The following is a 57671-nucleotide window of genomic DNA, read 5'->3' as shown; positions in this document are numbered from 1 at the left end:
ACCCGCCTTGGCCGTCAGCGCGGCGATCGCGAGCGATCCCTCGACCAGCCGGTAATCCGCGGAATAATCATTGGGGTTGTGATGATAGTCGCTTTGCCGCGCCCAGCTTGCGATGTAGCCGAGCTTCACGCCCCTGCGCAGCGGCTGGCTGCCGGCGAAGCGGACGCCATAGGTCTGGCTCGACAGGCGAAAACCCTGCACCGCTGCTTCGTCCTGATCCACGAGATAGGCGAAACCGGTCAGCGTGCCGGCCTTGGTGCCGTAATTGAGCAGGGCGAAGACGTTGTCGCCACGCACCGCCTGCTGGCGGACGCCGGTGCCGCGGCGTCCGTTCACCGTCCGGTCGCTCCACGCATAGGCAAGGTCGGCGCTGAAGCCCTTGGCGGTGCCCCATTGGAGCCGCACTGCATCGAATGTCTGCTGGTTCTGGCGGAAGTTGGACGAGCCGACGAAGCGCTGGTCGGCCAGCTCGAGCAATTGCCGTCCCGCCGTCACCGCGAAACCCTGCTTGCCCGTATAGCGGATCTGGGCGCGGTTGAGTTCGGCGTTGCGCGGATCGATTACGTTCGGGAAGGCAGTCTTGCCGTTGGTGCCGTCATTATAATCGTCGACGATTGCAAGCGTCGCCTCGCCTTCCACCAGGGCCGACCACCCTGCCCTGGAGACCTGCAGGCCGGGCCGTACCCGCAGCGTCAGCGCGTCGGCGTTTCGGGCTATGCCGTCCTGATCGACATTCTCATAGCGAAGCCGCGCGTCCAATAGCGGCTTGACGGCGAAATTCTGGGCGGGGGCGGCGCCGGCCAGCAGCGCGCCCGCTATGAATGGCAGCGTTTTCATGATCATCCCTGAAAAAGGGCGCCCCCGTCCCACCGGATGCTGATGGGGGACGGGGGCGGGCCCCGGCGCAAGCACCGGGTCCTAGGGGAGCTTCAGGCGGCTTGCGCGGCGAGAGTGCCGGGCAGCGCATCCAGTTCGCCGGTCTCGCGCGCCTTGCGGCCATAGACCAGCTCGAACAGCGGCGTTGCCATCACCGTTGTGACGATCGCCATCATCACCAGCATCGCAAACAATGTCGGGCCGATAATGCCCTTCTGCAGGCCGATATTGATGATGATCAGCTCCATCAGCCCGCGCGAGTTCATCAGCGCGCCGATGCCGAGCGCGGTGCGATTATCCTCGCCCGATAGCCGGGCGGCGGCATAGCAGGCGCCGAACTTGGCGAGGATCGAGGCGGCGAGGATGCCGAGCGCGATCAGCATCAGCGACGGCGAATTGACCATGTCCATCCGCGTGTTGAGGCCGGAATAGGTGAAGAACATCGGCAGCAGCAGCACCACGGCGACCGGCTCGACCTTTTTCTTGAGCTCGGCCGTGAACAGGCCGCGGGGCATGAACACGCCCAGGATGAAGCCGCCGAAGATGGCGTGGATGCCGATAGCGTCCATGAAAAAGGCCGACAGGCAGAACAGCATCATCGTGATCGCGAGCACGGTCATGCTCATCTCGCCCTTGCGCTCCACCGCTTCACCCAGCGGGGCAAGCAATTTGCGGCCGAACAGGATCAGGAAACCCGCGTACAGGACCGCGCCGCCGATCGCGAGCACAGCCACGCCCGATCCCCCGCCGAAAGTCGCCAGCACGACCGCCAGCACGCACCAGGATGCGGCATCGTCGAACGCACCCGCGGTCAGCGACAAGGTGCCGAGCGAGCTATTGGCAAGACCGCGCTCGTTGATGATCCGCGCCAGCATCGGGAAGGCGGTCAGCGCGATGCACGCGCCCATGAATAACGTCGCGTTGGCGCGGCTGATTCCCGCCGTAAACAGGCCCGGCACAGTCAGCAGGAACGGCGTGATCAGGAAGGCGAGCAAAAACGGTGTCAGGATGCCGGCAAGCGACACGCCGAACGCGCTGCGCGCCTTGGCTCTGAAATGGTCGATCTGGAGCGTCGTCCCGACCAGGAACATGTACAGGCCCACGCCGAACTGCGCGCCGACATACAAGACGGTCTTGGTTTCCTTGGGAAACAAGGCGAGCTGGGCATCGGGCCAGATCAGCCCGAGCAGCGAAGGCCCGAGCACCACGCCTGCGATCATCTCGCCCACCACCTGCGGCTGTGCGAGCAGTTTCTGGCCGAGCCAACCGACCACGCGGCAGGCGAGGATGATGATCGCGAGCTGCAGAAAGAAGTGAATGCTGAAGTCGCTCGGCGTATAGCTTTTGGCGGCTTCGGGCACGGCGGGCCCATGAGCCGACAACATGCCCCCCACGGTGGTAATCAGGCTATCCCAAACCTGGCTCATCGAAATCCTCCCCGGATTTGCTTGTTTTGTCCGGCACATCTGCGTGTGCCGCCCGCAAAGGAGCCAAGCCGGGCCGGCGGCGCAATCCGAAACCCGACATGCGCAACGCGATTTTTAGCCGCCCGATCATTTCTGTTGCGAGGCCGCTACACCGTAGTAATGTGCCTACGTTACGGGACCTATATTTGTAGGCATGTAGGCGCATTAAGGGGGGTGCATGAAGGTCGTCAGCAGCCGCGATTTCAATCAAGACGTCAGCAATGCCAAGCGTGCGGCCCGAATCGAGCCGGTGTTCGTCACGGATCGGGGCCGTCCCACCCATGTGCTGATGAGCATCGAGAATTTCCGCCATCTCACCGGCCAGACCGAAAGCATCGTCGATCTGCTGGCCATGCCCGGGCCGGTCGAGATCGACCCCGATCAGGGTCGGTCCGAGGCGTGGGACCGGCGCGCGACGTTCGGCTGATGTACTTGCTCGATACCCCCGTCGTGCTGGAGCTGCGCAAGGCCAAGGCCGGGCGCACCGATGCCGGTCTCGCCACCTGGGCGGCGGGCGTCTCGCGCCAGAATCTGTTTCTGTCGGCGCTCTCGCTACTCGAACTTGAAAGCGGCGCGCTCCAAGTGGAGCGGCAGGACAAGGCCGCCGGAGCGGCACTGCACGAATGGATCGACGGGCCGGTCATGGCAGCGTTCGACGGACGCATCCTGGCGGTGGATGCGGCGGTCGTGCGGCGCCGCGCGCGCCTGCCTTATGCCGATGCGCGCGATGCGCTGCTGGCGGCGACCGCGATCGAGCATGGACTGACCCTCGTCACGCGCCGGACCGCGGCCTTCAAGGCCGGCCGCGTCAAGCTGTTCAACCCGTGGGGCTACACGCCGGAGGATGCCGACGATGCCGATTGGCGCCAAGCGGCGCGCAGCGGGCCGGTCTGGCTCAAGAATCTGTTCGTGAGGGCCTGAGGTGGACCGCAAGCGCTCGATCCTGATCGTCGGCGGCGGCACGGCCGGCTGGCTGACCGCCGCCTACCTCGCGAAGTTTCTCGATCTCGCCGACCAGCCGCATCTGGAGATTACCCTGCTGGAATCGCCTGAGATCGGCACGATCGGGGTCGGCGAAGGCGCTTTTCCGACGATGCGCACCACGCTTCAGTTCCTCGGCATCGATGAAACCCGCTTCATCCGCGGCACCGGCGCGACCTTCAAGCAGGGCATCCGCTTCAACGACTGGCTGCGCACGCCGACGGACGGGCGTCACAGCCATTATTTCCACCCGTTCGAAGCTCCCTTCTACACCGAAGAAACCAGCCTGGTGCCCTATTGGCTGCTGCAGGACGAGGCGACCCGTCCGCCGTTCGCAGAGGCCGTCACCATCCAGCATCGCGTGGCAGAGGCGCAGCGCGGCCCCAAGCGGCCGGACGAAGGCGAATTTACCGGCCCGCTCAATTACGCCTATCACTTCGATGCGGGCTTGCTGGGCGAGGTGCTCGCGCAACGCGCGCAGGAACTGGGCGTCCGTCACGTCAAGGACCGGCTGGTGGAAGTCATGCTGTGCGCCGACGGCATGATCGATCGCGTCATTACCCCGCACCATGGCGGTATCCAGGCCGACCTGTTTATCGATTGCTCGGGTTTCCGCGCCGAACTCATCGGGGGCGCGCTCGGCTCGTGCTTCAAGTCGGCCAAACAATATCTGTTCACCGACCGCGCGCTGGCCTGCAAACTGGCCTATCCGCAACCCAACGCGCCACTCGAAAGCTTTACGATCGCCACCGCGCACGAGGCGGGCTGGACGTGGGATATCGGCCTCGCCGGCGCGCGCGGTATCGGCACCGTCTATTCGAGCGCACACATGTCGGACGATGAAGCCGGCGACGTGCTGCGCGCCTATGTCGGACCCCGCATCGAGCAGGTCGCACCCCGCCTGATCCATTTCGAACCGGGCTATCGCGAGCAGCAATGGATCGGCAATTGCGTGGCGGTGGGGCTGTCGGCGGGCTTTCTCGAACCACTGGAATCGACCGGCGTGGTGCTGATCGAGGCCGCCGTCAGCATGATCGCCGAGCTATTCCCCCATAACGGCCCGATGGACGCGCCGGCCAAGCGCTTCAATGCGCTGATGACCGCGCGCTTCGACAATATCATCACCTTCCTCAAGCTGCATTATTGCCTGAGTGAGCGCGAGGAGCCGTTCTGGCGCGACAATGTCGACCCCGCGTCGATCCCCGACCGGCTGAAGGAATTGCTGGAGCAATGGCGCTTCCGCCCGCCCAATCGCTATGACTTCATCCTCGATCTCGAGAGCTTCGCCTTCTTCAACTATCAGTACATCCTCTATGGGATGAATTATAAGACCGACCTGGCCGCGGGCCGTGCCGACTTCCCCAACGTGCGCGCAGCGGAAAAACTATTCCGCAAGATCCGCAGCTTCGGCGATCGGGCGACGGCCGATCTGCCAACGCATCGCGCATTGATCGAACAGATCAATGCCCCGGTTGACCGGCTGGTGGCAGTCTAGTCTCGAGCCCCACGCCGCGTCTGCGCATCCTCAAGGCTATGGGATAGGGACCTCATCGATTACCAGCCCTGCCCCATCACCGGACACGGCGCTTCAATCGCGCAGCAGCATCACCGACACACGATGCTCGCAACTCTGCCGCGGCTGTGCGTCGGCTGGCGTGGCTGGATCTTCGACGGCACTGTGGAAGCAGGCGCGGTAACGTTGCGGCTCTTCGCCGCGCATGAGCTGGAACAGCTTGAACACCAGCACCTCGTCCGAGCGCATCTCGGGATAATAATACCAGCGCTGCCCAGCATTGTAGCGAAGGCCGACATGATGCGTGGCAACGCCGCCGGGGGCGATCCCTTCCAGCGCGGTCGGGATGATGTCGTCGGCATCGACGCTGGTCGGATCGCACAGGGCCAGCGGCATATGCCGAAGAGGGCTGCTCATGCCGGTGGTGCGCCAGAAATCGAGCGAGACAAAACCCTCGACATCGTCACGTTCAAACATGGCGCGCCAGCGCGCCGCGAGATCCGGGGATACAAAGGCCTGAACATTATGCTGATAGTCGTCGGCGGTCGTGCCGTGATCCTGATGCACCCCCGTGGCGTAATGCGGGTTATCGGTACCCTTGCCGCGACGGACGACCTTGGGCGGTTGCATGATGATGAGGCTGCGGCCCGGATATAGCCGCGTCCGGATCAGCGCCTCGACCTCGGGCAGATAAGTTTCGGCAACGGCGGCATCGTCGCCCCAATCGGTTACGGCGGTCGGTGCATCGAGCAGCACGAAACCGTGACGCTCCAAAAAGTCGTGCTCGCAAGCCGCCGCCTGGAGCGGCCGCGCGTCGGCGATGCACTGCGGCGGGTTGGCGGGTGGCTGCTGACCGCCGCTCTTCGTCAGCTGCGACAGGTTGATGCGCCCGCTCGCGACGAAACCCGGCGGAAACTGGCCATTGAGCGTCGTTTCGATCATAACCCTCTCCCTACGGAGAAGCTTAGCTCAAAAATTCACGCACGTAATCCGACGCCGGATTGGTCTTGATCACCGTGGGCGTGTCATATTGCTCGATCTTGCCCTCGCCCAGGATGGCCACCTTGTCCGCCAGCTCGAACGCTTCCTCATAATCGTGCGTCACGAAGATCGAGGTCAGGCCCACGCGATTGTGGATTTCCCGCAAGGCGTCGCGCAATTCGCGGCGGACCTTGGCATCCAGCGCGCCGAACGGCTCGTCGAGGAGCAGGATGCTGGGATCGCGTGCGAGCGCCCGGGCGAGCGCTACCCGCTGACGCTGGCCGCCGGACAGCTGGGCGGGATAGCGGCCACCATAGCCGGGTAGCTGCACCAGCTCGAGCAGCTCCTCGACCCGCGCCTTGATCGCCGCCTTTTCCGGCCGCTGGCCGCGCTTCATCACGTCCAGCCCAAAGGCGATGTTGTTCGCGACGGTCATGTGCCGGAACAGAGCGTAATTCTGAAAAACGAAGCCGATGCCGCGATCCTGCGGCGGGCGATCCGTGACGTCCTCGCCGCCGAACAATATCTGGCCGCTCTCGGCCGTCTCTAGCCCGGCGATGATGCGCAGCAGGGTCGTCTTGCCGGAGCCCGACGGGCCGAGCAAAGCGACGAAGGCGCCATCCTCGATGTCGAGCGACACCTCGCGCAGCGCGGGATAATTGCCGAAGCCTTTGACGATATTGCGAACGGTGATGGTCATCTAATGTCCCGAAGCGGCCAGTTGGTCGCGGTGGCGCCATTCGAGCAGGCTTTTCAGACCGAGCGTGACAAGCGCCAGCCCAGCCAACAACGAGGCAACCGCGAAGGCAGCGGCGAAATTATATTCGTTGTAGAGCACTTCGACCTGCAGCGGCATCGTATTGGTCTCGCCACGGATGTGGCCCGAAATGACCGAGACCGCGCCGAACTCACCCATGGCGCGGGCGTTGGTCAGCAGCACCCCATAGAGCAGTCCCCAGCGAATGTTGGGCAAGGTCACCCACAGGAATATCCGCCATCCCGGCGCGCCGAGCGTGAGCGCCGCTTCTTCCTCCTCGCGGCCCTGCGCCTGCATCAGCGGGATCAGCTCGCGCGCTACAAACGGCAAGGTCACGATCAGGGTGGCCAGAACGATGCCGGGTTTGGCAAAGGCGATATGTACGTCGTGGGCCAGCAGCCAGTCGCCGAACCAACCCTGCGCGCCAAACAGCAAAAGGTACATCAGGCCCGCGACGACCGGCGAGATCGAGAAAGGCACGTCGATCAGGCTGATCAGGAAATCCTTACCCCGGAAATCATGCTTGGTGATCGCCCAGGCGGCAGCGACGCCGCACACCATGTTGATCGGCACCGAGATAGCGGCGACGGTCAGCGTCAGCTTGATCGCGGCGAGCGCGTCGGGTTCGAGGATCGCCGCCTTGAACGCGGCCACGCCGTGGCGGAACGCTTCGCTGAACACCGATGCCAGCGGCAGCACCAGGATCAGCGACACATAGATCACGGCCCCCAGGATCAGCAGGATCTGGACGCCCCGGCTCTCGCCCGTCGCCTTGTTCGCGCTCATCCGCTGCGCCTGCGCAATTCCCGGCCCTGAAAGGCATTGATCGCGACCAGCAGGATCAGGCTGGACACCAGCAGCACGGTCGCGATCGCGGTCGCGCCGGCATAATCATATTCCTCGAGCTTGGTGACGATCAGCAGGGGAGCGATCTCGGACTTGAACGGCATGTTGCCCGCAATGAAGATCACCGAACCATATTCGCCGACGCCGCGCGCGAAGGCGAGCGCAAAGCCGGTGATCAGCGATGGCGCGATTTCCGGCAGGATCACGCGGCGGAAGATCGTCCAGCGTCCCGCACCGAGGGTGGCGGCAGCTTCCTCGATGCCCTTGCCGAGATCGGCCAGCACCGGCTCCACCGTGCGCACCACGAACGGCAGGCCGATGAATGTCAACGCGATTACCACCCCGGTCGGGTTGTAGGCGAGTGCCAGCCCGAACGCGGAGGCCGGCTTCCCGACCCAGCCGGTATTGGCATATACCGCGGTCAGCGCGATGCCGGCCACCGCCGTCGGCAACGCGAACGGCAGATCGACGATCGCCCCGAGCAACCGGCGCCCGGGAAAGCGGTAACGCACCAGCACCCATGCCACGAGCAGGCCGAAGCAGGCATTGAGCGCAGCCGCCACCAGCGCCGCGCCGAAGCTCAGTTCATAGGATGCGATCGCGCGACGCGAGAAAGCGGCGTCGACGAAATGGGCCGGGCCGAGCGTGATCGACTTGGCGAACAGCGCCACCAGCGGCAGCAGCAGTAGTATCGTCAGCCAGGTGATGGTGATGCCGAGCGTCAACGAAAGGCCGGGGAGAGGCGATTTCGCGCGCTTTCCCCGGCCGGTTCGCGGCAGTGGCAATGATGCTGTCGCCATTGATACCCTAGAAGTCGAACTGCAGCCTGGTCGCGTAGGCGTCACCCTTAGCGGTCGTGCCGAAGGTGGCAACCGGCGCCACCACCAACGGGGAGTTCGCCCCCTTGAAGCGAATATAATTGAAGATGAAGCGGGTATTGGGGTTGAGATACCAGTTGAGCCCACCGGTCCACGACGTCGCGAGGCGCGACAGCGGCGAGATTGCGTGATCGGTGAGGTCCATGCGGTCGTAACGCACGCCCAGCTCGAACGCGCCCCAATGGCCGCCCGCCGGATTGAAATCGTTGAACGGCTTGATGCGATCGACGACGCCGCCCTTGAACACGCGGCTTTCGCCGGTGAGGAAGAATGTGGCGAAACCGTAGAAACCATCGAAATTGCCGGAGGCGACACTACCGTAGCGATTGACGCTGAGGTGGCCATATTCGCCCTGCGCCGAGAAGGGACCGAACACGACCGCGCCTTCCGTGCCCCAATAGGTTGCGTCGCGCACGCCCTGCGTCCGGCCGGCGGCGGGACCGGTCGTAACCGGGCCGAGCACCACCGATTCGATCACGCCGCCGTCGACGCGCGTGCCCGGGCGATCGCTCAGCGTCACGCTGTTGCCGGCAATCTGGCTGACGTGAAAGGCGGATGCACCGACATGCACCACGCGGCCGGTATCAAGGATGGGCTCATAGGTGACGCGGCCGTTGACGCTATAGGCTTCGTCGGGCGTGGTCGCGTTGCGCTGTACGCCTTCGCCGGCGCCATACACACCGACAGTCGCGGTCAAATTGTTGGTGATGTAGGCGACGTTCGCACCGACCCGACGCTCGGCGCCGACCGCGCCGAAGGCGTTGGTGAACATGCCGCGCTCGAGGAAGGTGTTGAGGGCATCGGTGCTGTTGGCTTCGAGGCCATAGGGCGCCTTATGCTGGCCAACGGTCAGCACGATGTTCTTGAAGCCGGTATATTGGACGTAAGCGTCGAGCAGGTTGACGCTGTTCTTCACGAACTCGGCTTCGATCCGGTATTTCCACACTTTCCAGGCGGTGCCGTCGAAACCGAAGCGGCCACGGCGGATATCCGTGCCATTGTTATAGTCATAGCCGCCGGCGCGGCTGTGATAGCCGGCCCAATCGAGCTGGAACGTACCACGCGGATGGAAGCTGAAGCTGTCGGTCGGATCGCCGAAGGTCGGCGCGACGCCCGGCTGCACGCCTTTCGCCGCGCGCACCTCGACCTTCTGGACGCGGGTCGCGGTTTCGGCCGCGTCGGCTTCCAGCTGGCGGTTGCGGGCCTCAAGGGCGTTGATCTTGGCCTCGAGCTCGTTGAGGCGGTCGAGCACCGCATTGCCGGTCTTGACCGGTGCCGCCACCGGCGCGCCCGCGTTATCATCGGCCGGCACTGCCGTATCCAGTCCCGAACCTTGTGCCGCCGCATCGCGGCCGGTGGCATCGGAGGTCTGCGCATTGGTGTCGGTCAGCGGCGCATCGATCGCGGACTGGCTGGTGGGTTCGGTCGGGGTCTGCGCCAGCAATGGCGCGGCGAAGGCAAGCGTAGACGCGCTTCCCAGCAGGATCTTGCGTATCATGGTCTATCCCTTTGTCGTGCGAAAGGCGGCGGGCTCTCCCGGAGCCCGCCGTCGATTATTTCTTGGCGTCTTCGAACACCTGGTCGAACACGCCGCCATCGTTGAAGTGGGCCGCCTGGACACGCTTCCAACCGCCGAAATTCCGGTCGATATTGAGCAATGCCAGGCTCTTGAACTGGCCCTTGAACTGCGCCGCCACGGCCGGATCGCGCGGACGGTAATAATTCTTGCCGATGATCTGCTGTGCCTGCGGCGTGTAGAGGAATTTCAGATAGGCCTCGGCCACCGCGCGCGTGCCCTTACGGTCGACCACCTTGTCGACCACCGCGACCGGCGGCTCGGCGAGGATCGAGATCGACGGATAGACGATCTCGAACTTGCCCTTGCCGAGCTGGTTGGTGGCCAGATAAGCTTCATTCTCCCACGCGAGCAGGACGTCGCCCTGGCCGCGCTGGACGAAGGTGGTGGTGGCGCCACGCGCACCGCTGTCGAGCACCGGAACATTGCGGAACAGCTTGGTCATGTAATCGCGCGCGCCGGCGACCGAGCCGGTCTTGCGCTGCGCATAGCCCCACGCCGCGAGATAATTCCAGCGCGCACCGCCCGACGTCTTGGGATTGGGCGTGATGATCTTGACGCCGGGCTTGATCAGGTCACCCCAATCCTGAATACCCTTGGGGTTACCCTTGCGCACCAGGAACACGATGGTCGAATAATAAGGCGTCGAATTCTGCGGCAGGCGCGTCTGCCAATTGGCCGGCAGCGCCTTGGCGCGGTCGGCGATCGCGTCGATGTCTGCGGCCAGCGCCAGCGTCACGACGTCGGCCTGGAGCCCGTCGATCACCGCGCGTGCCTGCGCGCCCGAGCCGCCGTGGCTCTGTTTGACGGTGACGACCTGTCCGGTCTTCGCCTTCCACTGCGCGCTAAAGGCGGCGTCGACGTCGCGATAGAGTTCGCGCGTCGGATCGTAGCTGACATTGAGCAATTCCACCGGCGCCGCGGCGCTAGCGGCGATCGGCGCCAGTCCGCTCGCAAGAATAGCGGCCGCGACGATCAATCTCCGACGATCCATAAAACCTCCCTCTGTTCGAGAGAAAGCTATGATACTAATCCCTACCCGGCAATTGGGGAATTGATCGTTCCCGCGTAGCTTTTCTTGTTGCCCCGATAGCCGTCAGGCTGGGGACAACGCTTCTGCGGCCAATTCGACGCGCGCCGCATCGGCCAGCGACGTATTTTCCAGGATCGCCACCGCGCTGTCGCGCACCTGCGCCAGCACGCGCCGGATCGCGCAGGTCGCCTCGTCGTGGCAATCGCCGCAGCGCGCGTAGAAATTCTCGCTCGCACATGGCACCAGCGCGATCGGTCCGTCGATCGCGCGGATCACTTCGACGAAGCTGATCTCGGACGGCGCGCGGGCAAGGACATAGCCGCCCCCCGGCCCGCGCCGGCTGGTCACGAGCCCGGCTTTCTTGAGATCGACCATGATGAACTCGAGATATTTGCGCGGAATCTGCTGGGTCTCGGCCATCTCGCCGACCTGAATCGTCCGTGCCGCGCCATGCTCGACCAGGTGGAGTAGAGCGCGCAGCGCGTAGCGGGCCTTTTGTGACAGCATGGAAGGGGAGATAGCGAGCGCGCGGCGCAAACGCTACTGCGGCGGATAAGGCAAATCATTTGGTTTTTTCCGTGAGCCATGCTTGAAGATGCAGGGGAGCGCGCGCGGCCACGAGCCGGCCGCCACAGGGGAGAGATGACAGATGACGAGCTTCGCGCGTGCGGCAGCATTCATGCTCGGCGTGTCGGCCACGACCTTGGGCCTGTGTGCGGCGCCTGGGACGGTCGGCCCATTCAATACGGAAATCGCAGCCGGCGGCGACGCGCTGGTCTCTCCTCTCGGCGCGCCGGGAACGACCTTGCCGGCACCGCAAGCCTTCACATTGCAGGCCTGGGTCGAGCCGACCGTCATCCCCGCACGCCTGGCGCTGGTCGCCGGCGTCGGAACGCCGGGCGCGGGCCTGTTTCTCGCGTTGGACCATGGCGTCCCGGCCCTGGTGACGCCCGCCGGAATCATCCGCGGCAATAGCGCCATGCCCCGCGGCCGCTGGACCTTCCTCGCTGCCGTCGCGGACAAGGGCACGGCGCGGCTGCTGCTCAACGGCAACATCGTTGCCAGCGGCCCGGCCAATATTGCGCAACTCCCGGCGGAAGCCCGGCTGGGTGGCGACGGCGCCTTCGGCGGCCGCGTCGCGGGTTTCAGCTATACGCCGGCCGCCTTGTCCGTGTCTGACCTGCGGTCGCTGGCGGCGAACGCGCCCGATCCGGCGCTGACCGTCTTCACCCTGTCGAGCCCGACCTGGCCGGTGCAGGTCAGGCAGATGGCGGGGCAGGTAACGCCGCAACCCGCCTGGACCCTGCCCAAGAGCGGCGCGCCCTATCAGAAGCCCGTCGCCAAGCCTGAACCCAAGGGCCCCGCCCTCGCCCAGCGCGCGCCAAACCTGTGGAGTGTCGCCGGCTGGCGCATGGCCGAAGGCTCGACGATGGCGAGCGCCGACGGTGCCGCTCTCTCGCGCGCCGGCTACGGCAGCGGCAAATGGTATGCGGCGACCGTGCCCGGCACCGCGCTGACCACGCTGGTCGATCGTGGCGTCTATGCCGACCCCGCATACGGACTCAACAACCTCGCGATTCCGGAAAGCCTCGCCCACCAGGATTATTGGTACCGCACCGAAATCGATGTGCCCCCCGCGCTGGCCGGCAAGCGCCTCGCCTTGACCTTCAACGGCGCCAATTACACCGCCGAAATCTGGGTCAACGGCGTGCGCGTCGGCGACATGAAGGGCGCCTTCATCCGCGGCCGCTTCGACGTCACCGGCAATCTCCTCCCTGGCCAGCGCAACGCCATTGCGGTGCGCGTCTCGCCGCCGCCGCATGCCGGCATGACGCACGAGGAATCGCTCACCTCGGGTGTCGGCGAAAATGGCGGGATGATGATGCTCGACGGGCCGACCTTCGAGGCGACCGAAGGCTGGGACTGGATCCCGACCGTGCGCGATCGCAACACCGGCCTGTGGCAAGGCGTCGACCTGACCGCGACCGGCGACGTCCAGATCGGCGACGCGCAGGTCATCACAGCCCTGCCCAGCAGCGACAACAAGATCGCCAACATCACGATCGAGGTTCCGCTCAAGAATCTCGGCGACCGCCCGGTCACCACCGAGCTGCGCGCCGCGTTCGACGATGTCAGCGTGGCCAAGACCGTAACGCTTGCTCCGGGCGAGACCGTGATCACCTTCACCCCCAATGATTTCCCGCAGCTCGCCGTGCGCGATCCGAAATTATGGTGGCCCAATAATTACGGCGCGCCAGACCTGCACATGCTTCACCTCGCCGCCGGCGCTTCCGACGCCAAGGACGTGCGGTTCGGCATGCGCGAGGTGACCTACGAATTGTCGCTGATGGACCGGGACGGCGCGTTGCGGCGCGTGTTGGTCGATCCGACCCAGGCACGATCGCTGCACCAGCAGATCGTCGACACGCGCCATCAGGCGATCCGCCAGGTACCGCGCGGCTGGGCCTATAGCTTCGCCGCGGGCGCGGAAACCTCCCCGGCGGTGACGCCGATCGCCGGCGACGAGGGACTCTCGCCCTTCCTGGTGCTGCGCGTCAACGGTGTGCGCATCGCCGCGCGCGGAGGCAGCGTCGGCATGGACGATTTCATGAAGCGCGTCGATCGCGAGCGCCAGGAGCCATATTTCAAGCTCCACCGCGACGCTCACATGAACATCGTCCGCAACTGGATGGGCCAGGATACCGGAGAGAATTTCTACGCGCTCGCCGATGAATATGGCCTCATGGTGTTCAACGATTTCTGGGAGTCGACCCAGGATTACAATATCGAGGCGCAGGACGTGCCTCTGTTCCTCGCCAATGCGAAGGACGTGATCCGCCGCTACCGCAACCACCCCTCGATCGTCGTGTGGGTGCCGCGCAACGAAGGCGTGCCGCAGCCGATCCTCAACGAGGGGCTCGGGCGATTGATCGAGCGGGAGGACGGCACCCGCCTCTACATGGCGTCGTCCAACCGCATCTCGCTCCAGAATAGCGGCCCCTATAATTGGCGCCGGCCGGAGGAATATTTCACCGAACATGCCAAGGGCTTTTCGGTCGAGCTCGGCACGCCCAGCTTCCCGACATTGGAAAGCTGGAAACGCGCCATCCCCGCGCCCGACCTATGGCCGATCAGCGACGTCTGGGCCTATCATGACTGGCACCAGACCGGGAATGGCGCCGTAGCGGGCTACATGAAGGCGATGGACGCCCAGTTCGGCGCCGCCACCAGCCTCGAGGATTTCGAGCGCAAGGCGCAGATGCTGCAATATGTCAGCTATCGCGCGATCCTCGAAGGCTTCAACGCCGGCCTGTGGACCACCAACAGCGCGCGCATGTTCTGGATGACGCAACCCGCCTGGCCGTCTTCGGCCTGGCAAATCTTCTCGTCCGACTATGACACGCACGCCGCCTTCTACGGCACCAAGAAGGCGTCGGAGCCGGTCCACGTCCAGATGAACCTGCCCGACTACAAGGTAATGGTGATCAACAACGGCCGCAGCCCGCTCGCCGGGGCAACCGTCCACGCGCGGGTGACCACGCTCGACAACAAGCTCGTCGGCGAAAAGTCGGTGCCCATCTCGGCCGGCGCGGGGCTGACCGCCGACGCTTTCACGCTCGATCTCGCCCCCGCGCTCGCCAATGGCGTCGTGCTGGTCGCGCTCGACGTCACCGCCGCGTCCGGCGAGGTCTTGTCGCGCAATTTCTACTGGCAGGGCCGCGACGACGCCTCGTACCGCGCGCTCGGCACGATGCCGCAGGTCAAGCTCGCGGCAACCGCCGCCAGCCGCGCCGACGGCGCGGATCGCGTGACGACCGTCGACCTGACCAACCCGTCGGCCACCGCCGCGATCGAAACCAAGCTGACCATGTTCGGCGCGAACGGCGCGCAGATCCTCCCAGCCTTGTTCACCGACAATTACGTTTCGCTGCTACCCGGCGAGGTGCGCCGCATCGACGTGCGCTATCCGGCGAGCGCGGCGAGTGGCGCGGTCACGGTGCGACTGCGCGGCTGGAACGTCGTGCCCACCGCCGTCAAGGCACGATAGGAGGCGGCGTCCCACCCGCAGGCCGAACAATCGCGGGTGGCTAGTCCGCCTTGTTGGGTGTAGCCCGATCGGGCGCCTCACAGGCAGGGAAGCGGTATGCTTGTTCCTCGTCTTGGTCTCCCGTTGCTGCTGGCCATCCTCGTCAGCACCGGCGACGCGCAGGCGCCCAGAATCGGCAAACCGCGCCCCGCGCCGTCGGCGGTGTCGAACCTGCCGCCGCTTCCCCCGGCGGTCCTGGATGACACGCTCGCGATCGGCGGAGACGATCTCAAGGCACGCCGGATCGAAACCCGCCTCAGCGTCGAAGTGCGTGTCAACGACCGCGGCCCCTACCAGTTCATCGTCGACAGCGGGGCCGATACTTCCGTGATCGGGCTGCGCATTGCCCGCGACCTCGAATTGCCGCTAGGCACGCCGGCGATCCTCAACGGCATGACGGACCGCAACATCGTCGACCGGGTCAAGGTCGACAGCCTGACCCTGGGCCCGAGCACGATCCGCGACCTCCAGCTTCCGGCTTTGCGCGAAGACGATCTCGGCGGCCAGGGCATGATCGGCATCGACGCGCTCGTCCGGCGACGGCTGATGATGGATTTCGAAAAGCGCCTGATCAAGGTCGAGGACGCGACCACGCCGGTCATATCTTTCCCCGGCGAGATCGTGGTCGTCGCGCGCCGCAAACGCGGCCAGCTGATCCTCACCCACATCCGCGCCCGCGGCATCGCGCTGGATGCCGTGATCGACACCGGCTCCCAGGTCACGATCGGCAATCTCAAGCTGCGCGACAGGCTCGTCCGCCGCCGCCAGGCGTTCCAGACGGTCGAGGCGATCGGCGTGACCGGCAAGGCGATCGACCTGCAGATGGCGGTGATTCCGGAGCTTCAAATAGGCGCGATCGTCATCCGCAACCTGCCGGTGGCGTTTGCGGACCTGCCGCCCTTTCAAATGTTCGGCATTGCCGACGAGCCGGCGCTTCTGCTCGGCACCGACGTCCTCAACACGTTTCGCAAGGTGTCGCTCGACTTCGAGGCGCGCAAGGTGCGGTTCCAGCTCAGGCGCTGCGCACCTCAGGGTATCGTCGTGCAGAGCTGGTCCATGTCCATGGGCACGCGGCTGTCGTCGCTCGGCGATCAGGCCTGCAGCCGATAGGCCGTGCAGCTAGGCCCTGCTTATAGTGGCGCCGCCTGCGCGCTCAGCACGGCCGGGTCGGCCGACAACCGAAACAGATAATCGTGACGGGCGGGCGATCCGAGGTGCAGGCGCTGAAGCTGGTTGCGCTGGGCACGCGTCAGCTTGAAGCGCACATAACCCCGGCTGCGCAGGCAATCGTCGACCGTGCCCTGCATGAGCGTGCCGACTGCCCGCATCCGCTCCTGCGGCCGCGCGCCTTCGACGATATGCGCGGAGCGTGAGACAATGCCCATGACGGAGTTTATAGCCGATTGCCGTACCGTCGGATTGGGATCCGACATCAGGCTCGCCGTGCTCGGCAGCGCAGCTTCGTTAGCCTCCAGTTGCCCGCTCGCATCCTTGAACACCGACGCCGCCTCGGTGTGCGACACGTCGAGATAATAGCCTGACCGCCCGCACTCGACCGCATCACGCCGATAATCCGCCATCGACACGCCGGGCTTGCCCCAGCTGAACGGCTCCGATCGCGCCGCCAGCGAGGGGCTGGCAACCGCCATCGTCAGCGACAGCAATGTCCGCATTCTCGGTCGCATGTTCGGCTCCTTCCGTGGCCGAGATTGCGCCTTCCTGTCGCGCTTCGCAACGCGGCCCGATTAGCGCTGCTTCTTGGCAGTGGTCGCGGTGAAATCGGGGTCCTTGCCCGCCACCCAATCGACGAATTTGCGCACGTTGGGATTGGCCAGCAGAGCCTCCACATCGGTGCCATAGCGCTGCAGCTCGGAATTGGTGAAATTGGCGATCAGCGTCTGCTGGCAGATCGGATGCATCGGCACGACATCGCGCCCACCGCGGCTTTTGGGCACGGGATGATGCCACACGATGGTCTTGCCGGTCGGGCGGCCGCACAACCAGCACGAAACGGTCGCCGCCGGGGCCTCCTCATCGCGTTCCGCGTCGCCATAGGAGCCGTGTTTCGAATGTTTGCGGGCCATCGTCAGCGAACCGTATCGGGCGCAAGGCACGGAACGTCTTCGGCCGTCCAGTCGATCTCGTAGGTCGCCGGAACGCTCCTGCCCCCGTTGTCGGGCGGGGTTCGCCCGCGCGGATCGTAGGAAATCCATGCCATGCTATTGTCGAACTTGGCGATCCGGTCATTGTCCTTGCGCGCGGTGGCCGCATCGATTTCCTGAAGCTCCGTACGGGATCCGCGGATCATGCGGATGGATCCATCGCGGAGCTCGAATGCGCGGTAATAGTTCCGGCCGAACATCCGCGCATTGTAGCTGGGTTTGAACGACCATTGCACGGGCTTCGTACCCGCCGGCAGGCGGACCGTGGTCACATGGCAGCCGTAAGATGGCTCATTATAATAAGGGATATTCTGGGGCTGGTCGTCCGGGCGCGCCCGTCGATCGGGCGGGTTAAAGCCGCCTCCGGGTAGCGCGACGGATTTTCCGCCATCGCCGTCGTCCTCCCAGTCGATCACCCAGGTGCCGCTGATCGTGAGTATGCTCGCCTCCGCTTTCTGATCGTAATGCCATTGGACATTGTCGATCGTCCGCCACGTGTCGCCGATCAGCTGCTGGCGCATGCCGCTGGACAATTGATCCGGGGTCAGCCCCGAAAGCTGGACCTGCTGTTGCAGCCCTTTGATGCGGCGCAGGATGGTCGTGTACTTAACCTTTGCCGGCTGATCGAATCCGGCCCGCGCATCCATCTCGACCAGATTGATGTCGTCGGGCGTTTTCGCCGGTTTCCATTGCAGATGCTCCAGCGAACTCCCCTGTTCGGTGAGCGGCAAAATCCAGCGGTACGGCATGACAGGTGTCGGCCCCGGCGGTACGACCGGTGGAAGCGTACCATCCAACCAATATGGCTTGCCGTCGATCCGCGCGCGCACAGCCACATGATCGAACGCTCCGGGATTGGGAAGATGCTCGTCGAGCCCGTCATCCGCACCGCTATTATTGGCCAGCACGGCCTCGGCCTCGATCCCCAATTCGCGCAGCAGCGCCAGCAGCAGCACCGTCTTGCCTTTGCAATCGCCATAGCGACGCTGCCAGGTTTCGTCGGCTGTCGCGGGTTTCAGATTTCCGCCGTTCAGCCCGACGTAGATGTAACGGACATCCTGCTGCACGAGCTTGAGCGCGGCGCCTGCTCGTTCCAAGGGAGTCGCATTGGCCGCCGCGATGCGCCGGGCCTCCAGCTTGAGCGGTGAATCGCCCGCGAGCAGGGCGGCCTTGGTGAACAGCGGCGCGAAATGTCGCGATACGGCGGCCCAGTCGGAAAAGTCGCTATATTCGATAAGCCGCGGCAGTTGGAAACGTGGCGGGGCATCCTTGGGCGGCGTCTGGGAGGGGGGATTATCCACCCGATATTCGACTGCGTGATCGCTCTGCTTGGCGACGGCCGTAATTTCCGGCGTCATCTTGATATCGGGCTTCTGGCCTTTGTCCCAACTCAGCGCCAGATCGTAACGGCCGGGTGAGGGCGTGGCTGCTATCACCAGCACACCCGCGCTCTTGTCGCCCATGTTGGCGTCGTTCGATCGCGTCGTCAGCGCCAGTTCGATCTCGTCGCCGACCCTCAGGTCCGCAACCCGCAGCACGGCCGTCAGCGTGCCGTCGAGCCGTGCCGCCTCCAATTGATCCTCACGGCGTAATATTTCGAACGATGCCTTCTGCATGACATCGATGACTTCGTTGCCGCGATAGATTTTGAGCGAGTGGACGATGGGTGCCCCCGACGCCGGGTCCCACGCGATCGACAGATTGCCGATTTGAAGGGCGTTCGGATGAAGAAGCTTGATGCGGTAGCCGACATATTGGGCCTGCCCCTGCGCGTCGAGATGAACGTGAACGTCCTGCCGCCGGACGAACACCAGGCCGCTGGCGTCGGGTGGCACCGCCAACAAGTCCGATGGCGTCACCCAGGCTGGTATCGGCCCACGTTGCACCTGATTATTCTGGGCATAAGCGGGCACGCTGGCCAATGCGCACGCAACCAGCATCCCAGACCCAAAACGCATCGCCACCCCCATAAAGCCCCGGCCGATAAAGCGCGAAGCTGCGAACGATGCAAGAACACACGGAAGACCGGCGAATTGCTGCCACAGGCGCTCGGTCGTCGCATGCGGCACGTCAAGACCGGCACGTCCGGTGCCGTGACGGGTCGCCCGCTGTCCGATCCCACCCTTTTTGTTCGTTCCCATTGTGGCGTTGCAGGCCGCGACGATGCTACCAATGTCTCAGAGCCTGGCGTCACGCTGCACAAGATGGCGCCTCCGGGAGGGAATTAGATGCGGACGATCTACGTAGCCGTCGCATTCGCCACCGTGCTGGCCGGCGCCGGGGCGGCGCAGATCGCGATTGACCCCAAGAACCAGTGGACGGTCGACTGGAATAATCGCCTCGGGACCGACTTCGCCTTTCTCGCACGCTATCGCGCCGACAATGCCCGGCTCGTGCCGATCCCGGGGCGCCCCCGCATCGTCTTCATGGGCGATTCCATCACCGAAGGCTGGGTCAATCTGTCGGGCAATTTCTTCACGCTCGGCCGGATCGGGCGCGGTATCGGCGGACAGACCACGCCGCAAATGCTGGCGCGCTTTCGCGCGGACGTGATCGATCTCAAGCCCGCGGTGGTTCACATCATGGCTGGCACCAACGACATTGCGGGCAATACCGGTCCGATGACGCCCCAGGAAACGCAGGGCAATATCCGCTCGATGGTTGAGCTCGCCCATGCCCACGGCATCCGCGTCATCCTCGCCTCGATCCCGCCGGCAGACATATTTCCGTGGAAGCCCGGCCTCGACACCGGCACGCGGATCGCCGCCATGAACACATGGCTGCGCGCTTATGCGGCCCGCTCGGGCTGCGTCTATGCCGACTATTGGAACGCGCTCCGCAATGACGGTCTCGGCATGCGCGACGGCCTCTCGTCCGATCATGTTCACCCGACCAAGGCCGGCTACGCGATCATGGCGCCGGTCGGCGAACGCGCGATCAAGCAGGCGCTGGCCATGCCGGCGCCGCGCAAGACCGCGGTGGATTAGGATCCCCCGCCGCAAAGCTTTGATCCAGCATCGACCGGCTGGTTTTCGTTAGAAACCCTCGTCCGGCGGCACATCCACCTCGGCACCGCTCGCCCGCAATTTCGCGAGAATGCCGTCGGCACGCAGCAGGCTCGAAATGTCGATGATCGCGAAAGTGCGATCGTGTCGTTCCAACGCCCTGACCAAGCTGGCATTCCACGCGGCGATGGCCGCTTCGCGGCGGCGTGCGTCGGCCGGGACGTCGGCCGCGCAATTGGCCGGCGGGATATAGACCCTGCGCAACTGGACGAGGTCGCCCTTGGCCCAGGCCCTGGCCTGATCGAGCGCGCGGACGCGTTCATTCTCTAGATTGGCGAGCAGCCGATCGAAACAGCGGTGCTGCGCGTCGGAGGGGAGTGCGGGCAGTTCGTCGATCGTCGTGAGCAGCGAGGTCTGCGCCACAACCTGGACCGGCAGCCCGCGCTTGCGCGCCTCCGCCGCCAGCGCGCCGGCGGGCAACAGGTTGGTGAGGTGCGAGCGCTGGCGCCAGTCCCAGTTGAGCAGCATCGCCGCGGCGGCAGGCCGTAGATCGGCATATCTGGCGGGAGATTGCCCGACGACTTCGGCCGCCGCGCGCAGCCGTGCCGCGTCGACCGCGTCGAGCTCGGCAAAAAGCGACTGCCCCTTGGGCTGGTGCAGCCTGCGCGCGGCGTCGGGCGTCCACTGGCGCATGAAGACAAAACCCGGCTCCGGATCGCCGTTGACGAGCAGGCGCCGCGCGCGATGCAGCGCAGCACGGACGCGCCAGTCGGTCCACGCGAAAGCGGGTGGCAAGGGTGCGACCGTCCCGAGGATGATGATCGTGGCGTCGCCCTTGCGCACCCGCCACAAGGCAGGGCCCGCCTTCGACGCGGTGATCGTGATCGTCTCGCCCCAGTCAGGCTCCTGCGTGTCCGTTCGCGGTCCGGCGGACGAGGACGCAGGCTCTGGCTCGCCATCGCTTCCTCCCAATATACCCTGTGCCACGGCCGGCTGCGCCGTTGCCGGCGGCGCGGCACGGGCGAGCAGCTTGCCGTCATAGACCATGCCGACCGCAGCCGAGATTTTGGCACCGATCGCGTCGATCACGATTGCGGCGCGCGCCGTCGGACGCGACCTATAGAGCTGCTGGAGGAAGAGCAGGTCGAAGCTGGTGAGGCCGGAAGGGCTCGCCCAATCGCCGGCGAACAGGCGAAGGATGGAATCGAATGGTGGGATGGCGTCGGTCGTATTGCCCAGCAGGCGCATCACGGCATAGTCGGCCAGTTGCTCGGGCGATTTCGCGTCCGCCGTCTGCCGGTCGATCACGATCAGAGCCTGGGTCAGGTCCTGCCACTTTTTGGGAGCGATCAGCGTGGCGGCGTCGACGCGTTGCGCCGAGACCGTCGCGCCAAGCAACCCATTCTCAGTCACCTCTCCTGTCCGAACCGGCTCGAGCGCATGGCGTGACAGCGGGATGGCGCTGTGGGTCCAGACGATAATCGGCGCGGGGATCGAGCGCAGGGCGGTTTCGTCCGCGCTCGGCAGCGCAATCAACGGTGCGGATCTTGTGCTCAGAAGATGCCGGACATGGTCATGCGCGCTCGGCGCCACCACGATGCGCAGATTGGGTTCACAATTGGCGGCGGACGCTGCGAGCCCAAGCGAGCGGGCACGGAGCAAAAGGCGCGTCGCGATCCGGCGGTCCCGCTCGGGTGCGCTACCGGACACGGCTACGCATACCGGCCCATGAAAGCGCGCCAGCTGGCCTGCCACCGGACGTGCGATCATCCGCACCGCCTCTGCGGCAATGTCGGCGGGACGGTCCCCCGCCGGTGCGGCAGGCGCGAGGGCGATGCCGATAACAAACGGTACCGCGCGCAGGAGTGAGAACTTCATATGGCAGCCCCCCGGCGATTATTTGCCTTTGCTGTCGGGCGCGTCGAGAAATGCGCTCACCAGCTTGATCGTCGCCGCAGGCTGCTCTTCCATCAGCCAGTGTCCCGAATTGGGCACAACGGCCCCGGTGACGTCGGTCGCGGCGAAGCGCATGACCGCTGCCATGGTCGTACCGAATGATCTATCCCCGCCCACCGCCAGCACCGGCATGGTGAGTTTGCCGGCAGCGAGAAAGGCGCGATTGTCGATCGCGTCCTGATCGAACGCGGCGAACTGCGCAAAACCCGCATGCATCGCGCCGGGCAAGGCATACAGCCGGGCATAATGCTCGCGCGAGCCCTCGCTAAAGCTGGCTGGCGTGGCGGAGAATTCATTCCAGAAGCGATCGAGATAGATGCGCTCGCGACCGGCGACCAGCCGCTCCATATCCGGCCCGCCGAAGCGGAAGTGCCACAGCTGCGGGTTCTTCAGAATCTCGTCCCACGGGCCGACACCGGGGAGCGGCGCGTCCATCAGGACGAAGCGGCGAACACGCCCGGGATTCTCGGCGGCAAGCGCATAACCCACCATGTTGCCGATATCGTGCGTGACGAGATCGAACCGGCCGATCTTCAGCGCGTCCAGCACCCCGGCTATGTCGAGCCCCTGCGTCTTTTTGTCATAGCCTCCGGCAGGGCGGGCCGAGAGGCCCATACCCCGCAGATCAGGCACGATGACCGTATGCGTACGCACAAGCGCAGCCGCGAGCGGCGCCCACATGTCCCCCGTCTCGCCATAGCCATGGAGCAGGACGACGGCGGGGCCGGTGCCGCCGACGCGGACATGAAGGACAGTATCGTTGGTAGCGATATCCCGCACCATAAAGGCGGCAGGGAAAGCCTCGACGTCGGCGAGCGCGGGCGACGCGAGCAAAAGGCCCACAGCGAACAGGATCGTACGAAGCATGGTGTCCCCCGATGCGCGATAGTGATCGTCACTTCTCGACAGCAGCCTGCCGCCAAGGCATCGTTCGTACTAGCCGGCGAAGTCCGAAACTGGATTTCGGAAAGGACGAACGATGATGAAACTGGATGGCTTGGCCGCATTCGTCGCCGCTGCCGAGGCGGGGTCGATTAGCGAGGCGGCGCGGCGGCTGGGTCTTGCCAAGTCGGTGGTCAGTGAGCGGCTGGCGGAACTGGAACGCTCGGTTGGCACACGCCTGCTCCAGCGCACCACGCGCAAATTGTCGATAACCGAGGACGGCCGGCTGTTGCTGCCGCGCGCGCACCGCATCCTGTTTGAAGCCCGCGAGGCAGCCGCGGAGATTACCGAGCGCGGCGGCACCTTATCGGGCAGCCTGCGCATTTCGGTGCCGGTGAGCTTTGGCGTGCTACACCTCGGGCCGGCATTATACGATTTCCTGGCAAAACATCCGGCGATCGATCTGACGTTGGAGCTGGACGACCGGTTCGTCGATGCCGCGGCCGACGGCTATGATGCGGTAATCCGCCATGGGCCGATCGGGGACAGTCGCTTGGTCGCGCGGCGGCTGGCAACGACGCGTCGCATGCTGGTGGCGTCGCCGGACTATCTGGCGCGTGCCGGCACGCCGCGGTCGATCGAGGCGCTCGAAGGACATCGCGGGATAATCTACACCAATCGCGAGGCGGATTGGCGCTTCGACGGGCCGAGCGGGTGGACGGTGGTGCGCCCGCGCGCGGCGTTGCGGGTCAACAACGGTATCGTAATGCGCGATGCGGCGCTGGCCGGTGCCGGTATCACCTTGCTGCCGACCTTCTTCATTCATCAGGAACTGGCGGCAGGTGCGTTGCAGCGCATCGACGTCGGGTACGAGGCCGAGGGTGGCGAATTGTTCATCGCGCATCCGCGCGCGCGCACGGCATCGTCGAAGATCACGGCACTGACGGAAGCGCTGCGCGCCGCCTTCGGTGACCCTCCTTATTGGGATAGGTAAACGAACGACCGTGGTCCGGTGCGCAACGCATGGTCGATGACGCCAGGCCGCACCGCACTCGATTAGCGTTATCCGCGCAGCCGGCTATCGTCAGCGCGATACGCCTCGCCTTGCGCGTAGGGGTGATTATCGAACAGGACAGGCTCTGATGCTTCTTGCCGCACTCGCCCTCGCCGCAGCGCAGCCGGACGTCGTGGTCCGCACCACAACCGGCGCCGTCGCGGGCGAGGCACTGCCGGACGGGCGGCGCATGTTCCGCGGCGTGCCGTTCGCAACACCCCCGCTCGGGAATTTACGCTGGGCGCCCCCCCGCCCACCTGGTCCATGGCAAGGTGTGCGCGATGCGGTGCGCTCGGCGCCGGCCTGCCCGCAGGTTGATTATGGCTGGAATCATGGCGCCGCCGCCAACCAGTCGGAAGATTGCCTCTATCTCGAAGTGGCGACACCTGCGCTCAGCCCCGCGCGCAAGCTGCCGGTGATGGTGTGGATCCATGGCGGCGGCAATCGCGGCGGCAGCGGTGCGGGCACGATCTGGTCCGATCTCAGCAAGCACATCGTGCTGGTCAGCATCCAATATCGGCTGGGCGCACTCGGCTTCCTGTCGCATCCCGCGCTCACGGCGCAATCGCCGTATCACGCGTCAGGCAATTACGCGCTGATGGACCAGCAGGCGGCGTTGCGCTGGGTGCAGGAGAATATCGCGGGCTTCGGCGGTGATCCGGGCAATGTCACCATCTTCGGCGAGTCCGCCGGCGCGCAGGACGTTGGCCTGCAGATGCTCGCGCCGCAGGCGCGCGGCCTGTTCCACAAGGCGATCGAGGAGAGCGGCACCGCCGGCTTCGGCATCCCGCCGCGCACTCTCCGCCAGAACGAACAATTGGGCGAGATGCTGGTCACGGCTGCCGGCGCCCCGGCGGGGGCAGACGCGGCGACCTTGCGCCGCCTTCCCGCCGCCGCCTTGGTCAAGGCTGCCGAGCAGGCCGACGTGCCCGATCTCGGCGACGACAGCTTCATCTGGCTGGCGGCGGTGGTCGATGGCCACGTCCTGCGCGAACCGCCCGAAGCAACGCTGGCGCACAACGGCGGCGCGCCGGTGCCGCTTATCGTCGGCAGCAATGTCCGCGAGTTTACCGCCTTCGGCGGCACCGCGGCCGCGAAGCAGACGATCCGCTGGGCGTTTGGTCACCAAGCCGCGCGTGCCCAAGCCTTCTACGATTCGGCGCCCAATCCTCATGCCGAACGCGGTGATATCGGGCTGCAACTCTCCACCGACTTCATCTTCGCCTGTCCGGCCGGCATCGTCGCCGAGCGGCACAGCCGCGCCGGCCTGCCGACCTGGCAATATGAATTCGCCTATGCCGGGGCGGATGGGAAGCCCGTCGCACATGGCAGCGAGATTCATTACGTCATGCAGTCGCCTGCAGCCCTGCCCCCAAGCGCACCGCCGCTCTCTTCCTATTGGCTCAACTTCGCGCGCACCGGCGACCCCAACGGCCCCGGCCTGCTGAATTGGCCGGGTTACGCCCCAGGCAAGACCTACCTCCGGTTCGCGAACGACGGCACCACGACCGGCAAGGATCTGCGCGGTGCGATATGCCGCCTGCGCGACGTCCCCTGAACATCGTCATTGCGAGACGCGTAGCGGCGAGCAATTCAGGCCAGGATGATCCCTATCGTTCCCCCGCGAAAACCGGGCTCAGCCCCCTGGAGGCCTGTTCCGCGCCACGGTTAATTGAACAGGAACGCTAGCTCGCCGGCCACAGATGCGCGGCACCACGCACGCCCGAACTGTCGCCCCATTTCGCCGGCACGATCTTGCCCTGCCAGCCATCGCTGAACGTATAGCGATCGATGATCGGCGGCAGCGCTGCGTAGAGTTCGGTGACGTTGGACATACCGCCTCCCATCACGAAACAATCGGGGTCGAGGATGTTGGCGATCACCGCCATGCCGCGGCCAAGCCGGTCGATATAATCGGCGAGGGTCGCCTGCGCGACCGCGTCGCCGCCGCGCGCCAGCGCGACGATCTCATCGCCCTTCAGCCGCTGGCCGGTGCGGCGCTGATAATCGTTGCGGAAGCCGGTGCCGGAAATCCACTTCTCGAGACAGCCGCGCTGGCCGCACCAGCAATCCGGCCCCGGCAATTCGTCGTCACGCGCCCACGGCAAAGGGATATGTCCCCACTCCCCGGCAATCCCGTTGGCGCCTTCGACCAATTCGCCGCCGACCACCACGCCGCCGCCGCAGCCGGTACCGACGATCACGGCGAAGGTAACGTGCGCGCCCGCCGCCGCGCCGTCGCGCGCTTCGGACAAAGCCAGGCAATTGGCGTCGTTGGCGAGCCGCACCTGCCGCCCGATCATCTTCTCCAGATCCTCGCGGAACGAGGAGCCGTTGAGATAGACGGTATTGGCATTGCGCATCGCGCCGGTGCGGGGCGAAATCGATCCCGGCAGGCCGATGCCGATCGATTGCACCGCGCCAACCTCGCCTTCGACTTTGGCGACGAGATCGGCCACGGCGCGCACCGCATCCGCATAATTATCCGGTGTCGGGATCCGCTGGCGGGTGAGGAAGGCGCCGTCGCCATCGAGCGCGGCGGCCTCGATCTTGGTGCCGCCGAAGTCGATTCCGATCTGCCTCACGCCGCCTCCCCGCTTTGCCCGCGCATCAGTGCGAGCTGACCGGCACGTCGCCCTCTGCGACGATGCGCGCACGGCCGGCGGAAAGCGCGAAGCCGGCGATCAGCAGGTAACAGATCATCGGCACCTGGAAGGCGAGCGAACGGCTCGCGGTGACGTCGGCCACATAAGCGAATAGCAGCGGCACGAGCGCTCCTCCGACGATCGCCATGCACAGCAGCCCGGAAGTCGCCGGCGCCGGCGCGCTGGATCGCTCGAGCGTCAGTGTGAAGATCACCGGGAACATGATTGAGTTGAACAGTCCGATCGAGATGGCGAGCACCGCGGCTGGCTGCCCGCTGATCTGGCTGACGACGAGGCACAGTATCGCTGCCACACCCGCCACGAACGTCAGCAACCAGTTGGCCGGAAGACGGGTCAGCAATGCGCTACCCAAAAAGCGGCCGACCATCGCGCCCAGCCAATACAGGCTGACCAGCTTGCCGGCCTCCACCGCCGCTAGGCCGAGGATGTTGGGCTGCTCCAGGAAATTGACCATGGTCGAGCCGATCGACACCTCAGCGCCGACATAAAGGAAGATCGCCGCCGCACCGAGCAAAGCCCATTTGGAGCGGAAGGCCGCGCCTACGCCTGCGGCATCGGCATCGATTTCCGGCGCCGCGGCCGCAAGGCGACCGCGCACACTGAACAGGAACACTGCCAGCAGCACGATCACCGCGGCGATGAAATAATAAGCGGTGTCGATCCGGCCGAGCGACTCCACGATCTTCGCTTCGCTGGCCTCACCGCCGTCGAATAGCCCGCCCTGCAGCAAGGTATGCGCCGCGACGTAAGGGCCGACCACGGTCCCAAGCGAGTTGAACGCCTGGCTCAGGACCAGCCGGAAGTGGGACTTGTCGGGCGGCCCAAGCACGGCGGAAAGCGGGTTGGCCGCGACCTGCAACAAGGTGATGCCGCTCGCGATCACGAACAAGGCGATCAGCACGATCGTGTAGGTGCGCATATGCGTCGCCACCGGCATCAGCAGGCAGCCGACCACCATGACCGCCAGCGCCACGATGATCGATCGCGATGCGCCGAGCCGCGACACCACCGCGGCTGCGGGCAGCGAGACGATGCCGTATGCCATGAAGAATGCAAATTGGGTGAGGAAGCCCTGGGTATCGGTCAGCGTGAAGATCTCCTTCACCGCCGGGATCAGCACGTCGTTGACCGAAGTCACCGCGCCCCAGATGAAAAACAGCGTCGTCACATAAACGAACGCCAGCCCCTGACGCGGTGCGGTTGTTGCCAATGGTCCCTCCTCGCGGCGTTTCGGCCACGCCATGGCCATCCCGTAATCAGCCGCGGCGAAATCTAAAAGATATTTGTGTTAGTCAGCTCCGGCCGGCCTGCATCAAAGCAGACTCGGTCGGAAGAACCCTGTCAAGGAAAGGAAGGATGGCCGCGCCGATGGCAGGCGCGTCTCCCGATGTGGCCGCGCGCAATACCGGCGCGATCGCCGGCATAGGCACCTTGTCGAGGGCGCTGTTAAGACGTGCCACAAGCGCATCGATCAACGGTTCCGGCAGACGGCCCCCGATCAGCACGGCCGCGGGATTGACCAGGCAATTCACCGCCACCAACGGGTTGGTGAGTGAGCGCGTCGCGTCGTCGAGCCAACGACGCACCACCGGCATATCCTCGGACAACGCCTCGATATCGTCGGTTGCGCCGCCAGCCTCTTCGATCCGCGCCAACAATGCCGACAAGGACACCGTGTCCTGGACCGTGGCACCGGCCCTGCTCGCGCTAGGATCGGGCAGGAAGCCGATTTCGCCGCTACGCGCGGTCGCGCCGCGCACATAGGTGCCGTCCATCACCATGCCGCCGCCAAGGCCCGCGCTTATCAGCACATAGAAGAAACTCGGCTGGGTAAGGCCGCTGCCGAATTGGGCTTCGCCGATTGCGGCGGCGGCCGCGTCGTTATCGATATGGACCGGTAGCGGCAGAACCTCGCGCACGAGGCCCGCGACATCCAGATGATTCCACACCTCATAACCCTCAGGTCGATGGGGCAGGGCGACGCTGCCGAGATCGTCGGGGAGCGCCACGCCGACCCCGATCAGGCGCTTCTCGTCGATCGCGCCGGAGGCGCGGATCGCCGCCACCTCGGCGCGCAGGCAGCTCAGCACATGCTCGGGCATGGCAAAGCTGATCTCCTTCACCGCGCGCGTACGCACGTTACCGGCAAGGTCGAGAGTCACGATCGTATAATGATCGCGGTCGATATTGATGCCGATCGAAAAGCAGCCGTCCGGGTTCACGCGCAGCCGCAAGGCGGGCTGCCCACGCATCCCGAACCGCCGTCCCGCTTCTACAATCAATCCAAGATCGAGCAGACGGCGCGTGATGTTCGCGATCGTCGGCGGCGTTAGACCGGTCAAGCTCGCGAGATCGGAGCGCGTAGTTTCATCCGAGATGCGGATTGCCTGCAATACGATCCGCTGATTGTAATCGGCGGCGCGCTCCAGGTTCGTGCCGGAGAGGCTCCCTGCTAGCCGGGTACCGCGGTCATCAGCGCCGATCGTACCCCCATGCGCGGAAACCGCAGTCCTGATCGCGCTAGCCACGCTTTCTCCTCCCCGAGCCACTTGTCGCAGCCTAGCCAATGCTAGCACGATGTGTCCGACGAGGCACGGTTCAATCCAGTCTGGATCGACCTTTGGGATTTATAAATGAAATTTGCATTCTTTATTCTTGACTCGGACCTTGTCCCGCGAGAAGACCGCCGTGCTGGAGCGACGGGACAGTCGCGAGGTTAGGGAGAGGAATTCCGGGCGCGGCCAAGCCGTTCGCCGATCCCCTTCTGACGCCATTCAAGCGCTTGAGGGGAACCGAAGATGAAGCCCACCACGCATATGAATCACGCGAGCTTGCTGGCGGCGGCCTCGCTGATCGCAATGGTCCCCGCAACAGCATTCGCGCAGCAGAGCTCGACCACGCAGGGGGCCGACGCGGCCCCGCCGGTCGGACAGGCTGCCAGCCCGAGCGCGGTCGGAGCTGAAGCCGCTGGCCAGCCCGAAGAAGTGGTCGTTACCGGTATTCGCGGTGCACAGACCGCTGCGGTGAACGTCAAGCGCAATGCCGCCTCGGTGGTGGACGCCATCTCCGCGGAGGATATCGGCAAGCTTCCCGACATCACCATTTCGGACTCTCTCCAACGCATTCCGGGCGTGCAGATCCGCCGCGAAGCGGGCGAAGGCGGCGCCGTGAACGTTCGCGGCCTGCCGCAAGTGGTGACGCTGCTGAACGGTGAATCCTATCTCGGCGCCAACTCAATCACGACGATCCAGCCGAATTTCACCGATATCCCCTCGCAGCTCTTCGCCGGCGCGGACGTGATCAAGTCGACCACCGCCGACCTCCTCAATGCTGGCATCACCGGCACGATCAATCTTCGCACGCGGCGCCCGTTCGATCTCAAGCGCGGGCTGACGGCGGCGGCGACGGCGGAAGTCGGCTATGGCGACCGAACGAAGAAATACGATCCCCAGGGCAACATCCTGCTGGGCTACCATGGCGAGGGCTTCGGCGCGCTGGTCTCAGCCACGTACGCCGACGTCAACCTCGCCAACTCGCACAATGGCATCCAGGAAGGCTATGGTGGCACGCTTCATAATGAGAGCCTGGCCGATGCGACGAGCAGCGGTGGCTTCAGCCCCGCCAACCGCCCTCACGGCACGGCCGTCGCCGGCGGCATAGACGTTAACGGCGATGGCGATGCCAACGACACCTTCTGGGTGCCGCAGTCGCAGACCGCATGGAAGCGCGAGGTCGAGCGCAAGCGGCTTGGCATCAACGGGTCGGTCCAGGCGGACCTCAGCGACGCTCTGCAATTCGTCGCGGACGGTTTCTACACGCGACAGCTGCAATATGACCGCATTGCCGGCTTCCAGTTCCAGGATGTGAACTGGCAGGCGGCGGAATTTGTGCCGGGCGTATCGCGCAAAACCGACGTCAAATTGGGCAGTTACGACTTCAACACGATTCAGCGTTACGATTACGACCTGCCCAATTTCGATTCCTATTCGGAAACGTTCCGCACGCTCTCCAGCTCGAAGAACTTCAATGCCGAACTCAAGTTCGACAATGGCGGCAAGTTCAAGATGACCGTTCGCGGTATCTACGGAAAGGCCAAGCAGAAACGCGACGAGAGCTATACCCAATTCAGCCTTTCCAACGGCTTTCAGTGGCAGGCAAACGGCATTGGCCATTATCCTGCCAGCCTGGGCGGCAACCGCGTGTTCAACAGCAACGGCTATGCGGTCGACACGATCGCCGGCCCAGGCTCGCTCCACGCCGTCGTCGATTATTCCGGCGGTACGCCGACCTTCACCCTACCCAGCCAGTTGACCAGCGAAATTGGCAGCATGGATAATTATGCGCTGAAGACGATTTCGTCCGAAGGCAATTATCGGCGCAGTGCCGACCTGAAGGTTGGACGTGCGGATGGATCCTACGAATTTTCGGATGCGCTCAACCTGAGCTTCGGTGCGCGCTACAGCAAGCGCAACGCCAGCAATACGACCTTCGACCGCGTCTCGCCTTTCTATGCGGGCAGCGGCGCGTCCAACCCGGCGGGCTGCCTCGTCAAGTGGAAGGCGTTCGACGTCAATCTAAACAATACATCCACCTGCACCGCGGGTGATGCGGGCGGCTATTTCACGGCCGGCCTCACCCGCAAGGCGAACGACCCGATCTTTGCCGGGATGGTCAAGCAGTTCACGCTTCCCGTGAACGGCGTGCCCGCACTCTACGTGCTCGATCCCAAGGCCCAGGATCATGCGGAAGATTGGCAGAACAAATTCTACCCGGGCAGCGTCGACAGCGTCCAGCCGGGTGCTTCCTACAAGGTCGGGGTCGAGCAGAAGTCCGGCTATATCCAGGCAAACTTCAACACCGATGTCGGCATCCCGTTCAGCGGCAATTTCGGCCTGCGAGTCATCCAGACCAAGCTCCACATCGTCCAGAACCTGACCGATCCCAATCCGCAGGCTTATGGCGTGTCGGCGCTGGACGCAGGCGATGTCGTCACCAATCGCAGCTTCACCGACGTGTTGCCGGCGATCAACGTGGCATTCGACTTCACCCGGCGGCTGAAGCTGCGCGCGGCCTATTCGAAGACGATGACGTTGCTCAATCTCGATCAATGGGGCGGTGGTCTAACGCTCAACTATGCGATCGACACGTCGAGTCCGGGAACGCCGGTGTTCGCGGTGCGTGGCGGCAATTCCGACGGGAACCCGTTCCTCGATCCGTGGCGTGCCGACAATTACGACCTGTCACTGGAATATTATATCGGCCGGTCGAGCCTCGTGAACGTCGGCTTTTTCTACATCGACGTGGCGAGCTTCATCGAACGCGGCTCGGTGACGCGCACCGACCTACCCGACAATGACGGCGTCGTGCGCAATCGCAGCGTGCAGATCTCGACGCCGATCCAGGGCAATGGCGGCAAGCTCAAGGGTTTCGAGCTCGGCGCGAAGCTGGCCTTCAACGATGTGGGTCTCGGCGGCTTCCTGTCCGACTTCGGCGTGGACGCGAATCTCACCTACTCGCCGTCCAAGGGCAGCGGCGACGACCTGGTGGGGCATTCGCTGCCGTTCCAGGACAATTCCAAGATCCAGACCAACGTCGCGCTCTGGTATCAGGGAGATAAATTGCAGGCGCGTGTCGCGCACAATTTCCGCTCCAAGCGACTGGAGAACGGCAATTTCTCCGACCTCGGCGGCGGCAATTATCTGCAGCTTTGGCAGAAGCCGACCAACTATGTCGACGCGTCGGTCAGCTACGACTTCACTCCGAATGTCACGGTCTATGTCCAGGGCTCGAACCTGACGGGAGAGCGCGAACGCTATTACTTAACTTTCAAGGATCTGAAGGCTTACAACAACATCTATGAGCGCCGCTTCCTCGCCGGCGCCCGCGTCAAATTCTGATTACCCCTGTCACTCCCCGTAGTGACCCTGCACTGCCCGTCCCGGTTCCTGCCGGGGCGGGCATTTTCTTTTTTCGGACAGAGCTTAGACCGGCGACATGAGCTTGGCTGAACATATGCCCATCCGTTCGATCGTCATCGTCGGCGGCGGTACCGCAGGCTGGATGGCGGCCGCGGCGTTGGTCGGCCGGTTCGAACGGCAGCCGATCAAGATCACGGTGGTGGAATCCCCTGAGATCCGCACGGTAGGCGTGGGTGAGGCGACAGTGCCCGGCATTCGCGATTTCTTCCGCGATTTGGGCGTGAGCGAAGCGGAGGTGATGCGGGCGAGCCAGGGTACGGTGAAACTCGGCATCGATTTCGTCGACTGGTCCGCGCCCGGCGAAAGTTTCTTCCATCCCTTCGGCCTGTACGGCGCCCCCTCGCGCGGGGTCGCCTTTCACCATTTCTGGCAGAAGGCGCGGCTGGCTGGCGAGCGCCACCCGATCGGCGACTATTCGCTGGCTACGGCAATGGCCAAGGCCAACCGCTTCATGCCACGGCTGGACAAGCCTAGCGGGGACCTTGGCGTGTTCGACTGGGCGGTCCATTTCGACGCTGGTCGCTTCGCGCAATTCCTTGCCGGCTATTCCACCAAGCGGGGCGTGACCCATGTCGAAGGCATGGTCCGCAACGTGCACCGCAACGGCGAAAGCGGGCTCATCACCGAACTGGAACTCAATGACGGGCGTATATTGGCCGGCGATCTGTTCATCGATTGCAGTGGCTTTCGGGCGCTGCTGATCGGGCAGACGATGGGCGAGCGCTACGTCGACTGGACCGACTTGCTGCCGTGCGACCGCGCGGTTGCGATCCCCTGCCGCGGCGGCCCAGGCCCACTGACGCCCTATACCCGCTCAACCGCACGTGCGGCCGGCTGGCAATGGCGCATCCCGCTGCAGCACCGGGTTGGCAACGGCTATGTCTATTCGAGCCGGCACCTGTCTGACGACGAGGCGGTGGCGACGCTGCGCGGCAGTTTGGAAGGCGAGCCGCTAGCCGAGCCGAACATGCTTCGCTTCACGACCGGACATCGTACCCGCTTCTGGTCCGGCAATTGCGTTGCGCTGGGGCTGGCCGCCGGCTTTCTCGAACCGCTGGAATCGACCAGCATCACCCTGATCCAAACAGGTATCGAGAAGCTGATCGAGCTGTTCCCCGACAAGAGCTTTCAGCCCGCGCTCGCCGACGAGTTCAACCGAACGACGATACTGGAATATGAGCGGATCCGCGACTTCCTGCTATTACACTATTGGGCGAATGGCCGGCACGGCGAACCGATGTGGGACGAGTGCCGCACACTCGCCCTCCCCGACGGTCTCGCCCGCAAGCTGAGCCTGTTCCAGGCGCGCGGTAAGCTCGTACGCTATACGTGGGAAACGTTCCACGATCCCAGCTGGATCTCGATGTATGCCGGCTTCGGCATCACGCCTGATCGTTACGATCCGCTGGCCGACTTCTTCTCCAACGAGGAGGTACGCGATGCGCTCTGGCGAATGCGCGAGACCGTCAACGGCCTCGCAACCGCCGCGCCGCTCCACGATCAATTCATCGCCGCAAACTGCGCCGCCGCTAATTGAAAGGATCGACATGAAAAAGATGATCGGAGCGCTGCGTGTTTTGCTGGCGCTGCTCGTGGCGGCGCCGCTCGCCCTGCCCGCGCAGGAAATCGATCCCAACCACCTCCCGCCGTCGCTCGATCCCAAGCGTACCGCCAACGGCCTCGCACAGACGCCGCCGATGGGCTGGAACAGCTGGAACAAATTCGCGTGCAACGTCACCGAAAAGACGATCCGGGCGACCGCCGACGCGATTGCCTCGAACGGGATGAAGGAAGCGGGCTACCAATATGTCGTGATCGACGATTGCTGGCATGGGGCACGCGACGCCGATGGCTTCATCACCCAGGACAAGGATCGCTTCCCATCGGGGATTAAGGCGCTGGCTGATTATGTCCATTCCAAGGGGCTCAAATTCGGCATCTATTCGGATGCTGGCAAGCTCACCTGTGGAGGCCGTCCAGGCAGCCAGGGCCACGAATATCAGGATGCGATTCAATATGCCCGCTGGGGTGTCGATTATCTGAAATATGACTGGTGCTCGACAGGCACGCGCAATGCGGAAGAAGCCTATGCGCTGATGGCGGACGCCCTGCGCGCGACAGGTCGCGATATCGTCTTCTCGTTATGCGAATGGGGCCAGAACAAGCCGTGGCTGTGGGCCTCCAAGATCGGCAACCTTTGGCGCACGACCGGGGACATCTGGGACAGTTTCGACAAGCAGGACAAGGCGCACAGCTGGGCCAACAACATGCTGCGGATCGTCGATCTGAACGAGCCGCTGTGGCCGTTTGCCGGGCCGGGCCATTGGAACGATCCGGACATGCTGGAAGTCGGCAATGGCGGCATGAGCAATGCCGAATATCGCAGCCACTTCTCGCTGTGGGCGATGATGGCGGCGCCCCTGATCGCAGGCAACGACGTCGCCAACATGGATGCCGAAACGCGCGCTATCCTGCTCAATCACGACGTGATTGGCGTCGATCAGGATCCGCTTGGCGTGCAGGGCCGCCGTGTGTGGAAAGATGGCGATCAGGAAGCGTGGGTTAAGCCGCTATCAGGCGGACGGCGCGCGGTCTTGTTCTTCAACCGCGGGGCCAAGGCGGCGCCGACGCAAGTCGCATGGGAGGCATTGGGCTATCCACCCGCACTTAAAGCACAAGTGCGGGACCTGTGGGCGCACAGGCCGCTGGCGGCATCAGCGGGGCGATTAGGCGCCACCGTGCAGCCTCACGATGTGGTGATGCTGCTGGTGACGCCCCTCGGCTGATCCTAGCGCGGAAGCGCCAGGCTGCCCGCTACGGTAAATTGACCCGCGCTGCCCGGCGCACCCGTGCCGGGCTGCCCGCCGCCGACCCAGATTTTATAGCTCGTCGGCACGATCCGCATAACGCCCTTCACATCGGCAAAGGCCAGATCGCGCGGCGTTAGTCGGAAGCTGAGCGTCTTCGTCTGGCCTGGATTGAGATGAACGCGCTGATAGCCCTTGAGCGAGCGCAGCGGCGTGCCCTTTACACCGGGGGTGGAAATGTAGAGCTGCGCGACCTCGTCACCGGCAATCTTGCCGGTATTGCGCACCCGCACACTCACCGTCTGCTCCTTCCCGGCGGCGAGCTGCGCCACGGCAATGGTCGGTGTCGAATAGGCGAAGCTGGTGTAGCTCAAGCCGTGGCCGAACGCATATTCGGGCTGTCCACCGAAGTAGCGATAGGTACGGTTCTTCATCGAATAGTCGACGAACGGCGGCAGTTCGGCCGTGGATTTGTAAAAGGTGACCGGCAGACGTCCGCTCGGGTTGACGCTGCCCTTGAGCACCTCGCCGATCGCCTGGCCGCCCTGCTCGCCCGGATACCAGGCCTGGAGGATGGCGCGTGCCTTGGCATCGTCGCCACCTAGCGCGATTGCCGATCCGCTTTGCAGCACGACGACGAGCGGCTTGCCGGTCGCCGCGACGGCATCGAGCAGCGCGAGCTGGGCCGCGGGCAACGCGATGCTGGTGCGGTCGCCGCCATCGAAGCCCGGAACCTTGAGCGGCATTTCCTCGCCCTCGAGCCAGGCATTGAGACCGACGAAGGCGACGACGACATCCGCGTCCAGCGCATTGCGCACCGCTTCGTCGCGCAGCGCCGCCAAAGGCGGCTTCCACGCAAAGCTGATGTCGCTCGCCCGCGACGATTCATGCGCGAATTCGAGCATGAAATTGCGCGGCGCCGTGTCGGCGAAATGGACGGTCATCGGCTGGAAAGTCTGGTCGCGCCCGTTGCACTTGGCGCTTACCTTGAGGTCTTCGGCGCCCTCCACATGGATCGTGTAATTCTCCGTACCGTTGCCGACATCGCAACGGCGGCGCGTCTCGAATTGGAGCACATAGTCACCCGGCGCCGGTACCGCGATCTTGCCGCTCCACCGTACAGAGAAGGTCTTGCGGTCGACACCTGGCGCCGGGTCGATTGAAGCCCAGTTGAAATCGATTTCCTTGTCTGTCCGCTTCGCCACCACCGGGCCCGAGAAGTCGGCGCTGTTATAGAAGGTGGCCGACAGGCCGTTCGGGAAAGCGGTGCGGGGCACCGGCACCGCGACCTGCTCGGTGAACGGCGCGCCCTGGGCATAGCTGACGTTCGCCTTGCCGAAGGCCGCCTCGACCCCATCCAGCGGCAGGATCGGCTCGGTCGGCGTGCCATTATAATTGCCTTCCAGCCCGATCAGCGAGGTCGCGGTCGGCCCGACCACGGCGATCTTAGTGCCGCGGGCGAGCGGCAGCATCCGGTCATTCTTGAGCAGGACGATCGATTCGCGCGCGGCCCGCAGCGACAGCGCCTTGTGCGCATCACTGTGATTCTGATCGATGCCGATCCGGGAAAACGGCACCATCTCCGGCGGATCGAACATGCCGAGCCGCATCCGCGCGGTGAACAGGCGCCTGAGCGCCACATCCATATCGGCCTCTTTCAGATAGCCCTGCCGCACCGCTTTGGGCAGATCGAGCATCTCGTCCTTGAAGTCGCAGCCCGTATCGGTGCCCATCCGCACCGACAATGCCGCGCCTTCCGGGTTGGTCTTGGTATTATGATGACCGGTGGTGATGTCGTCGATCGCCCCGCAATCCGACGTAATGAAGCCCTGGAAGCCCCAGTCGCGCCGCAGGATGTCGCCCAACAAAGTGCCGTTGGCGCAGGCCGCCTTTCCGTCGACGGCATTATAGGCGCACATCAGCGAATAAGCTTTGCCTTCGACGATCGCGCGCCGGAACTGCGGCAAATAGGTTTCGGTCAGGTCGCGCGGCGCAACATCGACGTTGAAGCCGTGACGTAGCGGCTCCGGCCCGGAATGGACGGCGAAATGTTTGGGCGTTGCGATCGCTTCGAAATATTTGGGGTCATCTCCCTGGACGCCGCGAATGAACTGCGTTCCCAGCGTGCCGCTGAGATAGGGATCTTCGCCGAGCGTTTCCTGACCGCGGCCCCAACGGGGATCGCGGAAGATATTGATATTCGGAGACCAGAAGGTCAGCCCGTAATAGCGGTCGAAATTCCGTTCGCGCTGCGCCTGGTTATATTTGGCGCGGCCTTCAACCGCGACGACGCGGCCTTCGGCATGGAGCAGGTCCGCGTCCCATGTCGCCGCCATGCCGATTGCCTGGGGAAAGATCGTTGCTTCGCCGGCGCGGGCGATGCCATGCAGCGCCTCATTCCAATAATCGTAAGCGGGCACGTCGAGCCGGGGAATGGCGGGCGCGGCATTCTGCATCTGCGCCGCTTTTTCCTCCAGCGTCATGCGGCCCACGAGGTCGGAGACGCGCGCCGGAAGTGGCGCCGAGGGATCCTTGTAGAGCTGCGCATTGGCAGCCTGGGCGAGAGCGATAGCGCTACCATAAACGGCCAAGCGGGCGGCGATGCGGCGATTGATCACGGCTTTCCTCTCTGCTGACGCGCCCCGTCATCAAGCGGAGCGTCGTGCCCTGTGTTACGACAGAGGCCGCGGCGGGGAAAGAGCCATCAGCGCGGCGGCTCCAGGGCGTCCATCGCGACGTAACGCGCCTGATCATTGAACAGCGCACGCCGGCTTTCCACGTCGATCGTCTGCCGCTGGATAGCCTTGTCGTCCGTCGAGGCCCGCGCCCACAAGGGCAATCCAGCTCCGTTGGGATCGCCGGTTTTGACGAAGTTGACGAAATAGCCGTTCATCGTCGCCGACACCCGTCGATCCCCGTCCGTCCACGCATAAGCCGGATTGGCGTCCAGATTTCCGAGCGCATATTCGATTTCGGCACTGTGGACCGCGCCGTAGGGAGCCGGCCCGGTCGCGCTATAGGCGGTCGGGCGCACATGCTGGTAGTAATAATAGAAAGTGGGGGCACCCGAGCGGCGATGGGCATCGAACCAGCGCCAGGTCGCGGCGCCTAGAAAGCGATCGCTGGACAGATCAGTCGCGACGCGCACCACATCCCCGTCGCTCGCCGCCGGATAGAGCGCGAACACGGCATCGGCCTTGTCGCCATACAAGCGCGCCAGAGAAGCACGGTAATTGGCGACCGTTGGCGCCGCATTGTTGAGTATAGCATCGGCGGCACCTTCCTGAGAATTGGATCCCACCAACAACGGTATCTTCGCCGCTTTCCCGCTCGCATACGTCACGGCAGCCGGCTCAGGCAGGAAATAGCCGTCTACGAGCGGCCCGAACCGCGCCCCGCCGTAGCTCTGCACCTCCAGCAATTTGTCCGCGGGAATGGCGCGTAGCTGAGCCAGTGTCGGCACTTGCAGCGACTCCGCATAGCTCATCCCCGCTGCTTCCCCTTCGGCGAGAGTTGGCGTCTTCGCCGACATCATGACCGAACCGCTTTCGCCAATCGCGCCTGCGATATTCTTGCGGCTGAGTGGCGAGACCATCAACGCACTGACTGACATTGAGCCTGCGGATTCGCCGCCGATTGTGATCCGTTTGGGATCGCCGCCGAACTGCGCAATGTTACGCCGGACCCAAGCCAGCGCCGCGGCCTGGTCGAGCAAACCATAATTGCCGGAGGCGTGGTGGCCAGACTCGCCCGAGAGCTGGGGATGGGCGAAGAAGCCGAAGATACCGAGCCGATAGTTGAGCGTGACCACAACCATGCCGTGCGACGCCATCGCCGCACCGTCATAGCGCGGCTCGGACGCGTCGCCGGCGATGAACCCGCCGCCATAGATGTAGACCAGCACCGGCAACTTTGCCGAGGAAGCTGCGCGCAGTTCCGCCGGCGTCCAGACGTTGAGATACAGGCAATCTTCACTGGCCGACGGCGAGCGGAAGAACATGTCGTCCCACATATGCTTCTGCATGCAGCGCGGCCCGAACTGGTCGGCGGGGCGGATGCCATCCCACGATCGCACCGGCTGCGGTTCGCGCCACCTCAGATCGCCTATCGGCGGACGTGCGAAGGGAATGCCGCGGAACATCTGCACCGAAGATCCGGTCGGCGCGGGAATCCCCTCGATCAGGCCACTATCGACTTTCACGACGGCCCCGCCGGGCGCCGCCTTTGATGGTGACATCGCCACGGCCAAAGCCGCAGCCGCTATTCCGGCCCGTCGCATCGTCCTCTCCTCGGCGCACCGGCTTTCCCGGCATCGTTATCGGGCAGGCGAGTTCGGACTCGCCTGCCATCCATCACTTACTTGCCCGTCGGCAGCCCATGTTCTTCCAGCATCGGGCCGATATCCGGATCCTTGCCGTAGAAGGCCCGGAACATCGTGCCATAATCCTGGGTATGGCCGCGCGACAGGATAAGATCGCGGAAGCGCTGGCCGTTCTCGCGGGTCAACCCGCCATGGTCCATGAACCAGTGGTAGGATGCGTGTTCCAGCATCTGCGTCCAGAGATAGGCGTAATAGCCCGCCGAATAGCCGTTCGACCAGATGTGCAGGAAGTAGCTCGAGCGGTAGCGCGGCGGCACGTTCGCCGTATCCAGCCCCATCGTATCGAGCGCCTTCTTCTCGAAGGCATCGACGTCCTGGCGCGACGCGCTGGCCGGCAGGCTGTGCCAATCCATGTCGAGCGTGGCGGCTTCCACGACTTCGCCCAATGCATAGCCCTGGTTGAACTTGGCGGCCTTCTTGATCTTGTCGACCAGCGCCTGCGGCATCGCGGCACCGGTGCGATAATCCTTGGCGTAATTGGCCAGTACCTTGGGGTCGAGCGCCCAATGTTCGTTGAACTGGGAGGGGAACTCGACCCAGTCGCGCGCCGTGTTGGTGCCCGACAAGGTCGGATAGGTCTGGCTGGCGAACAGGCCGTGCAGCGCATGGCCGAACTCGTGGAACATGGTGGTCGCGTCATCGAAGCTGATGAGCGCCGGCTGACCGGCAGCCGGTTTGGTGAAATTGGCGACGTTATAGACAACCGGTTTGGTTTTCAGCAGATAAGACTGCCCGACGAAATTCGACATCCACGCGCCGCCGGATTTGTTGTCGCGCTTGAAATAGTCGAAATACATCAGCCCCATTTCGGAACCGTCTTTGTCGTAGACGGTGTAGACCATCACGTCGGGCTGATAGACCGGAATGTCGGTGCGGCGTTTGAAAGTCAGGCCGTAAAGCTGGTTGGCGGCGAAGAAGACCCCCTTCTCAAGTACCGTATGCAGCTCAAGATAGGGCTTCACCTCATTCTCATCGAGGTCGTACTTGGCCTTGCGGACTCGCTCGGAATAACGGTCCCAATCCCACGGCTTGAGCGTGAAATTCTCGCCGCCCGCTGCGATCGTGGATTGTAGTTCCGCTACCTCCGCTTTCTGCTCCGCCGCAAGCGCGGGCACCAATTGCGTCATGAACGCCTTGGCCGCTTGCGGCGTCTTGGCCATCTGGTCCTGCAGCACATAATCGGCCCAGGTCGGGAAGCCGAGCAATGCCGCCTTCTGGGCGCGCAGATAGGCTATCTCGCGAATGGTCGCGCGCGTATCGTTGGCGTCGCCCTTCTCGGCGCGGGTCCAGCTTTGCTTGAACAGCGCCTCCCGTGTCTCGCGATCCGCCAGGCTCTGCAGCGCGGGCTGCTGCGTCGTGTTCTGGAGCGGCAGGACATATTTGCCGGCCAGCTTGCGCTCTGTCGCATCCTTGGCGGCAGCGGCGATCGCGCCTTCGTCCAAGCCTGCCAGCTTGGCCTTGTCGTCCACCACCAGCGCACCTGCCTTGGCAGCTGCCAGCAGCTTCTGCTGAAACGCGGTCTCCAGCGTCGTCAGCTGCGTATTAAGCGCGCGCAGCTTGGTCTGGTCGGCACCCGACAATTGCGCGCCTGCGCGGATGAAGCCCGCATGATAGACTTCGACCAGCTGCCGCTGTTCGGGCGTCAGCCTGAGGCTGTCGCGCTTGGCGTAGATCGCCTGGACGCGGGCAAACAGCTTTGGGTTGAGATAGATCGAGTCTGAATGCTGGCTCAGCTTGGGAGATTCGATCTCCTGCACCTTGTCGAGCGTCGGGTTCGTATTGGCTTGCACCACGCCGAAGAAGGCGCTGGTCGCCCGATCGAGCATCCGGCCCGACCGTTCGATCGCGACGATCGTGTTGTCGAATGTCGGCGCGGCAGGGTTGTTGGCGATGCGGGCGATCTCTGCCGCCTGCTCAACCATGCCCGCCTCGAGCGCAGGCTGATAATCCTTGTCGGTGATCAGATCGAACCGCGGCGCCTGGAATGGAAGCGTGCTCGGCTGAGCAAAGGGATTGGCGGCGGGTGCAGCCCCGTTAGCCACAGAAGCAATCAGGCAGGCCGACATCGTCGAGCTCCAGAGCCACGTCATCGCTTTCATATTTGAGGAAATCCTTCGGAGAATGTTCGGCACACGCCGGATGAAGGCAGCGTGGAACGGCTCTCCGAGATAATCAAGGGACGACGAGCCTGGCGACGGGCAGGAGAATCCTGCCCGTCGCGGCTACGACTATGACAGAAAGGGCGTGGCCCCCAGCGGCACCACGTTGCGCCCGAAGGTCGCATTGGTGACGATGCCGAAGCTTCCGTACAAGGCCAGCGTTCCGCACACGAGGCCAAGCCAGCCGCCTGCCTGCGTCAGCCCATGATTGCCCTGGATCGCGCCGAGGCCAAGCAGGCCGAACGTGACCCATAGCGTCAGGAAGATCAGGAAGATCACCTTGGAAAGACGGAAGGTGCTCACCCACAGGTAAAGCGTCAGCACGCCCCACAGCAGCAACGCTACGCCCACCGTAGGCCCAACCGCGGACAGATCGATCCAACCATTGTGGCCGAACAGCAGAAGGAATGCGAACCACCACCAGAAGGCGCCGTAGCTCAGGAAGGCGGTCATTCCGAAGGTGTTACCCAACCGTACCTCAAACACGCCTGCGAATATCTGCATCAAGCCGCCAAAGGCCAAGGCGAGCGGAATGACGACCGGCTCTCCCCCTGCGGGCAACACGCCGGCATTGATCAGGCTTAACAACACGGTGGTCATGCCAAATGCCACCAGCCCCAGCGCGGCCGGATTAGCCACGGGAACGATCGTCACGGTTTCTTCAGCCATCCTTATTCCCCCTCGCTCGAAGCTTGTGCCTCGATGCGGAACGGAGGCTATGGTTGCGCTACCGCGCGGTCAAGCCAAGTCTCACTCGGCGTCCCGGCCGGTCATCAGCCGCGCGATTCGGGCCAGCCCCGGCTTGGAGCCGGCGCTCAGTAGGCTGGCGCGGAACACGCGGCCGAGCAGTACCACCTCAAGCGCCACGAACAGCGCCAGCATGACGCCGCAGCCGATCAGCTCCCATAACGGCACGCCCGCCCCCATCCGGGCGAGCATGGTGAACGGGGTGTAGATCGGGATCCAGCTCATGATCCGCACCGCCAGGCTGGACGGGTCGCGCAGGATCGCCTGGGCGATGATCGCAAACGGCATGGCGATCACCAGCAGCACCGGGCTGAGATAGGCCTGGGCATCCCGGAAGCTGTCGCTCATCGCGCCGATCGCCAGGAAGATCATCGAGATCATGAGGTAGCCGGCCACGAAGTAATAGGTCATCGCCAGCGCCACGCCGGGCGAGGACAAGGGGGCAAGGGCCGGGCGGAGAAATTCCGCAATCATTCCCTGGGTCGCGAAGGCCGCCCCGATCGCGCACATCACCCAAAAGGCCACCATCGTGAGCCCGACGGCGACGGTGCCGACCAGCTTTCCGTACATCAGCTCGTTCGGGCTGACGCACGCCAGCACCGTCTCGATCAGCTTGTTGGATCGTTCCTCGACCGTGCCCTGCAGCATCCACGATCCCGACAGCATCAACGACATCAGCAGAATGTAGGAGGTGAGCAGTGGCAGGATCGAGCGGATGACCACCTGCTCCTGCCCATGTCCGGGCGGCGGCTTGTTGACCGCGATCAGCGGCGCGATCTGGCCCGCGGCGGATGCCATCGCCGGGCTCACCCCCTGGCCCTCCAGGAAGTGCACGCGCAGCGTACGCGTCAATTCGTCCTGCAGCGCGCCCATCAGACCGCCGGAGACCGGGCCGTCGGACCAGACCTGGACGGCCGCGCCCGGCGTCCCGAAGTTCGCAGGCACGTAGACCGCATAGTCCAGCTTGTCCTTGCCCTCTTCCTTCCTGGGAGGGTTGACCAGAGCGGTCATGGCGCGCGCCAGCCTCTCGGGCGTGCTCGTCGCAATGGCGGCGGGTGTCGGCACCAGCCGGTACAGCGGCTCCGGCGCGTCGAACGCCGGCGTCTCCGGCTGGGCCGCGCGGCGCATCACCGCTTGAGCATGCGCCGCCCCACCTTGCTGGACGAACGACATGACTTCGGCATCGCTATAAAAATGATCATGCCGCGCCCACGGCGCCCCCGGCTGCGCGCGGTCGAGACCGTTGCGCTCCGCATAGCGTGCCAAGGCGTTCAACACGCGGCGCTGCTCCTCCAGCTCGATCCGTTGACGGACCGCGGGCGCCTTGCCGGCCGGATCGATCAGCATCACGGTCTCGGTCTGCGACTTCTGCATGAAGTGCGATGCGATCGGTCCAATCGCGAGCGCGAATGGAATGATCAGCAACGTGATCCAGAAGCTGCGTGCCGCGGCGATCTGCCGGAATTCGCGCGCGGCGATGAGCAGGATGTTGGTCATGCCGCGCCCTCCTCGCCACCGACAATGTGCAGGAAGACGTCGTGGAGGCTGGGCCGGCTCTGCTCGAAGCGGCGCAAGGCGAATCCGCGTTCGGTGCACGCCTGGAGCAGATCGCCGGGATCGCCGCCGGGCGCCAGGCGAACGTCCCATTCACTCCAGCCGTCCCGCGTCCCGGTTTGCGCCGCGTCCACGACTCCAGGCAAACCGGCGGGCGTGCTGCGCGACACCAGCAATAACCTTGCCGGCAGGGTGGCGCGCGCCTGATCCTGCGTGCCCTCGAACAATTTGCGCCCTTGCGCCAACAGCAGCAGCCTGTCGCACAGCCGCTCGGCATGTTGCATGACATGGGTCGAAAAAACGATCGTCGAGCCGGCCTTCGACAGGCGCTGGATTTCCGCCTCGAGCAGGCCCTGGTTAACCGGATCGAGCCCGGAGAAAGGTTCGTCGAGGATCAATAATTTCGGCGCGTTGACGACCGCGGTCGCCAACTGGACCTTTTGCGCCATCCCCTTCGACAATTTGTCGATCTTGGTGCCGGCCGAGCTGCCGAGCCCGAAGCGGTCCAGTAACGCCCGCCCCTCGCGGCGCGCATCGTTGCGGGTCATCCCCTTCAACCGGCCGAAATAGGTGATCGTATCGAGCGCCGTCATCGTGCGGTAAAGCCCGCGTTCCTCGGGCAGGAAGCCCAGGTCGGCGCTGTTCTCACGCCCCGGCTTGCGGCCCAGTATCTCGATCCGCCCGGCGGTTGGCCGGATGATGTCCAGCACCATCCGCAGCGACGTCGTCTTGCCCGCGCCGTTGCCGCCGAGAAAGCCGAACACCTCGCCGTCCTGCACCTGGAAGCTCAGGTCGTCGACCGCGCGCTTGTCGCCGAAATCCTTGGTCACGCCGTCAAGCACAAGCGCCGTCATTTGCACCCTCCATGAGAGCGCTGCCCGCCCCCCGGTTTATCCCCGGCAGATAGCCGGTTACGCCAGCGCGGGAAATATAGTCGCGTCGGTGCGAGTGCGCTTTCCTTCATCCGCAACGCTTCTAGGATGAAGCCTTCTCTCGTGAGGGGTCGTCATGCAATTTCGTACCACCGCTTCCCACCTGCGCGCTCTGCTGATCGGTTGCGCCTGCCTCCTTACCGCCCCCGCATTGGCCGGACCCAACCCGGCCGCCGAAGCGCAGACCCTGGATATCCTCAAGCGCGCGATCGCATTCCGCAGCGTGCAGGGCCCGGGAAACCAGACGCCGCAACTGGCGGCCTACCTGAAAAGCGTGCTCGTCGCCGGCGGCTTCGCGGCGGATGACGTCACAATCACCCCGGTCGAGGATTCCGCATTTCTGGTCGCGCGCTATCGCGGTTCGGATGCCAAGCTGAAGCCACTGCTATTGTCCGGCCACATGGACGTGGTGGAGGCCAAGCCCGCCGACTGGCAGCGCGACCCCTTCACCGCCGTGATCGAGAACGGCTATGTCTATGGCCGTGGGGCCACCGACATGAAGTTCGGCGACGCGCTGATGATCGCGACCTTGGTCGAGCTAAAGCGCACCGGCTTCAAGCCGAAGCGCGACGTCATCCTCATTCTCTCGGGCGACGAGGAAACGACCATGAAGACGACGGAGATGCTCGCCGCACAATTTCCCGACGCCTATATGCTGCTCAATGCGGACGGCGGCGGCGGCAATCTCAGCGAAGAGGGCAAGCCGACCTATTTCGCGCTGGAAGGCGCGGAAAAAGCCTATGGCGATTATACGCTGACCTTCACCAATCCCGGCGGCCACTCGAGTGCACCACGCCGGGAGAATGCGATCTACGAGCTCGCGGCGGCGCTCACCCGCATCGGCAATTACCAGTTCACGCCCCAATTGAACGACATCACCAGGGCTTATTTCGTCGCCGCCGCCGACCGCGCCGAACCGAAAATCGGAGCAGCGATGCGGGCCTTTGCCGCCAACCCCGCCGACAAGCAGGCGATCGCAACCCTGTCCGCCGATCCGGCTTATGTCGGCAAGATCGGCACCACCTGCGTCGCGACCATGGTCAATGCCGGCCATGCCCTCAACGCGCTGCCGCAGCGTGCGAGTGCCAATATCAACTGCCGGATTTTCCCGGGGACGTCCTTCAAGCAGATCGAAGACGAATTAGTGAGGGTCGCCGCCGACCCGAAGATGCAGATCCAGTTCATCGCCACCGGCACCACCGCGAGCCCCGCCTCGCCCATGCGCGCAGACGTGACCGCCGCGGTCAAGGAAGGCCTGGCGTTCGGTTACCCCAACGTGCCGATCATCCCCAGCATGTCATCGGGCGCCAGCGACAGCATGTGGTTCCGCGTGCGCGGCGTGCCGAGCTATGGCGTCGCGCCGATCTTCCTGAAGGATTCGGACGATTTTTCGCACGGGCTGAACGAGCGGACGCAATTGTCCAATATCGAGCCGGGGGTCGCCTACTGGAAGGTGCTGATCAAGCGGCTGTCGAACTGACTTCAGCCAGCGCGTTGAGGCGAGAGGCCGACGCCTCTCGCCTCAGGCCGATCAGAACCGATAGCCCATTCGGACGCCGAACGTCTGCGGCCGGTAGACATAATAATAGGACCGCTGCGAACAGGAGCCGCACTCCTGCGAAGAAGAGAGCTGCGCCCGCTTGTCGAACACGTTGGAGGCGAATAATTCTGTGGTGATATTGCCCCAATCATAGCCCACGGCGAGATCAACCAGGTCATAAGCGTGCAGCCGGACCGGCGCATCATCCGTGCTGACGCCGATCCGCAATGCCGAGGACGCCGAGCTGGAATGCGTCCACAGCCCCTGCAGGTGCGCCTTGCCCGCGCCGAGCGCCCATTCGTAGCGGGCGATGCCGCTCGCCTTGAATTTGGGCGTTACCGGCAGGCGCGTCCCCTTGGGTGCGACGATCGAATTATCCGTGTCGGTGCAGGCGAAGCTCGGATCGTCGATGGCGCAGAGATTGCCGCGCAGCTTGCCGTCGAGATAGGCGCCGCTGGCGGTCAGCGTCAGCCCGCTGACCGGATAGACGCTGATGTCGGATTCGATGCCGCGGATGCGGGCATTCGGCCCGTTATGGATTTCGGTGAAACTGTTCGCACCGAGGAAGCTGTACTGGAACGCTTTCCAATCCTCCTGGAAGATCGCGCCGTTCCAGCGGAATTTGCGATCGAACCATGACGTCTTCCACCCGACTTCATAATTGGTGAGATAATCGGGCTTATAGGGTTCGAGCGAGCCGCGGCGATTGATGCCGCCTGGCCGGAAGCCGCGCGACCAGGTCGCATAGACCATATGGTCGGGATCGACCTTCCACGTCAGGTTGAGTTTGTGGATGAAGCCGTCATCCTTGGCGCGGCGCGGCTTGACCTTGCCGTCGACCGGGACACCAAGATTGGTACAGGGTGCGCCGGCTTCGTCGGCCGGCACGAGCGTACCGCCGGGATTGTCGCGCACGGTGGTACCGTCGGTGTTGAAGCACCCTGCCACGCCGGTGCGTGAACTGCCGGCCCCGTTATATGGCGGCCCATCCGGGTTACGGCCGAAGCCAAAGAAGCCGATCAGCGAGTTGTCGAACTTGTAATAACGCACGCCGCCGGTGACGGTCAGGTTGGGGAGGATGTCATAGGACGCCTCGCCGAACGCCGCATAATCCTTGTCGAGGCGATGCTGCTGCGTCAGCCACAACGTGCCCGGATAGCCGTTCACCGACAGGTCGTCGGCAAGCCCGGGCACCTGATAATCCTGGCGAATATTGTGATATTGCCGCTGGTAGAACAGGCCGCCGACGACGCGGAACGGCTTGTCCGCCGGTGACGAGATACGAAGCTCCTGGCTGAGCTTGTTGAACTTGTCGGTACCGACGATACGCTGCACCGGCACGATCTGGTTGCCCGCATTATCCTGATAATAGAAGTAGTTGGCCAGGCCACCATAGCTTGCATACATGGCGTCGTACGCTTCGGCATAGTCGGTATAATCGCTCGAGGAATTGATCTTCCGCTTCAGGTAGGCGCCGGAATAGGTCAGGTCCCAATTGCCGATCTTGCCCTCGATCGTCAGCGCGCCCTGAATGAAGCGGTCGTGATTATATTCGGGCCGGAAATGCTGGACCTTAAGGTCCCCGACTGATCCGTCGGTGCCGAAAGCGCCATGGTTCTTCTGATCCTGGCCGAATGCGGTCGCCGTGGCGGTCCAATTGTCGTCGAGGTCGATCTTGAGCGCGGCGCGGCCGCCCCACACATCGACGTCGTTGTAATTCTTCTTCACGAAATCGTCGTTGTTGATCGTGATGCCGGGATTGAAGCCGCCGGCACCGTCGGACGCTCCGAGGAAGGTTCGCGTACCGGGGACATTGTCGATGAAGCCGGCGTCATGCTCGTAAAAGCCGACGATCCGGATCGCGGCATTTTCCGACAACGGATGGTTGATGAAACCTTCGATCTTGCCGCCCTGGCTGCCCTTGGTGACCTTGTTTCCCTCGACATCGATCCCACCGTAGGTGCTGCTCGTATCGGGCTTGTTGGTGATGATGCGCAGCGTGCCGCTTTCCGACGAGGCGCCGTAAAGCGTCCCCTGCGGCCCGGACAGGGCCTCGATCCGGGCGATATCATAAATGTGGACGTCGAGATTGCCGCCGATGGTGGTGATCGGCTGTTCGTCCAGATAAACGCCGACCGACGGAAGCGAGCCCGAATGGTTGCCATCCCCGCCGGAAGCCGCGCCACGGATATAGACCGTCGTCACGCCCGGCTGGGTGGTCTGGAACGAAACACTCGGCAGCTGGCGCGTGAATTCGTTGAAATTGGTGATGTTGAGCTGCTCGAGCTTCTGGGTGCCGATCGCCTGGATACTGATCGGCACATTCTGCAGATTCTCGGAGCGCTTCTGCGCGGTCACCACGATTTCGTCGGGCCCGCTCGATATCTCGCTCGCGCTGGCCGCGGGCGTGCCGGTATCGGCGCTCGGCTTGTCCTGGGCCATGGCGCTGCCGCTGGTCCCGGCAAGAATAGTACCGGCCAGCAGCGCTGCCACGAAGCGGCTCTTCTCGCGCATAGGTATGACTCCCTGTATTCTTATTGGACGGGAGGCTGTTACTGAGCCGTTATGGTGTCAAGCGCTGCAGCGCGAAGAGCCGCTTTTGCGGTGCAGCATTGCAAACATGTCACGCTGGATCCGGGTAAGCCGCAACCAGCGATCCGAGCGCCTCTTTGAGTGGATCCAGCCACGGCTCGAAGTGGCGCCATTGCTCCATGCCTTCACGGAATATGGGGCGACGTACTTGCTCCGACGAGGCCGTGCGTACCGCACGATCCGTTTCGTGAAAGCGCAACGTCGCGGGCTCGAACGGCAGTCGGGCATGCGCCAATATCGCACGCACCTGGCTTTCGGTATCCTCTACCATCGCTTCGTAGAAGACGCGGTGGACATAGCCCGGCAATGCGGCGTCGAAATGGTCCATAAGCCGCACGTAATCGGCATAGTAATGGGCGATATCACGCAGATCGTAAGTGAAGGTCTGGCCGCGCGCGAAATGCTGTTTGAAATTGGAGAAGCAGCAGCCGAGCGGGTGGCGGCGGGCATCGATGACGGTGGCGTTTGGCAGGATCAGTTTGATGAAGCCCACATGCGCCCAATTGTTCGGCATCTTGTCGACGAAGCGCGGCCGATCGGTCTTGCGCTGGATGCGCGTCCTTTCGAGATATTCCTCGCCGAGTGCGCGCGCCTCCTTTGCGCTCAGCGCTGCCATGCCCGACAGCCCGACCCGCGTCGCCAAGGCGGCAATATCTGGCAGTTCGGTAGTGCCCTCCACGCCGCTGTGGCTGGCGAGGATCTGCTCGATCAGCGTGGATCCTGAGCGCGGCAGCGACACGACGAAGATGGGGTCATCTTGGGGAGCGCCCCACCCTGCCCGCTCGGCAAAAAACTCGGGCGTGAACAGCGCGCGCTGACGGTCGACTGCCGTGCTCAGTTCGTCCGGATCATAGTCGATCAGCGCACGGCGCTGGCGATTGGCCTCGGCATAATGCGCGAAGGACGACGCATAATCGCCGGCATCTTCCTCCGCCTTGCCCAGTGCGAATTGGAGGTGGAAGCGGTCTTCAGCGGACAGGCCGGGTACCGACAAGGCGCGTCGCATGGCCGTCAGGTCACCTTCTTCGAACCGCACGGTCTTGAGATTGGCAAGGCTCCACCACGCCTCGCCCAATGTCGGCTCGAGCTCCAGCGCGCGGCGATACGCCTCGACGCTCTCCTCCTGCTGGCCGATCGTCTTCAGCGAATGACCCAGGCTCATCCACACCTTGGGCTGGTTGGGGTAGGTAACCAATACTTGCCGGTAGAGCGCGATCGAGGGCTGGTATTCACCCAATCGGGCCAGCGCGGCGGCTTTCAGGTTGATGTACGAGGGGTGGCCCGGCTCGCCGTGGAGCAATTTATCGATCTCGCCGATCGCCTCGGCCGAACGGCCCTGACGATGGAGCGCGATCGCCAGATTGTGCCGCGCCGCCGCGAAGCCGGGCGCCAGCTCGAGCGCCCGCCGCAGCAACGTCTCGGCATCCTTGTTGCGCCCGATGCGGCCGGCCAGTTCGGCCAGCATCCGGATCGCACCTATGTCGGTCGGCCGCTCCTTGAGCCGCGAGCGCAGGATCGGTTCGGCGCGCGCGAGATCATTGTCTGCCAGCGCATCGGCTGCCGCCAAAAGCGCGGGATCGGCGGTCGAGGCGCGCAACGCCGCAAGATAGGCAGCATCGCCCCCTGCCCCATCCCCATCGAGATGTAGCTGATCCCCGAGCGCGCGCCAGGCATCGGCCGACTTCGGATCGGCTGCCGCAGCTGCGCGGAAAGCGAGCGTGGCCGCCGCCGCTTCGCCTTTGGCACGGTGCGCCTCTCCCGCGATCAGCAAAGCGGGGGCATGACGCGGCACGACGCGTAGGATCTCCCGCGCCTGCGCCAAGGCGAGATCCGGCTGCGCATTCAGCAGGCGCCGCGCGTGGCTGAGCGCTGTCGAGAGCGATGCGATCGGGTCTAGGGAAGGCGAGGCCATGCCCCAAGGAAGGATCGCGCGGGCGGCGCTGTCAACGCCGATCTTGCAGGCGAGCCCTGGCTGCGGCACGCTCTCCCCATGGCGACCGTGCTTCCCTTATCCAACATCGATCCCGACGAGGGCTGGAGCCTGCCCGCCTGGCTCTATTCCGACCCCGACTATTTCGAGGTGGAACTCAAGCAGGTGATCCGCCCATCGTGGCAGGTGATCTGTCATGTCAGCGACATCGCCGGTCACGGCGATTGGCACGGCCTCGATTATGCCGGCGAGAGCGTCGTCGCCGTGCGAGGCACGGATGGCGAAGTTCGCGCCTTCCACAATGTCTGCCGACATCGCGGTGCGCGGATCCTCGATGGCGCGCGCGGCTGCGCTAAACGCATCGTCTGCCCCTATCACGCCTGGACCTACGCCAGTGACGGGCGGCTGGTCGGCGTGCCGCAAAAGGAAAGCTACGATGCCGGCGTGCTGAACGGGGTCGGCCTGGCGCCGGTCGAGCATGAGATCTGGCAGGGCTTCGTCTTTGTGCGCCTCGAAGGCGGCGGGCCGAGCGTCGCGGAGATGATGGCGCCCTACGCCCACGAAGTCGCGCCTTACCGGTTCGATGAACTGCGCGCGCTTGGCCGGGTCACGCTGCGCCAGCGGACGGTCAATTGGAAGAATATCGCCGACAATTATTCAGACGGGCTGCATATCGCGGTCGCCCATCCTGGGCTCAAGCGGCTGATGGGCGATGGCTATGGCGTCGAATCCACGGACTGGGTGGATAAGATGTGGGGACCATTGGTCGATCGGCCTTCGTCCAACCCGTCCGAACATGCTTATGGCCGCTTCCTGCCGCACGTCGCGCACTTGCCCCAGGATCGGCAGCGGCTGTGGACCTATTTCAAGCTATGGCCAAACGTCGCCTTTGACATCTATCCCGACCAGGTCGACTTCATGCAATTCCTGCCGGTCTCCCCGACCGAGACTTTGATCCGCGAGATCAGCTACGCGATCCCGGATGACCGCCGCGAGATGAAGGCGGCCCGCTATCTCAACTGGCGGATCAACCGCCAGGTCAATGCCGAGGATACCGAGCTGGTCGCGCGGGTGCAGCAGGGCATGGCATCGTCCAGCTTTACGGTCGGACCGCTAAGCCGCGACGAAGTGGCGCTGCGAAATTTCGCGCGTCGGGTGCGGACCTTGATCCCGGAAGCGCGGCTGCATCAAACACCGCCGGCCGGCTGGACCGGCGCCTACCGCTGATCGAAGCGGCGGCCCTTTTCGGAAAGACTGCGAAAGGTGATCGACCAACGCGGCACGTCCATCGGCGCGATACTGTGTTCCCACTCATGCCGCACAGAGCCGCTGAGGTGATAAACGGAGCGAGGCACGAGCTCGACCGAAGCACGCTCAAACCCTAGCCCGGTCCGCCGCCGCAGGCGCAAGGTCGCCGGATTGCCGAGCGAGATACCAAGGACATGCTCAAACACCGGCCGATCCCGATGCCAGCCGATGCCGGCACCCGGATCGTAACGGATCAGCAGCGCCTGGACAAACTCCTCCGCCGCCATTCCGGCGAAGCCGGCGGCTTTCGAGCGCAACGGCAGCAACCATTCGGGAATCGGATCAGCCTTCGCGAACTGCGCGCGATCGAAATCGTAGTGCCACCCAAAACTGTGGGTCAGCCGCTTGCCCAGCCAGCCTTGAAACCGAAATGGCGCCAATTCTGTCGCGTCGATCGCGGCAATAAGAGCCGCTTCCTCGGAATCACTGATCAGGTTGTCGGCTACTACCAAGCCGGGCACCGGCGCGGCTTCAAATAGATCTTTCATAGCGATTATATAAGGATGCCTGGCAGGATCGCGAGCGTCGCGCGGTCTGGCATGCCCTCGAACGTCGTTCATTGCATGAACCGGGAGGCGCCGGGACGCGCTTGATGCCGCGCTGCTGCCCCTTTTGGTCATCGGGGGTTCATCTGCCGTCGCCATTGAATTTGGCACCACAAGCGGGGTCAGGGAGCGACTTTATAATGGTCATGACGGGTGCAATCCGGCATGAGAGCGCCCGACAGTCGCTCCTTTCGACACGCGCCATGCGGCGCCCGGATCGGCGGCGCCGCCACTTGCTTTGACCATAGCGCACAGGTCCCGACGGTCACCAAGACTTTACTTTCCACACTTTCAGCAGCGAGAATTCTTCATGCGCCTGGCGCTCACAGCAACCTGCATCACCACCCTTGCAACTCTTCTCGCGGCTGAAGCGCGCGCCGATACGACGATCAGCACCGCCACCACCGCGCCGGTCCGCACCTCTACCGCTGGCAATATCAGCATCACGGCCGACGGTTCGATCACGCCTACCGCGGCGGGTAATGCGGTTACGATCGACAGCAACAATACCGTCACCAGCGCAGGCAAGATCACTTTTTCCGGCATCAATGATGCGGCCGGCATCGTCGCGGCGGGCGGTTTCACCAGCGGCATTACCAATTCGGGCGCGATCACGCTCGACGAAACCTATACCCGTACCGACACTAATGCCGACACTGTGCTCGACGGACCCTATGCCCAGGGCAGCAACCGCTATGCGATCCGCATCGACGGCACCACGCCCTTCACCGGCACGCTGAACAACACCGGCGTGATCACCGTTCGCGGCAACAATTCGGCCGGCATCTTTGCGGCCGCGCCGATCGTCGGCAACGTCACGACCAACACCGGGGCGATCACCGTCACCGGCAACAACGATTACGGTGTCCGGCTGGGATCGGTGACCGGAAATGTCGCTATCTCCAGCGCGATCAGCATGCTCGGCGGCAATTCCACGGGCCTCGCGCTGACCGGCAACGTCACCGGTCAGGTGGTGGTGCACGGATCGATCACGACCACGGGTTATAGCTCGACCGCGCTTCCGGCTGACGTCACCAAGCTCACCGCGGAAAACTTGCAGCAAGGCGGGTCGGCGATGGTCGTCAACGGCAACGTCGCCGGCGGCGTGCTGATTGCCGCCGCTCCGGCGGACACGACCAACACCACCGCCGACGTCGACAAGGACGGCATTGCCGACGCGACGCAGACAACCGCCACCTTCGTCACTTATGGCAGCGCACCTTCGCTGCTGATCGGGTCGACGGCCGCACCGGTTACGCTCGGGGTCTTCTCCGGCGATACGAACGGGCTGATCATCAACGGTAAGATCGCCGGCGTCGGCGTCTATTCCGGCATCAGCGCCACGGGCGCGCAAGTCGGAGGCCTCGGTGCACCCGTCACCGTCAATGGCGGCATCGCCGTCGGTGGCCAGATTGCCGGCAGCGCCAACGGCGCGGCGGCTTACGGCCTGCGCCTGGGAGCCGGGGCGACCACACCGAAGCTCACCGTTACCGGCAGCATCGGCGCGGGCGCGACTGCAACTGCCGGTGGCAGCTCGGTCGGCGTTCAGATCGATGCCGGCGCCACGCTGCCTACGATCGCCAACAGCGGCACGATCTCGGCGCAGACGACCGCCGCAACCGGCGCTTCCACCGCCATTCTCGATAAGAGCGGAACGCTCGCCAGCGTCACGAACAGCGGCTCGATCCTCGCTTCGAGCACCGACGGCACGCAGCGCGCGATCGACGCTTCGGTCAACACGACCGGCTTCACCTATACGCAGGCGCTGGCCACTTCGACCCAGACTACGCTTCCCGCCCTCAGCGGCGGCCTCGTTACGGGCAGCGGCAACGATGTCGTCAGCGCGTCGGCCGGTGTGATCTCATCGAAGATGGCGCTCGGCGCGGGTAACGACACCATCGCCTTGAGCGGCACCACCGCGGCCGTGATCGACGCGACGCTGGGCGACGGCAATGACAATGTGACGTTGTCCGGCACGAGCAGCTATTCGGGCTCGATCGATTTCGGTGCGGGCAACAACACGCTGACGATCGGCACCGGCTCGGGCTTCTTCGGCAAGTTCATCAATACGAACGGCGCGGCGCTCAACGCTGCGGTCGCGCTCAACGGCGGCACGCTCGCGTTCAACACGACCGACACCTCGACCATGAGCAGCCTGAACGTCAGCGGCGGCACGATCGGGGTGGTGCTCGATCCAACCACGCCCGCCGCGCACACGCTGATCAACGTTACCGGCGCGACCACCTTCACCGGCCCAGCGACGCTGGCCGTATCGCTGGTGAAGTTCGGCTTGACTTCGGGCAGCACCACCGTGCTGCAGAGCGGATCGCTGGTCGGCGCGAACAATTTGTCGCTCTCGATCAGCAACCTTCCCTATCTGTTGAAGGGGTCGCTCGCGACCGACGCGACGGCGGGCACGGTCGGCGTCGCGATCCAGCGCAAGACCGCGACCGAGTTGCAGCTGCGGCGCTCCGAGGCTGCGAGCTATGACGCCGTCTTCTCGGCGATCCAGAGCAACACCACGCTGTCGACCCTGTTCCTCGGCCTGACCGAACGCGACCCAACCCTGCTTCACTATCGCGAAATGCTGCCCGACCATCAGGGCGGCGTCTTCGATGTGCTGAGCGAAGGCAGCCGCGCACTGGCGCCGACCGAGAATGTGACACCATGGGCGACGCTCGGCCGCGTCAGCCTGTGGGCGCAGCAGGCACTGTGGGACGAGCACCAGGGCGCCAACGACACGCCCGGCAATGGCGGTAGCGGCTGGGGCCTTACCGGCGGTGGCGATCTCGCCATCGGCGACAATAGCCGCGCGGGCATCTCGATCGGTTACATCCACGGCGACGTGCGCGACAGCGGCGCCAATGAGGTCAGCGCCAACCAGTTTGGCGGCGGTCTCCATTGGTATAGCGGTTGGGGCGGCCTGAAGCTTACCGCCTACGGCAGCGCCGGCTATGTCCGCTTGTCGGAAACCCGTTCGCTCTCCGGTGCGACCGATACGTCGCCGTCGATCCTGACCAGCAAGGGCAAGTGGAACGGCATCAATGCCGCGGCAGGAGCCAAGGCAAGCTATGAGTGGACGGCTGGGGCCTTCTACCTGCGCCCCTCGGCCTTGCTGACTTACAACCGCCTGTCGGAAAGCTCGCATAACGAAACCGGCGGGGGCGCAGGCTTCGATCTCGCCGTCGCCAAGCGCACCAGCAGCGAAGCGGCCGCAACCGGCATGCTCGCCGCCGGCATCAACTTCGGCAATCGTACCGATCCGGAAGCCACCACCCTGCGGCTCGAGCTGGAAGGCGGTCGCCGCCAGATCCTGAGCTCCGATCTGAATGGCACGCGCGCGCATTTCACCGGAGGCAGCGATTTCACGCTGTTGCCGGAGGACCGCAAGAGCGGCTGGGTCGGCGGTGCCAATGCGTCGCTCGGATCGTCGAGCTTCCGCTTCATCGCATCCGGCGTGGTGGAGACCCGCAGCAACGGCCAGCGCATCTTTTCGGGACGCTTCGGCTTCCGCGGATCCTTCTAGTCGATCGATCGGAAGCGCTGGGCCCCTGCCCGGCGCTTCGCCGACCGCATCTATTTGCCAGCCCATCCACCACCCGCGTCGGTGCCGGCCTCCTGCCAGCCGCCGCCGAGTGCGCGAAACAGATCGACCTGCGCCGAGGCGACCGCGTATTGTGACTGGGCCAACGCAGCCGCAGCTTCGGCGTCGGTGCGTTCTGCGTCGATCAGCGTCAGGTAATCGACCTGCCCCTCACGCTGACGCGCCTGCACGATCCGCGATGCGCGCGCCGCATCGTCGTGCGCGGTCTTCAACGCCTGACGGCGGTTGAGCGACTGGGCATAAGCCGACAATGCGGTGTCGGTCTCCTGCAGCGCACGCAGCACTGCGCCATCGAAAGAAGCGAGCGATCCATCGCGGTCCGCCCTCGCCTCTGCGATGCGGGCCCGTGCGGCCGACTGGTTGGGGAAATTCCAGCTGATCAGCGGACCCAACAGCCAGCGTAATGGGCCGCCGCCGAACAAATTCGAGAAACCCGTGCTCGACTGGCCGATCGAGCCGCCGAGGACGATGCGCGGATAAAGGTCGGCCGTGGCGACGCCAATCCGCGCTGTATTGGCTGCGAGCCGTCGTTCGGCGGCACGGACATCGGGACGCCGCGCCAGCAAAGTCCCGCCGTCTCCCACCGGGATGAGCTGACGAATCTCTGGGGTCGTGTCGCGCGCGGTCGCGACCGACGGCAATGCGTCCGGCGTGCGCCCGGTGAGCATCGCCAGGCGATATAGTGCCGCTTCGCGCTGGGCGATCAGAGGCGGAATTTCGGCCCTGCGTTGATCCGCGAGCGTCGCGAGGCGAACGACATCCAGCCGCTCCGCCCGCCCTGCATCCAGGCGCTTTTGTGTGATGCCAACGGAATGATCGAGCAACGCGACGATCGACTGCGCTACTTTGATCTGCTCGGCGGCCGAGGCGGCTTC

At 64.3% G+C, this 57671-nt stretch carries 41 protein-coding genes (2 of these 41 running past the window's edge); 14 read left to right on the top strand and 27 right to left on the bottom strand.

Going from position 1 to position 57671, the window contains the following annotated elements; translation table 11 throughout:
• Both DX905_RS15355 and DX905_RS15350 read right to left on the bottom strand, forming a co-directional pair.
• Window positions 1-837: the 5' portion of an alginate export family protein gene (locus DX905_RS15355; RefSeq protein ID WP_116092620.1), read on the bottom strand. It extends 369 nt beyond the left edge of the window; only the first 837 of its 1206 coding nucleotides appear in the window; the start codon lies at window positions 835-837; its stop codon lies beyond the left edge, outside the window.
• Between the two features lie 92 nt (window positions 838-929).
• A complete protein-coding gene (locus tag DX905_RS15350) occupies window positions 930-2303 on the bottom strand; it encodes a cation:proton antiporter (RefSeq protein WP_116092122.1) in 1374 nt (457 codons plus the stop codon).
• A gap of 217 nt (window positions 2304-2520) precedes the next feature.
• On the opposite strand from DX905_RS15350, the gene DX905_RS15345 reads away from it, so the two are divergent.
• From DX905_RS15345 to DX905_RS15335, 3 genes are read left to right on the top strand one after another with little or no spacing between them, the layout of a single operon-like run.
• Window positions 2521-2769, top strand: coding sequence for a type II toxin-antitoxin system Phd/YefM family antitoxin (locus DX905_RS15345; protein WP_116092121.1), 249 nt, complete (start codon window positions 2521-2523; stop codon window positions 2767-2769).
• Window positions 2769-3263, top strand: a complete 495-nt coding sequence (locus DX905_RS15340; protein ID WP_116092120.1) for a PIN domain-containing protein — start codon at window positions 2769-2771, stop codon at window positions 3261-3263. The genes DX905_RS15345 and DX905_RS15340 overlap by 1 nt, the downstream gene beginning before the upstream one ends.
• A gap of 1 nt (window position 3264) precedes the next feature.
• Window positions 3265-4818, top strand: coding sequence for a tryptophan halogenase family protein (locus tag DX905_RS15335; RefSeq protein ID WP_116092119.1), 1554 nt, complete (start codon window positions 3265-3267; stop codon window positions 4816-4818).
• A gap of 93 nt (window positions 4819-4911) precedes the next feature.
• Here DX905_RS15335 and DX905_RS15330 read toward each other — a convergent pair whose 3' ends face one another.
• From DX905_RS15330 to DX905_RS15300, 7 genes are all read right to left on the bottom strand, one after another.
• Complete coding sequence (locus tag DX905_RS15330; protein WP_116092118.1) at window positions 4912-5778, bottom strand: CmcJ/NvfI family oxidoreductase; 867 nt, start codon at window positions 5776-5778, stop codon at window positions 4912-4914.
• A gap of 22 nt (window positions 5779-5800) precedes the next feature.
• Window positions 5801-6517 carry a sulfate/molybdate ABC transporter ATP-binding protein gene (locus DX905_RS15325; protein ID WP_116092117.1) on the bottom strand — a complete coding sequence of 239 codons (717 nt, stop codon included), beginning with the start codon at window positions 6515-6517 and terminating at the stop codon, window positions 5801-5803.
• Window positions 6518-7360: a sulfate ABC transporter permease subunit CysW gene (gene cysW, locus DX905_RS15320; protein ID WP_116092116.1), complete on the bottom strand. Its 843-nt coding sequence runs from the start codon at window positions 7358-7360 to the stop codon at window positions 6518-6520.
• Window positions 7357-8220: a sulfate ABC transporter permease subunit CysT gene (cysT, locus tag DX905_RS15315; protein ID WP_116092115.1), complete on the bottom strand. Its 864-nt coding sequence runs from the start codon at window positions 8218-8220 to the stop codon at window positions 7357-7359. The genes cysW and cysT overlap by 4 nt, the downstream gene beginning before the upstream one ends.
• Window positions 8221-8227: 7 nt before the next feature.
• Window positions 8228-9796, bottom strand: a complete 1569-nt coding sequence (locus tag DX905_RS15310; protein WP_240320893.1) for an OprO/OprP family phosphate-selective porin — start codon at window positions 9794-9796, stop codon at window positions 8228-8230.
• 55 nt (window positions 9797-9851) lie between these two features.
• Complete coding sequence (locus tag DX905_RS15305; protein WP_116092114.1) at window positions 9852-10868, bottom strand: sulfate ABC transporter substrate-binding protein; 1017 nt, start codon at window positions 10866-10868, stop codon at window positions 9852-9854.
• 102 nt (window positions 10869-10970) lie between these two features.
• The gene (locus tag DX905_RS15300) at window positions 10971-11414 is read right to left on the bottom strand and encodes an RrF2 family transcriptional regulator (RefSeq protein WP_116092113.1); all 444 of its coding nucleotides are present in this window, start codon (window positions 11412-11414) and stop codon (window positions 10971-10973) included.
• 142 nt (window positions 11415-11556) lie between these two features.
• Here DX905_RS15300 and DX905_RS15295 point away from each other — a divergent pair, with 142 nt between their 5' ends.
• Together DX905_RS15295 and DX905_RS15290 are read left to right on the top strand one after the other, a co-directional pair.
• Window positions 11557-14955, top strand: a complete 3399-nt coding sequence (locus DX905_RS15295; RefSeq protein ID WP_116092112.1) for a glycosyl hydrolase 2 galactose-binding domain-containing protein — start codon at window positions 11557-11559, stop codon at window positions 14953-14955.
• A gap of 96 nt (window positions 14956-15051) precedes the next feature.
• On the top strand, window positions 15052-16104 hold the full coding sequence (locus DX905_RS15290; protein WP_116092111.1) for an aspartyl protease family protein: 1053 nt from the start codon (window positions 15052-15054) through the stop codon (window positions 16102-16104).
• Window positions 16105-16124: 20 nt separating this feature from the next.
• On the opposite strand, the gene DX905_RS15285 is transcribed toward DX905_RS15290, so the two are convergent.
• From DX905_RS15285 to DX905_RS15275, 3 genes are read right to left on the bottom strand one after another with little or no spacing between them, the layout of a single operon-like run.
• The gene (locus DX905_RS15285) at window positions 16125-16679 is read right to left on the bottom strand and encodes a hypothetical protein (RefSeq protein WP_116092110.1); all 555 of its coding nucleotides are present in this window, start codon (window positions 16677-16679) and stop codon (window positions 16125-16127) included.
• Window positions 16680-16739: 60 nt separating this feature from the next.
• Entirely contained in the window at window positions 16740-17078 is a 339-nt protein-coding gene (locus tag DX905_RS15280) for a hypothetical protein (protein ID WP_116092109.1), read from the bottom strand.
• Between the two features lie 2 nt (window positions 17079-17080).
• Window positions 17081-19114 carry a DUF3857 domain-containing protein gene (locus DX905_RS15275; protein ID WP_240320892.1) on the bottom strand — a complete coding sequence of 678 codons (2034 nt, stop codon included), beginning with the start codon at window positions 19112-19114 and terminating at the stop codon, window positions 17081-17083.
• 270 nt (window positions 19115-19384) lie between these two features.
• Between DX905_RS15275 and DX905_RS15270 the strand changes: the two genes are divergently transcribed.
• Window positions 19385-20143, top strand: a complete 759-nt coding sequence (locus DX905_RS15270) for a GDSL-type esterase/lipase family protein (RefSeq protein WP_116092108.1) — start codon at window positions 19385-19387, stop codon at window positions 20141-20143.
• A 48-nt stretch (window positions 20144-20191) separates the two neighbouring features.
• Here DX905_RS15270 and DX905_RS15265 read toward each other — a convergent pair whose 3' ends face one another.
• A complete protein-coding gene (locus tag DX905_RS15265; protein ID WP_116092107.1) occupies window positions 20192-22039 on the bottom strand; it encodes a TraB/GumN family protein in 1848 nt (615 codons plus the stop codon).
• 18 nt (window positions 22040-22057) lie between these two features.
• Window positions 22058-22984, bottom strand: coding sequence for an alpha/beta fold hydrolase (locus tag DX905_RS15260; RefSeq protein ID WP_116092106.1), 927 nt, complete (start codon window positions 22982-22984; stop codon window positions 22058-22060).
• A gap of 112 nt (window positions 22985-23096) precedes the next feature.
• Between DX905_RS15260 and DX905_RS15255 the strand changes: the two genes are divergently transcribed.
• Together DX905_RS15255 and DX905_RS15250 are read left to right on the top strand one after the other, a co-directional pair.
• Complete coding sequence (locus DX905_RS15255; protein ID WP_116092105.1) at window positions 23097-23993, top strand: LysR family transcriptional regulator; 897 nt, start codon at window positions 23097-23099, stop codon at window positions 23991-23993.
• Between the two features lie 148 nt (window positions 23994-24141).
• On the top strand, window positions 24142-25611 hold the full coding sequence (locus DX905_RS15250; RefSeq protein ID WP_116092104.1) for a carboxylesterase/lipase family protein: 1470 nt from the start codon (window positions 24142-24144) through the stop codon (window positions 25609-25611).
• Between the two features lie 127 nt (window positions 25612-25738).
• Here DX905_RS15250 and DX905_RS15245 read toward each other — a convergent pair whose 3' ends face one another.
• The 3 genes from DX905_RS15245 to DX905_RS15235 form a co-directional block, all read right to left on the bottom strand.
• Window positions 25739-26638 (bottom strand): ROK family protein, encoded by a 900-nt coding sequence (locus DX905_RS15245; protein ID WP_116092102.1) that lies wholly within the window; start codon window positions 26636-26638, stop codon window positions 25739-25741.
• Window positions 26639-26663: 25 nt separating this feature from the next.
• Window positions 26664-27929 carry a sugar MFS transporter gene (locus DX905_RS15240; RefSeq protein ID WP_240320891.1) on the bottom strand — a complete coding sequence of 422 codons (1266 nt, stop codon included), beginning with the start codon at window positions 27927-27929 and terminating at the stop codon, window positions 26664-26666.
• A gap of 82 nt (window positions 27930-28011) precedes the next feature.
• A complete protein-coding gene (locus DX905_RS15235) occupies window positions 28012-29247 on the bottom strand; it encodes an ROK family transcriptional regulator (RefSeq protein ID WP_240320890.1) in 1236 nt (411 codons plus the stop codon).
• A 270-nt stretch (window positions 29248-29517) separates the two neighbouring features.
• On the opposite strand from DX905_RS15235, the gene DX905_RS15230 reads away from it, so the two are divergent.
• The 3 genes from DX905_RS15230 (at window position 29518) to DX905_RS15220 (ending at window position 35483) form a co-directional block, all read left to right on the top strand.
• On the top strand, window positions 29518-32616 hold the full coding sequence (locus DX905_RS15230; RefSeq protein WP_240320889.1) for a TonB-dependent receptor: 3099 nt from the start codon (window positions 29518-29520) through the stop codon (window positions 32614-32616).
• A 115-nt stretch (window positions 32617-32731) separates the two neighbouring features.
• Window positions 32732-34234 (top strand): tryptophan halogenase family protein, encoded by a 1503-nt coding sequence (locus DX905_RS15225; protein WP_240320888.1) that lies wholly within the window; start codon window positions 32732-32734, stop codon window positions 34232-34234.
• 10 nt (window positions 34235-34244) lie between these two features.
• Window positions 34245-35483 carry a glycoside hydrolase family 27 protein gene (locus DX905_RS15220; protein ID WP_116092099.1) on the top strand — a complete coding sequence of 413 codons (1239 nt, stop codon included), beginning with the start codon at window positions 34245-34247 and terminating at the stop codon, window positions 35481-35483.
• 2 nt (window positions 35484-35485) lie between these two features.
• On the opposite strand, the gene DX905_RS15215 is transcribed toward DX905_RS15220, so the two are convergent.
• From DX905_RS15215 to DX905_RS15190, 6 genes are all read right to left on the bottom strand, one after another.
• Window positions 35486-38122: a glycoside hydrolase family 3 C-terminal domain-containing protein gene (locus DX905_RS15215; protein ID WP_240320887.1), complete on the bottom strand. Its 2637-nt coding sequence runs from the start codon at window positions 38120-38122 to the stop codon at window positions 35486-35488.
• 86 nt (window positions 38123-38208) lie between these two features.
• Window positions 38209-39705 carry a carboxylesterase/lipase family protein gene (locus tag DX905_RS15210; protein ID WP_205412275.1) on the bottom strand — a complete coding sequence of 499 codons (1497 nt, stop codon included), beginning with the start codon at window positions 39703-39705 and terminating at the stop codon, window positions 38209-38211.
• 155 nt (window positions 39706-39860) lie between these two features.
• Window positions 39861-41984 carry a M3 family metallopeptidase gene (locus DX905_RS15205; RefSeq protein ID WP_116092096.1) on the bottom strand — a complete coding sequence of 708 codons (2124 nt, stop codon included), beginning with the start codon at window positions 41982-41984 and terminating at the stop codon, window positions 39861-39863.
• A gap of 129 nt (window positions 41985-42113) precedes the next feature.
• On the bottom strand, window positions 42114-42713 hold the full coding sequence (locus DX905_RS15200; RefSeq protein ID WP_116092095.1) for an acetate uptake transporter: 600 nt from the start codon (window positions 42711-42713) through the stop codon (window positions 42114-42116).
• An 81-nt stretch (window positions 42714-42794) separates the two neighbouring features.
• The gene (locus tag DX905_RS15195) at window positions 42795-44288 is read right to left on the bottom strand and encodes an ABC transporter permease (protein ID WP_116092093.1); all 1494 of its coding nucleotides are present in this window, start codon (window positions 44286-44288) and stop codon (window positions 42795-42797) included.
• Window positions 44285-45199: an ABC transporter ATP-binding protein gene (locus DX905_RS15190; protein WP_116092091.1), complete on the bottom strand. Its 915-nt coding sequence runs from the start codon at window positions 45197-45199 to the stop codon at window positions 44285-44287. Before DX905_RS15190 ends, DX905_RS15195 begins: the two co-directional genes overlap by 4 nt.
• 154 nt (window positions 45200-45353) lie before the next feature.
• Here DX905_RS15190 and DX905_RS15185 point away from each other — a divergent pair, with 154 nt between their 5' ends.
• Window positions 45354-46757: a M20/M25/M40 family metallo-hydrolase gene (locus tag DX905_RS15185; RefSeq protein WP_116092089.1), complete on the top strand. Its 1404-nt coding sequence runs from the start codon at window positions 45354-45356 to the stop codon at window positions 46755-46757.
• A 51-nt stretch (window positions 46758-46808) separates the two neighbouring features.
• Here the strand turns inward: DX905_RS15185 and DX905_RS15180 are convergent, their stop codons facing one another.
• Window positions 46809-49331: a TonB-dependent receptor gene (locus DX905_RS15180; RefSeq protein WP_116092088.1), complete on the bottom strand. Its 2523-nt coding sequence runs from the start codon at window positions 49329-49331 to the stop codon at window positions 46809-46811.
• Between the two features lie 109 nt (window positions 49332-49440).
• Window positions 49441-51321, bottom strand: coding sequence for a sulfotransferase (locus tag DX905_RS15175; protein WP_116092613.1), 1881 nt, complete (start codon window positions 51319-51321; stop codon window positions 49441-49443).
• Window positions 51322-51399: 78 nt separating this feature from the next.
• Between DX905_RS15175 and DX905_RS15170 the strand changes: the two genes are divergently transcribed.
• Entirely contained in the window at window positions 51400-52566 is a 1167-nt protein-coding gene (locus DX905_RS15170; RefSeq protein ID WP_116092087.1) for an aromatic ring-hydroxylating oxygenase subunit alpha, read from the top strand.
• Here DX905_RS15170 and DX905_RS15165 read toward each other — a convergent pair.
• Window positions 52557-53291: an alpha-ketoglutarate-dependent dioxygenase AlkB gene (locus DX905_RS15165; protein ID WP_338053768.1), complete on the bottom strand. Its 735-nt coding sequence runs from the start codon at window positions 53289-53291 to the stop codon at window positions 52557-52559. The two genes, DX905_RS15170 and DX905_RS15165, sit on opposite strands and share 10 nt — an antisense overlap.
• A 211-nt stretch (window positions 53292-53502) precedes the next feature.
• Here DX905_RS15165 and DX905_RS15160 point away from each other — a divergent pair, with 211 nt between their 5' ends.
• Window positions 53503-56718 carry an autotransporter outer membrane beta-barrel domain-containing protein gene (locus tag DX905_RS15160; RefSeq protein ID WP_116092084.1) on the top strand — a complete coding sequence of 1072 codons (3216 nt, stop codon included), beginning with the start codon at window positions 53503-53505 and terminating at the stop codon, window positions 56716-56718.
• A gap of 50 nt (window positions 56719-56768) precedes the next feature.
• Here DX905_RS15160 and DX905_RS15155 read toward each other — a convergent pair whose 3' ends face one another.
• Window positions 56769-57671, bottom strand: the 3' portion of a protein-coding gene (locus tag DX905_RS15155) for an efflux transporter outer membrane subunit (protein WP_116092612.1). 534 nt of this gene lie beyond the right edge of the window; 903 of the gene's 1437 nt are visible here — the last part of the coding sequence; its start codon lies off the right edge, out of view; it ends in the stop codon at window positions 56769-56771.

Origin of the sequence: Sphingomonas crusticola, assembly GCF_003391115.1 — a bacterium.
Lineage (GTDB): Bacteria > Pseudomonadota > Alphaproteobacteria > Sphingomonadales > Sphingomonadaceae > Sphingomonas_I > Sphingomonas_I crusticola.
Note: the sequence above shows the minus strand (reverse complement) of the source record. Positions and strands in the feature narration are given on the sequence as shown.

Bases quoted from the DNA above. Each gene is read 5' to 3' on its own strand.
- DX905_RS15350 (WP_116092122.1), bottom strand. From the start codon at position 2,303: ATGAGCCAGGTTTGGGATAGCCTGATTACCACCGTGGGGGGCATGTTG.
- DX905_RS15175 (WP_116092613.1), bottom strand. From the start codon at position 51,321: ATGGCCTCGCCTTCCCTAGACCCGATCGCATCGCTCTCGACAGCGCTC.
- DX905_RS15330 (WP_116092118.1), bottom strand. From the start codon at position 5,778: ATGATCGAAACGACGCTCAATGGCCAGTTTCCGCCGGGTTTCGTCGCG.
- DX905_RS15270 (WP_116092108.1), top strand. From the start codon at position 19,385: ATGCGGACGATCTACGTAGCCGTCGCATTCGCCACCGTGCTGGCCGGC.
- DX905_RS15200 (WP_116092095.1), bottom strand. From the start codon at position 42,713: ATGGCTGAAGAAACCGTGACGATCGTTCCCGTGGCTAATCCGGCCGCG.
- DX905_RS15165 (WP_338053768.1), bottom strand. From the start codon at position 53,291: ATGGCGACGGCAGATGAACCCCCGATGACCAAAAGGGGCAGCAGCGCG.
- DX905_RS15280 (WP_116092109.1), bottom strand. From the start codon at position 17,078: ATGGCCCGCAAACATTCGAAACACGGCTCCTATGGCGACGCGGAACGC.
- DX905_RS15305 (WP_116092114.1), bottom strand. From the start codon at position 10,868: ATGGATCGTCGGAGATTGATCGTCGCGGCCGCTATTCTTGCGAGCGGA.
- DX905_RS15265 (WP_116092107.1), bottom strand. From the start codon at position 22,039: ATGAAGTTCTCACTCCTGCGCGCGGTACCGTTTGTTATCGGCATCGCC.
- DX905_RS15275 (WP_240320892.1), bottom strand. From the start codon at position 19,114: ATGCGTTTTGGGTCTGGGATGCTGGTTGCGTGCGCATTGGCCAGCGTG.
- DX905_RS15190 (WP_116092091.1), bottom strand. From the start codon at position 45,199: ATGACGGCGCTTGTGCTTGACGGCGTGACCAAGGATTTCGGCGACAAG.
- DX905_RS15250 (WP_116092104.1), top strand. From the start codon at position 24,142: ATGCTTCTTGCCGCACTCGCCCTCGCCGCAGCGCAGCCGGACGTCGTG.
- DX905_RS15230 (WP_240320889.1), top strand. From the start codon at position 29,518: ATGAAGCCCACCACGCATATGAATCACGCGAGCTTGCTGGCGGCGGCC.
- DX905_RS15160 (WP_116092084.1), top strand. From the start codon at position 53,503: ATGCGCCTGGCGCTCACAGCAACCTGCATCACCACCCTTGCAACTCTT.
- cysT (WP_116092115.1), bottom strand. From the start codon at position 8,220: ATGGCGACAGCATCATTGCCACTGCCGCGAACCGGCCGGGGAAAGCGC.
- DX905_RS15180 (WP_116092088.1), bottom strand. From the start codon at position 49,331: ATGCGCGAGAAGAGCCGCTTCGTGGCAGCGCTGCTGGCCGGTACTATT.
- DX905_RS15225 (WP_240320888.1), top strand. From the start codon at position 32,732: ATGCCCATCCGTTCGATCGTCATCGTCGGCGGCGGTACCGCAGGCTGG.
- DX905_RS15340 (WP_116092120.1), top strand. From the start codon at position 2,769: ATGTACTTGCTCGATACCCCCGTCGTGCTGGAGCTGCGCAAGGCCAAG.
- DX905_RS15325 (WP_116092117.1), bottom strand. From the start codon at position 6,517: ATGACCATCACCGTTCGCAATATCGTCAAAGGCTTCGGCAATTATCCC.
- DX905_RS15255 (WP_116092105.1), top strand. From the start codon at position 23,097: ATGATGAAACTGGATGGCTTGGCCGCATTCGTCGCCGCTGCCGAGGCG.
- DX905_RS15295 (WP_116092112.1), top strand. From the start codon at position 11,557: ATGACGAGCTTCGCGCGTGCGGCAGCATTCATGCTCGGCGTGTCGGCC.
- DX905_RS15260 (WP_116092106.1), bottom strand. From the start codon at position 22,984: ATGCTTCGTACGATCCTGTTCGCTGTGGGCCTTTTGCTCGCGTCGCCC.
- DX905_RS15290 (WP_116092111.1), top strand. From the start codon at position 15,052: ATGCTTGTTCCTCGTCTTGGTCTCCCGTTGCTGCTGGCCATCCTCGTC.
- DX905_RS15300 (WP_116092113.1), bottom strand. From the start codon at position 11,414: ATGCTGTCACAAAAGGCCCGCTACGCGCTGCGCGCTCTACTCCACCTG.
- DX905_RS15170 (WP_116092087.1), top strand. From the start codon at position 51,400: ATGGCGACCGTGCTTCCCTTATCCAACATCGATCCCGACGAGGGCTGG.
- DX905_RS15220 (WP_116092099.1), top strand. From the start codon at position 34,245: ATGAAAAAGATGATCGGAGCGCTGCGTGTTTTGCTGGCGCTGCTCGTG.
- DX905_RS15345 (WP_116092121.1), top strand. From the start codon at position 2,521: ATGAAGGTCGTCAGCAGCCGCGATTTCAATCAAGACGTCAGCAATGCC.
- cysW (WP_116092116.1), bottom strand. From the start codon at position 7,360: ATGAGCGCGAACAAGGCGACGGGCGAGAGCCGGGGCGTCCAGATCCTG.
- DX905_RS15195 (WP_116092093.1), bottom strand. From the start codon at position 44,288: ATGACCAACATCCTGCTCATCGCCGCGCGCGAATTCCGGCAGATCGCC.
- DX905_RS15310 (WP_240320893.1), bottom strand. From the start codon at position 9,796: ATGATACGCAAGATCCTGCTGGGAAGCGCGTCTACGCTTGCCTTCGCC.
- DX905_RS15185 (WP_116092089.1), top strand. From the start codon at position 45,354: ATGCAATTTCGTACCACCGCTTCCCACCTGCGCGCTCTGCTGATCGGT.
- DX905_RS15285 (WP_116092110.1), bottom strand. From the start codon at position 16,679: ATGCGACCGAGAATGCGGACATTGCTGTCGCTGACGATGGCGGTTGCC.
- DX905_RS15205 (WP_116092096.1), bottom strand. From the start codon at position 41,984: ATGAAAGCGATGACGTGGCTCTGGAGCTCGACGATGTCGGCCTGCCTG.